Genomic DNA, 57,671 nt, shown 5'->3' on the forward strand with positions numbered 1-57,671 from the left:
TGAAAAACATATTAATTTTTGCTCTAATTTTTAATGTTTTATCTTGTAAAGCTCAAGAATTTGAAAAATTATCTGTTTCAAAAACAGATGATGCTGAACTGTACATTAATGATGAAAATTCTACAGAATTATTTTATTATAAATATGTACCAAAAATTAGTATTAAAGGTGTTTTAGTAATTATTCCTTCTGGTGGAGAACTCGTTGAAAATACATTAAAACAAATAACTCTGCCAAAAATAGCAGTTGAAAAAGGAATTATGGTCATTGTTCCATCCATAAATTGGGGAACAGATAGTCGAGAAGCAGAATTCAAATTACTTGATAAAATTTTCAGTGAAATTGTCGCAAAGCATAAAGTACCGAAAGATAAATTTATAATCGGGGGCCTTTCAAGTGGCGCAATGATTTCTTTAACTTACGCTGAAAAGGCAACTAAAAATCCGGAAAAGTTTTTTCTAATACCAAAAGGAGTTTTTGCATTAGACGCACCTTTAGACCAAGCAAGATTTTATAAATATTGCGAAAGAGAAATCGAAAGAAATATTTACAAGCCTGCAGTAGAGGAAGCAAAATGGATAAAGAATAATTGGGACAGTATTTATGGAGGATCTCCAGATAAATTTCCAAAAAAATATCTGGAAAATTCTATTTATTCTTATGAAGCAAAAGATGGCGGAAACGCAAAGTATTTAAAAAAAATGCCTCTTTTAATGTTTACTGATTTGGATACAGATTGGTTAATTGATCAAAGACATCGTGACTTACATGATTGGAATGGAATTGATATCATCTCAATGATAAACCAATTAAAAATAATGGGAAATGAAAATGCTAGAGTAATAGTTAGTCAAGGAAAAGGAGTTCGGCTAGACGGAACGAAAAATCCACATTCCTGGTCAATTATGGATTCCGAAGTTTGCCTGAATTGGCTACTAGAAACATTGGAAAAATAAAGACATCGGACAACAGGCGTTTGGCAAGATTGCAAAGTTTGTAGTAAATCCACGTTTACAGTTCGCAAAAAATTTCATCTTTGATAGAAAACAATCGGTTGTGTATAAAGTAATTGAACACCCTTAAAGCACAAGGCAAACCTTTCGAATATACTTCTTTTCCTAAGCTGGGACACAATACTTCCTCCAGCAATGATCCAGCCCCTTGTAGATACTGCTGTACAATGGATACAACAGAAAGCATTGAATATTAAAAGATCTAAAGCCTCAAAATAGAGCATGCGTAAACATACTTGAAACAGATCACTGAAGTGAAGAGCGCAGAACAAGCTGTGCTAATGGGTGGTGGAATGCCAGAAATGATGTAACGGTCAACGACCCCGGTTAAATTAATGTACTACCGTTTCATTGTTTTTTCTGCTTAAATTATGGTTTTTCGTAGGGAAATAGTATATTTAAATTTAATAATTGACAAATAAAATAACATTAACGCAATTGCATATATTATATATTGACACAATGCGTAAATTTAGATGTTAGCCGTCATAGTAGAACGACCATAACCATAGAAAAATAAAGAATTAATGACAGAGAAACTTAAGACAATAAACAGCTCACTTTCACCAAATAAACTTGGCAAACTTATTCGACAAAAATATAGTCTAAGCGATAAAACTGAATGTAGCATATCTAGATTTGCTATGAACTATTTATATATTGTTTACGATGACGAAAATAAGTATGTTTTTAGAGTTTACACACATAACTAGCGGACACAATTAGAAATTGAAAAAGAATTAAGACTTTTGCTTCAACTAAAAGAGGCTGATCAATAAGTTGCTTTTTCAATTGCAGACAAATTGAGCCAATACAACAGACGTTTTGCAATAGTTGAGTTGACGAAATTCTATTATCCCATCATCACAAAGTCCGAATACGTTGCACGAAATTTTTCCAACGGTGCATAATAATATATGAACAAAAGAAAATAAATGAAAAAAGAAAATAATATCATCAAAACTATTGGAGTTACATTTCTTATCATTAGTCTATTAATCGTTTTTTTACATAAATATCCCAAGGATTGGAGATTCAGTTCTATAATTAATGAATTCTATGCAAATATTAGTAGTGAATTGTTTAGTATTGCTATTACGATTTTGTTAATAGATTATTTATATGAGAGAAAAGAGAAACTAAACACTAAAAAAAGACTACTTAGAGAACTTGGAAGCGAAGACCGTGGTTTTACTTCCAGAGCATTAAAAGAATTAAAAGAGACTAAAGCATTAGAGGATGGCAGTTTAGTTGGTCTTGATTTAAAAGGTGCAAACTTATCTAATTTAGATTTTTCCAATGCCAATTTGAAAAATGTAAATTTTGAAAATGCAATCCTAGATAGTTGTATTTTTAATAATTGTGATTTATCTAATACTAATTTTACTAATGCAGAATTAAAAGCAGCTGTAATTGAAGGTGCTATATTTGATAAAACAATTTTATCAAAAGCTAATTTATATTCAGCTAGATTATCCAAATCTAAGATAAAAGATTCAGATTTCCTAAGTGCAAATTTACAAGTTGCAGAATTAATTGAAGTTGAGATAGACAGTTCTAAATTAGAAGATGTTAATCTTACTCAAGCAAATTTAACTAGAACAAAGATCAAAAATTCAAAACTTTTAAGATCTAACTTCACGAGTATTAATGGTATGAATTTAACTTATGAACGATGTAATTTGAAGGATGTTGTTGGTATCCATACAATAATCAACAACAATACGACCGAGTTTCTTGCTTGTGAAAATGTTCCAGTAATTAATAACAATTAATAAATTTAGAAATGAATAGATATCTTATAGACAACATAATTAACAATGATTTGATGTATATGTTGAATGAGGAAATAAGATTAAGTCTGAGAAACGATTTAGAAAATTACATTTCTTCACAATACAATAAACTAAAATTAACTAAGAGTATAATATTTAGAAATACTCCTGTTGATTTTTATGACAACTACGTTCCTTTAACATTAATTAACCCTCAGCATCATTTAAGAGTAGATGACCCTTATCAATTGATGCTAAAATTCCAGAAAATTGGCATTATTGGTTCTGCAGGAAGTGGTAAAACTACCTTATTAAAACATATTGCTTTACAAACATTCGAAAGAGAGGAATTATTTCCAATAATTATTGAATTACGAAATTATAATTCTTCATCACTTTCTTTTGAGGATTTTGTTGCACAACAAATTAGCAAAGTAAATTTTGAATTGATAAAAAAACTTTTTAAAAGCTCAAATTTTATTTTTCTATTAGATGGATATGATGAAATTGATTATATGAAAGGTAATAATTTCATTAATCAAATTGATAGTTTTGTTACAAATTATTCTTCAAATTACTTTGTAATATCCTCAAGACCAGGCACTAACGTGGAGAGCTTATCTCCGTTTTATATTTTTGAAATTGCACCATTAAATTTCAATGATATTTCATTTTATGTTGAAAAACTTAAAATACCTTATGATAAAAGAAATAAAATATTAAAATCAATAAATTCAGAAGATGAATTCATTGATTTTCTAACAAATCCTTTACTACTGTCACTTTATATTGTCACATATAGTGCTATCGGCTATGAATTTTTACCTAATAAAAGTATTTTTTTAAGAAAAGTAATTGATTATTTATTTACAGTTCATGATTCTGTATCAAAATTAGGATATGTACGTGAGAAATTATCTAACCTGAATGTCGACAGTTTAGAAAAAATTTCTTCCATTCTAGCCTTTAGGATATTTTTTTCGACTAAATACTCACTATCGAAAGACGAATTATATAAAGAATTTGATTTAATAAAAAAATCAACAGAATTCTATTTTGAAAATGACAAACTACTTTATGATTTAACCATTACAGTTGGAATATTAATAGATAATGGAAATTACTATTCCTTTCCTCATTTATCTATATTAGAGTATTTAACTGCTAATTTCGTTTCGACATTAAATGAAAAAAATAAAACTAACTTATATAATACAATGAATACTAAAAATATTCAATTGTTAAGCGTAAGTTTTTTTGAGTTTTTATATGAATTAGACAGAGATTATTTTCTAAAATTATTTTTAATTCCAGCAATAGATAAGCTAATTGAAAATAAATATGATTTTAATGAGAACATTTATAAAGATGAGTCATTTTTAGTAAAAGAATTTTTACGAAGAAATGTTAATACTATCTTGTTAAACAATAAATTATCTGATGAATATCTAGAATTTGATTATTTTACATTAAGGAATATAAAAAATGAAATTGAGGAACGATTAGAATCAAAGTTTAACAACGATAACAATCCTCTATTTGAATTTTAATAAAACTTCATGTAACATCATATTGGCGAAATGGCAGTTTAAAGGAGAAATTGAAAGTTTCTCCTTTCTTGTCGCAACAGCATTATATATTTCCTTTTTTCATAATTTAATAAATAATAAAAGGCTATTGCTAAGGTTAGTGCAAAATTGAAAGTTTAAGCAGTTTATAATAGTTAAACCGCACGAAAGGATTCGCGCAGTAGCGGGATAATTAAAAAACTAGTGCTAGCACAGGTTTTATGCTATTGCGGGTTTTGGGTTTAATTTAAAGTTAGTTTTGTAGTATCTTTGTGTTCAGTGTAAAACCTAAAGTTTCGGTTTCTTTAGTTTACAACAGCCGTAAAGTTTGGGAACTTTAGGTCCAATTTAAAAACAATACTCATTTAAAAATGATAACTGAAGTTACTTGGTTTATTTTAGGAAACGGAATATTCTTAGAAGATAACGAAATTGAAATATTACCGTATTTAAAAATACGAAAAGTTAATAAATTATCCATTTTTGAACTTGCTGGATTAGGTGCAAAAGGTTTCCAACAATGGTCATTACTAGAGCCTTTTTGTTACCTAACTAATAACTTTGAAATAATCAGCTCAGAAAATAAATCCACTTACGGATATGATATTTTAAATAGAGCTTGGTTACTAAATACTTTACTAGTTTTACGAAAAAAAACAACTACAAATTCGATTGCACTATTAAATCATTCCTGGAACAATATTAAGGATGCGAAAGAAGTCAAAGCCAATCTTTGTGACTACCATATAAATATGCTACAAATTAGTAGCTTCAATAACTTAAATATGGAGAAAAGTGATATATGCTGGCTGAAGGAACATTTTGAAATAGCAAATACACTAGCATTTAAATATGAGAAGTTTAGATATTCATTGGAAGTATTAAATTCTTGGCGCTATTGTGTAGATATAAAAAGTGCTATAGCAATTATTTGGGCCGCAATTGAAAGTATTGTTGATGTCTCTTCCGAAATAACATATCGTCTCTCACTAAGTATTTCATCTTTATTGTATGAAAGAGGAGAGAAAAGAATTGAGAAATTCAAGGACATTAAGAAACTATATGGCCTTCGTTCAAAAGTGGTACACGGTAGTAATCTTAAAGACAATGATATTGAAAATGCTTTAGTTGGATCATTTAACTTACTTTCTGAATTAGTTACTTATATGATTGAAAATAACCAAATTATAGCTGAAAAGGACTTTGAATCTGCAATCTTTAAATAAATTGCACCCCGTTGCGCAAAGTCAGGAGACCTTGCGCCAATAAAATAAAACCAAGCTATTTAAAACCAAGCTCCGAAGTTTTAAGACTTCGGAGCTTGGTTTATATTCTAGTTAAGAACAAATCTAGGATTTCTCATCTATTTTGAAATCCAATAAATCTTTAGGCAATACATTTAGACCTCTGGCCAAATCAATTAATGTAGTAAATGCAAAGTTTCTTTTTCCATTTTCTATATCGCTTACTGTACCTTTAGTAATTTTGGAACTATTTAGGACAACATCATCTTGAGTAAGTCCAGATTTAAGTCTTAAATCTTTGATGTGTTCTCCAAATCTTTTTAGTATTTCATCTTGTAAAATGTCCATTTATTAGCCCTTTATACAAAGGGCGTAATTTTTTTCGCAAATTTTATTACAAGAACTTGTAACAAAATGAAAATTTCTTATATTTGTCAATAGATTACATCTGAAGATGTAATTTTGCGATACTTCAAAGAAATATAGAAGCTATTGCTTAGAACCTTGCTTTTGAAAACTGGTAATTTTTATGCACGCAAGATGATAAGCAGGAAGCTCACGACCTAGGCGTGGGCTCTCTTATCTGTTGCACGGTATACCAGTACCTCTAGTTCAGATATTGTAGAGTCTCATGCCGTTTTTATTTTCATGCTGTTCTGCTTTTCTACAATCATCTTTTTCTAAGCCTGCTTTACCACATACAGTATCATGATACGGTACGATGGGGTGTACAATCCATTGCGGCTTTAGGGCTTTTAGGAAACACAAATTCTATCATATTGATTCGGCTTTTATAGACAGGAAGTTCAGGCATTGCAGGACTTACTACTTTACTGCCGTAAAATCGTACAATAAAAAATGCACACTCATGAAAAAAACCAGAACAGACTTTCAATCCCGGCTTGGGAAAGGCCGGAAGAGACATTACGGCTTACAGCAGATGGAAATATTTTTTCAGCTCAATGATCTGGCAGCATCCAAAGAACTTTTAAACAGCATTATGAGTTATGCCTTAAAAGAAATAGCTGGATAAAAGAAGAACCATCCGTTATTTATCATTTTCATCAAGCGATGCGTTCATTCATCCGTACAAGCTACTTTATCATGTTGAAGGAAAAGAAATTGATGGTCAATACTGAGTTGAAAGGGGTTTCTCCGTTAGTTCTTGGCTTGCTTTCAGAGAAAGAATACCAAAACCCTCTGTTGGTCTTTAAAAAAGCATTCAAAGAATACAGCATCAAGGAATTTGATTATTTTATATCCGGGATGGTCTATTTTTCTCTGGGAGCTTACCGCAATATGCCCGAAAGGAATATCATTAATCCCTATATCCACCTGACTAAAATGCTGGATGCAGCGTACCTTATTATTAAAAGGAAAGGGAAAAAATAAAGCTTTCAAACTTAAAAAAAATGATTTGATGTAAATCCAACTTCTTAATTATACGTCTGTTTAAACTAATCACAAAAGTTTTTATTTTTAAAACACTTTAGTACACTTTAGAAAGTTTAAAATAATACAACATAAAAATACATTGAAGAAAAAAAAATCAAAGATTTTTCAAAACTTATGTGGACGTATTCTGCGCCAGGATATCCTCTTAAGCCCCCCTTAAGTGTTTCAATCTTTTGTGCCTTTTGTGGTTTAATAAAAAAGTTTAAACAGCTTTTATATAAAAATCACTTCTCCTTTATTTTCTTTCTATGCTTCAAGCCAAAATTAATTAGGGCATTGACTACATCTTCAGTTTCTTTGGCGTGTGTGGTAAGTGCATACGAAACTGTAACAGGTTTGGTGTTATTAACCGTTCGGGTAATCAGTAAATTATCTTCCAGTTCCTGCAGCTCTTTGGACAGAACTTTTGGACTTATTCCCAAAGCCATTTCCTGCAAATCTTTGAACCGCATTGTTTCGTAATTATACAGATTATGTAGAATGCAGAATTTCCACTTGCCACCCAATAGTTCAATGGCATCTTTAAGAGCCAATATTTTTTCTTTACTGATGTCATTTTTTTTGATACTCATAAAATAGTTACTTTCCAAAAGGTAATGGATAGTAAAGGTAAAGTTTCTTTCAGATAATTTTATCCTGTAAAAAAAATTAAAAATGAAAGTAACAGTAATTGCCAACATTTCGGCTAATGGTAAAGTATTATTATCTGATCATCCACATCATCAGTTGCCACCAGAAGCAATGGAGTTTTATTTAGCATTTGCGAAAAAGGTTGGGAACCTTGTCATAGGCTTGAAAACCTTTGAAAATTTTTTAACCTTCCCACAGGAAGTCAAAGACCATTTTAGCGGAATAGAAATCGTAATACTCTCTGAAAAACCTTACGTATCAAAAGGCTACAAGACTGTTGAAAGCCCCGAAGAAGCTATTGAATATATGTCAGAAAAGGGGTTGTACGAAATGGCAGTTGGCGGTGGAACAGGTGCTTTTAATGCTTTTATAGACAAAGATTTGGTGACAGACATTTATTTTAATATTCATCCATTAATCACAGGAGTTGGCGGTGTATTAGGAAACAGCAGGGAACTGAACTCAAAATTTAAACATAAAGAATATAACCTTAAAGACGGTTTCATTCAACTGCATCTAAGTAAAGAAGACTGAATAACAACGATCTAAAAAAGGTGAATACAGTCTCAAATATATTCTTGACGAAAAAATATGAATAACCGAGATCAATTATTAACATTACAATCTATCTATTAACAGACCTTCGCTACCGCACGATTGTATCATATGGTTTTGGCTTTTAGATTATATTATTAGAATGTTTAATTTATAATACTTGAACCACACGAAAGGATTCGTGCGGTATCGAGGGGGCAGCGGGGAGCTTACCGCAATATACCTGAAAGTAATATCGTCAATTCATACATTCATCTGACTAAAATGCTGGATGCTGCACACCTTATTATTGAAAGTCGAAGAAAGAAATAAAGAGCGTTAAGCTGCTCAAAGTCTAGTGTGATCGTTGTTTTAAATTTAATTCTACGTCATTGATGAAAACAATCTAAAAATATTAACACAATTGGATCTGTTTTATATTAGGGCAATGTGTAAATTTGGATATTATCTGCCATTTTGCAGAACGTACAAACTGACAAAAAAATAAGATATGGGTTGGAAAGCATCAGCTATAATAATTAATAAACCGACACAGGTAGACAACGAAACGCTACTAACAGAGCTAGGATTTAATAATCTGACAAGAATTGAGGATGAGCCTTTTGAAGTTGCTATTAATCCTGATGACAACAAGGTTTATATCGGTTCATATAAAAACAACTTATTGGTTTGTGCATCCGGCATTCCAACGCAATTTTTTGACGAGAATGAAACCCCAATCGAAAAAACATTCAACCGGATTTTTCCAAATTCTGAAATTTGTTCAATAGTATTACATAGTGCAATTAACTTGTGGGGCTATTCAGTGACAAAGAATGGAAAAAAAATAAGAGCAAGAGCAGGCAATTCAGATGATGGAACATTTGTGGAGATTGGTGAGCCGCTTGACGAAGAAAAAGAACTTTTAAGTAAATCTAAATTAGATGAAAACGGAAATAAAGTTTATGTATTAGACGAATTTCCTGACGAAACATTCAGTGAAGATCAGGTTGGAGAAAACTTTGTTTTTTTAATTTGTAAAAGATATTTTGATCAAGAACTTGACAGTGCACACGATTTGCTCTTTAAAACAACTTTAACAGGATACCAGTATTGAAAAATCGAGCAAGATGAAACACAACCTTTTAACAGGCAACAGAAGAAAAAGCTTAGTGAAAATTTTGGTAATCAGACTTTTCTGGCCTATTTTGATACCACAACCAATAAGGTACAGCAGTTATCCTCCAATATGATTCCCAGAAGACACACTGCAGCGGAAGTATATAACAATAAATTATACATCATCAGCGGAAGTACAACATCTTTTAACCAAATAAGCTATTAAAAGCATACAGGTAGCAGATATCAGTGATAGTACACTTGCCAATACAACCAGTGAAAACCGCGTATTGGAAACAAAAGTTTATACCAATGCACATAGAGACGGTTTTATCATCAGCAATAAAAATAACAGCAATCAGTTTGCATACACGGTTTACTCCACAGATGGGAAGCAGGTCAGTAAAGGTTTTGCCTATTACAATAAAACGATAGATCTGTCCAGAGTACAGCCTGGAAATTATATTTTTAGTTTTAAAAATGAGAAAGGGATTTTGCAGCAGGTTAAAATTTTCAGATAATACCCCTAAATGCTATTGATGATAAATTGTGATCTGGAAACAAATTTTGAGTAATAAAATCATCTTTAAATTCTTAGATTTGAAAACTTATAACTACACTATGACTGCTCAGGAACTTGAATTATTATTATCTGCAAGAGTTCAAACATTTGATCTGAAAAAGACAGCATTCGAGACTCTTCATAAAATACTCTCAGAAAATCCTGAAGATGCAGTTGGTGGTTTTGAACTCAATGAAATCACCTTACAGTTTGACGGATATCAATATCTGGTCAACAAAAGATATAGTGGTCCAATTATCAGAACACGCATAGGCCTGTATGTGAAAAACGAAATTTATCTTAGTGATCTGGAACCTATCGGTTATTACGAGCTTGAAACAGATTTGGATGGCGAAATTATTGACGATTGGTTTATCATAGAAAGTGAAAAGTATATAAAAGACATTGATATCATTTCACATTTTCAACACATGCATCAAAAGATGCCGCTTCAGTATTTGAAAAGAAATCATGTTCAGTATAAATTTATCTCCTACATTTCCTTAGTAGGAACATTATTCATAAGCAAAGAATTTCAGGGAGCAGGAATCTTTATTCACAGAGCACTGCTCTTTTTAGAAACAGATTCCCCCTCACTTAATGAAGTTTATTTAAAGGAGTCAAAGAAATTTCTGAAAATGATAAGTGATTATCTGATAGAAAATAATCTGATATCTGAAGAGTTGAAACAAAAATTAACCCAATAACCTTGGTCTCAAAATTACAAATGGAAGATATTTTTAGAAACTACGAAAAAACAATATCCCGAAAACACAGCATTGGCTTTACACCTAAATATAAAGAAGAATTCAGAACATTTGTGAACGAAGCTCTTTTCATCGCTATTGCAGAAAAAACATTTGAAAAACTAGGTTGGGATCTGGTGTATAAAGACGATTATAATGTAGAAGCAAAATATAAAGTTACAGGTTGGATAAACGGGCGTTGGACTGAAATTATTACAGCGAACTATAAGAATGGTAATGTTTCAGTAAAAAGTGAATCCTTAGGAAACGAAATATGGGATAATGGGAAAAATTCTAAAAGGGTTAAACTATTTATTTACGCTTATCAGGAAACCTTAAAGACTTTTAATATACAAGCACTTAAGGATCTCGAAAAGGAAATAGAAAAGAAAAACAATTGGGATGATTATATCATTCCTGAAACCCTACCACAACCCAAGCCAACAAAAACTCCAAATATAACATTACCAATTATTGGTGGCATATGCATTTCCTTGATAACCGGTTTTTTGGTCGCGCTGCTTTCGATAAAAGGGGTATACTTTATTGGATTATTTGAATTCCTTGTAGCAACAGCTCTTGTCTTTGTAATGAAGTATGTACTTAGATTCTCAAACTATACTGATTTTAATAAGTTACAGTATCTGTTTGGTGCAATGATACTTTTAACCTACATTTCAAACCAATATTTCCAATATGAAGTTATTTTGAATACAAATAATCTTGAGAGAATTGGATTTTTGAATTTTTTACACATAAGATTTTCACAAGGTTTTATAATAAACAAGATAAAGACCGGATGGATTGGATGGATTGTTAGCTGGATTATACAGCTTGGGTTAACCGGTATTTTTGTATATTTCAAACTAGCTAATGCGCTTACAAAATATGTTATTGAAAGAGTACCACCAGAAGTAGTTGACTTTACATTTTATCATCTGTTAAAAGATAAGTCAGAGGAGGAAGTCAGATCCGAGCTTGCTAAAAAGGGATGGTCGGATATACAACGTCAAAATGAAGCTTTTGAAGCAATTGGAGGTCATCAAAATGTAGTAACATTGAGAAGGGTTAAGTAATGCTAATTAAATCAAACACTAAATCATAAAGCCATTGAAAACAAAATTATTATTCCTTTTATTTTTGGGCTCATTGTCAGCCCATGCACAAACACTTCATTTTAAAAATCTCGCTAATATGTCTGCAGGCAGGGGTGCCATAACCAGTGTAATTGTAAATGACAATATATATGTGAGCAATGGATATCAGGAAAAAGGAGGTATCGCCAATTATATTGAGAAATATAATATTACTGATAACAGCTGGAGTGTTCTCAATTCTACTCTATTTACCAAGAAATTTGCTAATTCGGAGACTTACAATAATAAAATTTATATTTTTAACGGTTGGGGAAATAGCCATCTTGAAATTGTAGACCTTGCCACCAATACAATAACGAAGGGGGCTGTTAATCGCTCCTATACAGGAAATGCAGGTTCTGCCATCCATAATGGCAAAATATATGTGTTTGGTGGCAGCGGATTAAGCGGAGCCAAAAACACCGTATTTTCTAATAAATTTCAGGTGTATGATATCGCTTCAAATACCTGGAATTCATTACCGGATATGCCCACAGCCAGAGAAACAAAGGGCAAAATTGTTAATGATAAACTTTATGTCATTGGTGGTTTTAACGGTACCCCATCCCGTCTGATCAATGTTTACGACCTCAATACTAATCTTTGGATCAAGCAATATACGATGCCTGCTGGTATATCGGGACACGCATTAGCAGTATCCGATAATAAGATTTTTATTGTAGGTGGTTTTAATAATCAAACTTTTCTGGCCTATTTTGATACGACAATCAATACATTCCATCAGTTATCATCCAATATGATTCCCAGAAGACATGCAGCAGCGGAAGTATATAACAATAAACTATACATCATCGGTGGAAGTACAACGTCTCTCACCAGCTCAGCCATTAAAAGCATACAGGTGGCAGATATTAACGAAAATGTGCTCTCTGCAAATGTAGCCAATGATGATCATGAAACTGAAACAAGGGTCTATACCAACGCAGCCAGAGATGGTTTTCGGATCAGTAATAAAAATAACAGCAATCAGTTTGAATATACCATTCTCACAAAAGATGGGAAACCAATCAGTAAAGGTTTTGCCTATTATAATAAAATAATAGATTTATCAAAAGTCCGAAGAGGAATTTACTTTTTTAGTTATAAAAATGAAAAGGGGGTTTTACAACAGGTTAAAATTTACAGATAAACCTTAATCCATTGAGAGTATCAGAATTAAAAGTTCACAGAATAATTCGTAGACCATCAAAAATAGTTGACAAGTATGGCAATAGAATTTTTGAAGAATATGAATATGATTTCAAATACAATCCCTATTTTAAGAATAGTGAAACGCAAAGATTATTTGCCAAAATCATTGATATATTGCCATTTATTTTAATCTTAATTTTTCTATGTAACCTGACAGCTCTTCAAAGTTTATTGTGGTCTGTTGTCCTAGTTATGATGTATGGAGCAATTAGTGAAACAATCTTTGGAAAAACTTTAGGAAAAAAAATATTTAATCTAATGGTAATCGATGATTTTGCCCACAAACCATCATTATCAAGATCATTAAAACGAAATATTCTCTGCTTAATAAATTTCTTTCCCACATTTACAGATCAACAAAACAAAACGGTAATGAATTTTAATATGTATTTAAATAACAAATTTGCGGGGACCTATATTATAAAAGAAAAAATGCTGAAAGAAATAGAAGAAATGCTGGAAAAGCAAGCATAAAAATTGTGGAAAGTAAATTCAGAATTTAAGAATGTTGAACTTAAAAAAATCATTTCAAATAGTGTATGGATAAAATGTATAGTTGCCCGATATTTTTTAAAAGCTCCTTCTGCTAATAGTTAAAAAACATTAACTGACAATCGCACACTAAAAAACACTATGATTAAAATGAATTTAAACTTTATTGATATGAGCTACGCAAAGTCTTCCGACTTTTGCCAGTAAAATAGATAATCCAAAGTTTGGAGACTTCGGAGAGCAAGCAGAAATTATAAAAACAGCTAAAAATGATTGAAAATATTAAAAATTTAATTCCAAAAAATAAAGGTGATTTATCTACAGCTGAAAAACTAACCAACTATTCCTATGACGATGTAAAAGAAATTATTCCGAATTTACTCGAATGGCTGCAAGATTTTAACCGGCCAGTGGCAAAACCTGTTTCAGAATACTTAGAAAGCATCAATGATAAAATTACAACAGACTTACTTTCAATTTTAAGAAGCAACGAAGATGAAGTATGGAAATATTGGATTATTACTATTTTTGGCCCTATAACTCAAAGTCCTACTATCAAAAATGAAATAATTCGGATTGCTACTTCTCCAACAAAAAATGAGATCATTCAAGAAGTAGATGAAGTTGCTAAAGGAATTGTGAATAATAGAAATTGGACATAAAAAACTATTGATACCCAACTCCTCAAAGTCCTACGACCTTGAGCAACACAAGAAATTCACAAAACCAATAACAAAAAACTAAACATGCAATCTTATAAACAACTCCTCTTACTTTCCATTATTCTGTTACTTCTAACGAATAATACATGGGCACAAACAAACAGGATCAACCAAATTGATTCTCTGATGAAACGGTCAAGTCAGATGGGTGATTTTAACGGAAATGTTTTAGTGTCAGAAAATAATAGAATTATTTACCATGCTTCTTTGGGCTTCACTGATGCTACGAAAACAAAGAAACTAACAATTGATTACAGGTTTAATATTGGTTCTATTACCAAAGAATTTAGCGGTGTCGCACTGCTTCAATTGCAGGAACAGGGGAAATTAAAGATAGAAGATCATGTTTCCCAATATATTCCGGAATTACCCAAATGGGCCAGTGAAGTCACCATAAAAGATTTGTTACAGTATACAAGCGGACTACCCAATGTAAATTGGAAAAAAATTAAAAATAATAAGGACATTTTTGATGATTTAAAATTAATTGACAAACTAGATTTTGTTCCAGGAACTCAATACGATTACAACATGAATAATGTTTTTCTAAGACAGTTTATTTTGGAACGGATTATGGGAATACCTTTTAACCTGTATGCAGAAAAGTTCATTTTTAAGCCTTGTAAAATGACATCTTCTGTAATGACTCCTTTTGAAAATGAAAACAACATCGCCAAAGGATTTAATAATGATTCAGTGGCGGACAAAGCGGATCTTCCCCTAACAGGAGGAACGTACTTAACGACTCTGGATTTACTGAAATGGTCAGGCTGTCTTCATTCCAATAAAGTCATCAACGCAGATTCATTATTTGAGCTGGGGCAACAATTTAAACTACCGGAAACTCAATCTTCTTTAGGACAGGCAAAATTTAAAAACAGAAAACTAATTGCGCATGTACACGATGGGAGATACGGAAACTATGAAGCCTTATTAGTTTCTGATCTCAATAAAAAGCTGACCATTATTCTGCTAGGAAACAATCACAACGGAAAATTATTTGAAATTTCTGATGCTATTACAGGAATTTTGAAAAACAAAAAAGAAAGATAAGATCATGAAAAAAGCATTTGAATTCCTCAAGCACTTAAAAGAAAATAACAACCGGGAATGGTTTGCCCAACACAAGCCTGAATATGATTTGATTGTAAAAGAAAACAAAGATTTTTTTAATCAGATCTATACTGAACTTCAGGAATATGATAATCTGAAAGGAATTCATATTTTCAGGATTTACAGAGACGTTCGTTTTTCTAAAGATCAGACTCCGTACAAAACCAATTTCGGAGTGGGATATTCCCGTTCAAAACCAATGTTACGAGGTGGATATTATATTCAGCTGGAACCCGGCAACAGTTTTGTAGGAGGTGGATTTTGGGGACCTGAAGCCAAAGACTTACTCCGTATCCGTAAAGAATTTGAAATCAGTACCACGGAAATTGAAAAGATTACCTCTGATAAAACCTTTGTAAAATATTTCGGAGAGCTCAAAGGTGATTCCGTAAAAACGGCTCCGAGAGGTTTTGATAAAAATCATCCGGCTATAGATTTAATCAGAAAAAAGCAATTCGTAGTCATGCGAAAATTCACCGATAAAGAGGTTTTATCCGATAATTTTCAAAAGGAAGCTGTGTTAACTTTACTGGCGATGCGTCCCTTTTTTGATTATATGAGTGAAGTACTGACAACAGACCTCAATGGAGAGCCTTTATTTTAATTCTGAACCAGCTGTTTGAAAATAAAACCCTGATAATGTAATAATTAGACCACTGAAATTGTTTTTATATAAAATGCCAGTATGAAAAATATAAACTACAGCCTTCTTTTTGTTTTAATGATTATTTTCTGTCAGGCACAGAAAAGACAGTCCACGGAATTGATCAAGGTCCAAAAAGAATTAACGGATAAACTCACAAAAATAATTGAGAATACAAGCTTCAATGGATTTGGAGTGGCATTGGTGAATGATCATGATATTTTGTATCAAAACGGATTCGGCGTTGCCACGCTAAAGCCACTTCAAAAATATGATGAAAACACTGTTCAGAATATAGCCTCAGTTTCAAAAACATTGATTGGTATTGCAGTCCTTAAAGCTCAGGAATTGGGAAAACTGAAACTGGATGATCCCGTTAATCAATATCTTCCATTTAAAGTGACCAATCCCTATCATCCGCAAATCCCGGTAACGATCCGGCAATTGACCACCCACACCTCTTCTATCAATGACAATAGCGCCTATTTAAATAATACTGTTGTTTTAAAAGATACTGTCGATCTCGCCAACCATCTACATATTGATATCTCTCCTACCCACTTCAATCCACCTTCTGCAAAAATTTCCATTGAAGAGTTTTTAACTCATGTGCTCAGCGAAAAAGGAAAATGGTATGCTAAAGATGTATTCACCGAAAATAAGCCCGGTGAGCTCTTTAATTACTCCAATATTGGAGCCACCCTGGCAGCACTGGTTCTGGAAAAGGCAACGGGAATGTCTTATGACACATTTACCGCGAAATATATTCTTGGGCCCTTACAAATGAATCATTCGGGCTGGAAATTTAATGCTATCCATTTTTCAAGGTATACGCAGACATTTATCAATAAACAAACACCCTACCCCTATTATTCACTCAATACCTATCCTGACGGAGGATTGCTGACCACCTCCAGTGACATGAGCAAATACCTTCTGGAACTGATGAAAGGATATTTTGGAAATGGAAGCATTCTTTCCAAAGAAAGTTATAAAGAATATTTTACGCCACAGCTGAAAGCCGAAAACTTCAAGGACAGAAGCAACAGTGAATACAGCGACGAATACAATATGGGCATCACAATGGGCTTTGGCTCTACCGGAAACTTTGGCCATACCGGTGGCGATCCGGGAATGAATTCCGTGATATGGTTTTTTAAAGATCAAAAGATGGGCAGATATTTAATCGTCAATACAGATTGGGATCAAAAAGTTTCGGGAAAAGACCAAAAAGCCATTTACGATCTACTGGATGAATATTTTATAAAACTGGATGCACTGAGCAGATTAAAAAGATAACATTTTACACGACAAGTAATAAAAAGAAATAAATTCTGTCATAGTAGCTTTGTTTTGTAGAGCGGTTTTTTCCTAAAATAATATGAATAAATAATACTTATCTTAGAATCTTAATAAAAAAACTGCATATTAAACCATGATTTCAACTCAGGATTATAGTCTATTGCCAGACATAAAAACATTACAAACTATTTCTAAGGCAATTTCTGTTTTAGACGCAATACTTTCTCAAGAGTGGGAATATCGCTACTACTCCTACAACAACAAATGGTCAGATGATGAAGAATTTTTTGAAATGTGGAATGGTTCGGGAGATCAAATGCTTATTTTATTTTCACAAAACGGGTGTGTTATCAATGGATTTGCTCACGAATATCAACAACAAAGTAAACAAGAATTAACAGTAAACTTACCTTCTGTCTTCGATGAATTTATTTTCGGGGAACCTGTAAACTCCATCGGAACCACTTTTTGCCTATGGACAACTGAACACAAAAACTGGCAAAAAGGGCAACTTCAAAACTACGAAGACAATTCTGAAGAAATGTTGAATATTTTTGATGGAAATCCTCAGACCTATATTGATTGGGCTACAGAATATTTTGAAGAAAGAATACCTTTAGAAGCTGTAACAAAAATTTATAATGGACAAACCTTGACAAAAGAAATGGTTTTTACCATTGTTGCAGAGCTCGAAGACTGGGAACAATTGAAAGCTGACCTTGATGAAATAGGATATCCATACAGTTTTCAGTAAAAAAACACTATATAATACCAAGACCTATGGACCAACATGAAAAAGAGCGAAGAAAACAAATCCGAAATGAGCTGAGGCAAAAGCAGCAAGAAGAATTTGAAAAAAGCTTACCCATAAACAGAGAAATTTTTGAAAAATTATTTGACAATCTTGATCATCAGTTAGGAAAAAGAAATTGTGATGACACCAATCAACTTACCGTAGAATTTTTGAAAAAAAATAAAATCGGTAACATTGAAAATGTATTAAGTTGGCTCGCCGATCATGGCGGGTATTGTGACTGTGAAATATTAGCCAACGTTGAAGAGAAATTTGAAAATTAACAGATTCAGTAAAAACAGGGATAATCATCACGGAATTAGACTCAAAAAATAAACTCATGAAAGAAAATAATCTAGATCTAAAATCAATATACGTAGTCATAATAAGCTTGTTGCTATTCATCTCATGCAGTAAAAAACAGGAGCACCTTCTAACTGATCAATATAAAAAGTGGGAAACGCTTGAAATTAAAACAAGATTTCAAACCTTAACAATTTCTAAATTTTCTGACTCTGCTGACTACTACAACATGATTAACAGTAATAAAGAATTTAAAATCATTCCGGAATCAACACCTGAAAAAACAGATCCTGAACAACCGGAGCATAAAATAATACTTTTTACCAAAGCAGAAAAAGACAGTTTGAGTAAGTATATTTATGAATCTGTAACACAGCCCAAATTCACTAATGTTCTGGCAACAGATTACGCAGGAGGCGTTATTCTTAGATTTGATAGAGAAAATATGAATTTGATGTGCGAATATAATTCTGTTGGAGATTGGACTACAGTTTCGGAAAACACTGAAAAGATTTATAATCTGATCAGCAAAAAAGTTGAAATATCAAAGCAATAAACCTATGAAAACTACCCTTACCCATATAGTCGCTATAGTATTCTCTTTCGTCATCATAAGCTGTGGCTCTCAACATAAAGACCATTTTAAAGCAAAAGAAGTGTATACATCTCCCCATCTGGTTATTACCCAGATTTCTGAACATTCTTTTATCCATACTTCTTTTAAACAAACCAATGATTTTGGTAATGTTCCCTGCAACGGACTTGTTGTAAAAAATAATAATGAAACCATTGTTTTCGACACCCCCATTAATGACAAAAGTTCAGAAGAACTGATACAGTGGATCAATGGAACACTTCATGCAAAAATAAATGCCGTTATTCCTACCCATTTCCATGATGACAGTTCAGGAGGATTGCAGGCTTTTCATAATCATCATATTCCTTCCTATGCCTATTCCAAAACCATTGAATTAGCCAAAGAAAACAAGTTTGTAATTCCTGAAAACAGTTTTAATGATTCGCTGGTTTTAAAAGTTGGCAATGAAAAAACTATCACGAGGTTTTTCGGTGAAGGTCATACCAAAGATAATGTGGTAGGGTATTTCCCTGGTGAACATATATTGTTTGGAGGCTGTTTATTAAAAGAGCTTGATGCGGGTAAAGGATATCTGGGAGATGCTAATGTGGCAGCATGGTCCAATACAGTTGAAAAAGTAAAAAAAGAATATCCTGATGTGAAAATTGTGGTTCCGGGACATGGAGAATATGGGAACGGAAAACTACTGGACTATACCATTACATTATTTAAAACTCAATAAAAAATTCTCCTAATAATAACTTGCAATATTAAAATTGTATATGAACACCGAGGAACAAATTCAGGAATATATCAACAGTCAGCATGAACCAAAACGTACCGACATGCAAGAGCTGCACCGCATCATTTTGGAACTTATACCGGAATCTCAGTTGTGGTTTCTGGATGGAAAAAACAGTGAAGGCAAAACAGTTTCCAATCCCAATATCGGATATGGGTTTCATACCATGCAATATACTGATGGAAAAACCAGAGATTTTTATCAGGTGGGAATGAGTGCCAACACAACCGGGATTTCTATTTATATTTTGGGAATTGAGGATAAAAATTATTTGGCTCAAACTTATGGTGAAAAAATAGGTAAGGCAAACGTAACAGGATATTGTATTAAGTTTAAAAAACTAAAAGATATTAACATTGAAATCCTTCAGGAAGCCATACAGTTCGGATTACAACAAAACCCCTAGTTTCCCGTCCACTTTAAGCAAAAAGCACAAACCATGAAAAATTCTTCAAATACTATAACCGGTACACTGACCCTCTTTTTTGTTTTAGGGTTGCTGTCAATTCTTATTGGAATAATTTTTTCCATTATTGCCTTCGACAGTGTATCTGCACAGGATGGTTTGGCCGGAATGTATGCATTATTCGGATTAATTCCTGTTGTCATCATTATGATCATAGACAGAATTTGTGTCTGGAAGTTGGGGCCAAAGAAAGTGAACAAAGTCCAGTTCTATATTGCCGGAATATTCATTGTGCTATTTATTCTTAACTGGATAAGACTACAACTTCAATGAACACAAAAAAGACATTTAAAACCAAAAACAGGAAATAAGAAAATATCCTGAAAATTTCCATCATCACCAGGAGATGAAGTAAGTAAAATGGTATATTAGCAGAAAGCTTAGATAAAGGCATAAAAAAGAATAACCATGGCAGAATACACACTACCCTATTTTGGACAACTATCAACAGAAGATATTGAAGAATATTATGATGTGACGATTGATTTTAATGGCAATGAAATTCAACTGAACTTAAATTTCGAAAACAACAGCATTGCCCCTTCCCAATTGGATAAAGTAAAAAATTACCTTGAAAATATCGGGAAATTTGACAGCCTTAATAAAACATATATTCTGGATGATTATCATGATGAAGACGGTGAAACCGTAAAATTTTATGTAGAACACCATCTTGAAGAATGTGAGAAAGAAGAGCTTTCGGCCCTGATCAACTTCGATGATTCAACCACTCAGCCGGAACAACAGCTTTTGAAAAAACTGGAACTGGTTCGGGTTGGAATTTATCCTGACAGTGAAGACAGCTTTGCCATTTCAGACTATTCAATTGGCCGGGATATTACAGATTATTTGGTGGTAATCAATACCGACGAAAACGGAAAGCTAGATGATATGGCCATGGAAAGCTAACATAAAAAAATAAAACACCAATGTCAAATGCTGAAAAGATAATTAACGAAATCGATATATTTTTAGAAAAGTCGATGCTTAAAACTTCTACAATCACCGGGGAAGAATTCATCAGTTTTATAGAGGAGAAATGGGAAGAAGCCGATGATGAAAAATATGATATATATCAGGCTTACATCATAAGCAGCCGGATGATTAATGAATATATCCGGGGAAAAGATTTCGAAAATATGATGAGATGGCTGGAGATTTCTGACCGTCACTCCGCTGCTCACAAAAATGCGTCTTATATCCGGAATTATTATGCAGGAGAATGCTGCCTGGAATGTGGCAATGAAGAAAAAGCCCTGGAATATTTCAACTTATGTTATGCTGAAAATCAGGAGTATATTTTTTCAAGAGCCCCTTTTTGCTATGAGTTCTTCAATAAACATCTCGATCATCCCAGAAACCTGCCTGATCAGAACGAAAGTGATGATGACTATTTTGAACTTAGTATTGAACTGAAGCACTGGCAGACTTTCTTCCAAAAAGAAGATCCTGAATTTTATTACGAACTCTTGGATGAGGAAGATGACTATATGGATGAACCAACCCCGGCACAGGAAAATGGATTACATTACCTACAGGAAAACCAGGAAGTCGTCTTAGAAAAAATATTGGCTGAACTTTTAAAGCAATACCCCGGCCTACAAAAAAATTACAACTATTCTGAAGAAGACAAAACAGATTTTATGCCTGATTTAAAAGATATACAAGGTTTTGCTCATCTTCTGTCACCAACTTATTTTTATGTTACCTCAGTGGTTAAGGATCACTACCCATACATCGGGTTAGGATTTTCCTGTTCATGGGACAGCGAACATGGTTTGGGAATTATGATTCATAAAGACCGGATTATAGAAATAGGAAGTGCGGCCACAGCATTTGACAGCTGGGCAGCAGAAAAAGATCTAAACAGTATTAATAGCTAGTTTCGGTACATCTACCCATCACGAAACGATATAAAAAATCTCAGAAACCACTCTATTTTTTTGAGTGGTTTTTTGTTTTTTTAGCTTTATGAATGTAATATTGTAAAAAAATTATTACCATGTACATTCAGGTTTCTGAAGATTTCAAAAAGAAGAGTAAATCCGCTATTCTGGCGATCAGCATTTTCGTCATTGTATATATCCTTATGTTTCTTTTTACCATTATTTTGGCTGTAGCCTGTATTGGTGGAGGAATTTTACTTATCATAACCAAACCAATGTTTCTAACCCTCATGTTGGGAATAGGCGCTGCAGGAACCGGCGTCTGTGTTTTCTTTTTTATCATCAAATTTTTATTCAAGAAACATATCAACGACAGAAGTTATCTTACAGAAATTACAAGAACACAGGAGCCTCAGCTTTTTAAAATGATTGATGAGATTGTAAAAGAAGCTGAAACGGATTTTCCTAAAAAAGTATATCTATCCTATGATGTCAATGCCAGTGTTTTTTATGATTCAAGTTTTTGGAGTATGTTTCTTCCTATTAAAAAAAACCTGACCATAGGGGTGGGATTAATCAACACTTCTACAAAACAGGAATTAAAGGCTGTACTCTCTCACGAATTCGGACATTTTTCCCAACGTTCTATGAAGGTGGGAAGTTATGTGTATAATGTAAACCAGATTATTTTTAATCTTGTTAATGATGATCAGTCCTATCGGAACTCTATAGAAAGCTGGGCAAGTATGAGTGGTTATTTTTCCATTTTTGCAGCGATTTCCCTTTTTATCACCAATAAAATCCAATGGGTTCTTTCAAAAATGTATTCTTTTGTCAATATCCGTCATATGGCACTTTCCAGAGAAATGGAGTTTCATGCCGATGAAGTGGCTGCCCATATTGCAGGTTCCGTTTCATTGGAAGAATCTCTTCTCAGAATAGAACTGGCAAGCAACTCCTATAACAATGTGATTAGTTTTTACGATGCCAAGGTGTCAAAAAATCAGGCAAGCAAAAATATTTACAAAGAACAGTCTTTCGTGATGAATTTTCTAGCCACGCAAAATGAACTGGAAATGAAACATGATCTTCCGAATGTAAAACTTTCAGAATCCGGTCTTTTTAATAAATCAAAACTGATGATTGAGAACCAATGGGCATCACACCCTTCTCATGAAGAGCGTATCGCAAGACTTCGAAAACTTAATATTATAAAGGATACCGACAATGAGCACGCTAAAAACTTATTCCAGGACTTTGAAAAAACTGAGGAAAAACTTACCGCAAAGCTCTTTTCAAAGGTAAAATACCAGAAAGGAAAAACTGAGCTGGAACTGGATGTTTTTAAAACAGAATTTGAAGAACAGTACAACAGGGATTCTTTTGACAAAATTTTCAACAGTTATTACGATAACAAAAATCCTGATTTTACCATTCAGGAAAACCACATTGTCAAAGATCTTCTTTTTGACGAACTTTTCAGCAAAGAAAAAGTGGAATTGGTCTACACCCTGATCGCCCTTGAAAATGATAAAAAAACAATAGAAGCTATTGCCAGTAAAGAATTGGTTTTAAAAACATTTGATTACGACGGAAAGAAATATACGGTTAAGGAAGCTAAAAACCTGATTCCTGAAATCAACCATTCTATTTCTGAAATACAAAAACAAATTCAGCAGAATGATTCCGATATCTATCATTATTTCCTTTCCTCCACAGATGATTCCTGTAAAAAAACAGAATTTATAAATGCCTATCAGCTTCTTTCAGCATATGACGCAAGCTATGAGGAAAAATTAAAGGTTTATACAGATATTGCTCATGCAACAGCCTTTATGAGCACGAAAACTATGCCTGAGCAGATCAAACGAAATTTCCTGAACCTAAAACCATTGGAGGATACATTAAAAAATGAAATCAGGCCTTATTTAGAAAATACATCTATCTCATTTTATCTGGAAGAACAGGATGTCAAAGATCTGAACTACTATATCGAGAACCATTTAATATACTTCAACAACGATCATTATATTGATGCCCATCTGCAGCTTCTGATGAGAGCGATCAATGTTTATCCTTATCTTCTCAACAGAAAATATTTCCTGCTAAAGAAAGACCTTTTGAATACAATGAAAGATTTGGCAAATTCTGGTTATACGGAGAAGGTGAATTGATATTGTGCCCTGAACTTTAAAGTAAAGAATTAATTACTTCCAGTTTCGATTTATCTTCCTTACCTCACTTTGTGAAATCTTTTTTATTAATTTAGTTCGTCCGAAATTAATAGCGTTCTTCTTTAAAAACATACAAGAATACGATCTGAAAATGAATACAAAACTGGATACCATCCTATTTTACGTGAAAAATATTGAAGTGATGAAAAACTTTTATGTTGAACACTTTAATATAAAAGTCATTGAAGAAGATGATATGTGGGTATTGCTGGATGTAGGTGCTGTAAACCTGGCATTTCATAAAATCGGAGATCAGTATCTCGAAAAGATAGACGAAGGATATTTATTTGATAACAATACCAAAATAGTTTTTACAATTGATCTTGATATAGAATCAGCCAGAAATGAACTTCTTTCAAAAAATGTTCAGATGAGAGAAGTTAAAACATTTGACAACTATGGTTTTTGGTTGTGCGACGGAACAGATCCTGAAGGAAATGTATTTCAATTAAAAACTAAAAAAACAAATTCCCCACTGTAAAATGAAACAAGTATTATTAGATTTAGCTATCACTCTAGACGGGTTTATCGAAGGACCCAACGGAGAAACCGACTGGTGTATTATGGATGACGACATGGATTTTGACGGTTTCCTTTCAGGAATTGACACCATTTTTTATGGAAGAATAAGCTATGATGCCTGGGGAAATTATCTACCGGAAGAAAATGCTACTCCGGAAGAGCAAAAACTTTGGGAAGCTGTTCATTCAAAAAATAAATTTGTGTTTTCAAGCCAACACAGAGAAGATAAAAATGCAACCTTTATCAATACTGATATTATAGAAAAAGTTTCTGAAATCAAGAAACAGGGTGGAAAAGATATCTGGCTATACGGAGGGGCAAGCCTCATTACGACTTTTATTAAAAATAACCTGATCGATGTTTACAGAATTTCTGTTCATCCAATTGCTTTAGGTAGTGGGAAACCTTTGTTTGAAGATTTGAAAGAGCGACTTAATTTAAAATTAATAAAAACCAATGTTTTTAAATCCGGAGTGGTACAGCTTATTTATACTCCTCACTCATGAAAAATTTCGCATAATGCTTTCACTTGATCTTTAAAATTGAATATAAACCAATCAAAATATAAACTATTATGAGCTTAAAAACACTAGTCACCAAAAGCGTTCAGTACAACAGCTGGGTATTCAACAAATATCTTGACTGGTTATCCACAAAATCCGATGAACAGCTTAATCAGGAAACCATTTCAAGTTTTCCGACCATCCTGAAAACATTACACCATATCTGGCAGACCCAGGAATACTGGTGGAGTTATATTTCTGAAAGCAATGACTTTGATTTTACACAGACGGCAGCTACAGATAGTAAAGAAGAGGTTTTTAACGCCTTAAGAAATAACTCACAAAAGCTTGTGGATTATGTAGAAAACTTATCTGAAGAGGATCTGGAAAAAAATATAAAAGTTGAATCCCAATGGTTCCAATGTGATTTTACAAAATATGAATATATTCAACATATTATTATCCATGGAACTTTTCACCGTGGGCAGATTGTAACAATGGGAAGAAATATAGGAATAACGGACGCCCCAATGACAGATTTTAATTTCTGGAATATTTATAAAGATCAAAAATAATTTCTCTACAGCCTCCAAACCATCACAACAAACCTATGAGGTTTCAGCTCCAACTACGATACCGGCAAAATATATTTATCTTACACTAAGCTTTTCCGCAAGATTAAAATCGTATTTTTCTAAACACATCAATTGCTGTGAATAAAATGTGGATAACTTTTTCATCACCTAAAATCCAGCCTACAAAAAATGTTCTAAAATCCAGGCAGTGAGATCCTTTATTGACGGATATGTTTTAAACATTGTGGATAACTTATCCACAATCGCTTCATGGATTCTATTAAAAATAAGATCCCTTCAATACCATTACACATATAAAATATTTTTATTCATAATTATTTATTGTTGTTTTTTGTAAATTGCAATAACAAAAAAATCACCAAATAAAGAAATATAATAATAAAATAAAATTTATACTGCAAAAAAGTTCAAAAACCTAATATCAGTTTTTCGTACTTACGGATTTCTTATCAAAATTGTAAAACTGAATGATAATAACTTCGTTCACATCCCTATGAAACACAAAAGATTCTATAAACAAATGAAAATAAATTTAATAACCCAACACTTTTATTCCCATGAAAACAACCGACATTCAAGAAAACATTATCCCCTACATAGGGGAGACAGCTCCTTACATTTCTATTCCTGAAAACATCATTGTTAATAACCATAGAATAGAAACAGAAATAACAGACTGCAATTTCAAAAATGAAAATTTTTCCAATTTATTAAAAATACTGGCATCTTTGGGAAGCTGCAGTCTATACAAACTTTTAAATAACACCTCAAAAGAAAAAATTTATTTTTTAGGCGAAAAACTGAGGATTAGAAAATTATCTTATAAGATTGCCCTTGATACCGTATCAGTTGTCTGTGAGAGCTTCCTTGAATCCAATAGAAAAGGTAAATCTCACTTAAATGTAAAAGACACCCATTCAGGAGAAGTCGTATACTCTTTCGAATTGGACTATTATATCATAGCAGAGGATACATTCAAACTTTTTTATAAAGATTATTTCAATAACACTCCTGTAGAATATCATGATGAGAAGCTTCCGGAATGCCAGATCATCCGCACAGAAGACAACCATCAGTTTACGATCTCAATAATGCCTTTTACTCCCAATCAATGTAAGGGCCATTTTGAAAATTACCCTATTGTACCCTTTGTATTTGTTGCGAACTGCGTATTAAAAGAGATATTTAATTTCCTGGAAAATAAAGACTCCTACGAGATAGACAGTTTGGAAGGCTACGCTTCCAAGGCTATGCCAACAGGAAAAGGATTTATGATCGAAGTTTTTCATCAAAAGTTTTTAAAAGATCTTATTTATTTCAAATGCGAAATAAAGGATACCTCAGGAAATTCATACGCCGTCATTATTATCAATATAAAATCAAAGAATAAAAATTAAATCCAAAAAAAAATAAACACTGCATCAATGTGGTGTTTATTTTTTGGCAGTACCTATAACAAGATATTAATGACCCTTAAGCAGATTTGAATCGGGTTAAAAAAAATAACAGACAGGAATTTTTGTACCTTACTACAGAAAACCAATCCAGTTAGTAATGAAAAATCATCTCTTTATTTTGTTCATTCTTTTTTATATTCCGTGTTTGTCACAGGATAAAATAACATTATCCCACGCTTCCCAACATGAGGATTTTATTGAGATCGGTATAGAAATAGATAAGCCAACCGGTAAATTTGACCTCATAGATCTGGATACAATGATGGTTACAGACCATAAAAAGAACATACTGAAAGAAAGTAAAGAATATCCTTTAAATTATAATTACAACAATGGAACAAATAAAATAAAACATTATTACATTCCTGATAAAAAGTTCAAAGCAATAGACATATCCGGAATCCTTAATTATTTTACGCCATCAGAAGCAAACAACTCATACTTTAATTTGGGTCCTCTTAAAAATATAGTCCGAAACACGAATCTGATTGATAAAAAAATAACAGAAAAAAATCCATCCCTTTATTTTAGCATCCTGGATTCCACAGCCATCAACAAGGCTTTTCCTGATTTCCAATATAGATTGGATGATGATAAAGATTATGCAAAAATAGACTTCGAAAGCTTTGATATTATGTATGCGTACAGGTATAACAATAAGCAAAAACTCATATATTTCATCAACGACAATATGGACCCGGGATACAATACCTTAACCTTACATGATAAAAAAACAGGCATTATTTATAAACTGGTTAAATTAAAGCGTGACATGTCTTCTTCCGAGAAAGATCAAACGAATGTGGAGCTCATGATAGAAAATGAACAGTCCATCAGGAGAATCCCTTTTGAATTGAAAGATATAATAGTGAAGGTAAATAAAAATTAAATAAACGATGAATATGATAAAGTCTTCAGTATTGCTATTCTGCAGCTATTTTCTATTGTACTCTTGTTCCGGTCCGGCACCTGCGTCAAAAATCACAGCTATTTCTGAGGTAAAGGCGGAAATTGAAATTTATCAAAGCTTAACAGATAAAAATGATAATATCGTCACTGTAATTTTATATGATAAAAAAAATAAAGAGATAGGCAACGAATCTATCAACATTTGGGTGAATCAAAAGGCAACAGATTACCAAATCATGCAAAACTTATATTATACCAAAAAACACTATTACCGAATTGAACATATACAGCCTGAAAACGGGCAGTATGATCTTCAGATACAATTGGCCAATGGCAAGAAGTTCTTTCTCGGAAATGCTCCCGCACTTACCACGAGTAGTCCCAACAATATTATCTATAACAAGGAAGCTTCCCTGAACCAGGACTTTTCTATACAGTGGTCAAATCTGTATGATGTAAATAGACTCTGCATTTCAAAAAGTGTTGAAGTAGAAAACAAGCAGCATACTAACATTCATTCTTTTATAGAAGGGCCTACAGACACTATAAGGATTAATGCTGACGGAAATTATCAGATAGCATGGGAAAAATTATTATTTAACCCTAAAGAAAAACTCAGTACCATGAGCTTTACATTTATTGCACAGAAAAAGGGTACACTTAATCCCCTGTTGCTAAAAGGAAGCAGTATAAAAATCTGGGGTGAACATCAAAAACGAACCTCTTTCAAATAAAAATATTTATATTTACTTACCATAAGATCATCTGTTGTTTTCTGATTCACCTTTACATCTCCTACAGATGATCAATCAGAATAGCAAAATCATAAAATATACTTTTCAATGTACAATACTACGATCCAAAAAGAATGGTTCTCAGAAGGAGAACGCTATGCTAAAGAAATTAATGAAATGGTTGAGTTTGGCGAAAAAAACGGCTGGGAAAACTGGAAAGGTGAGGAACCGGAGGATAAAAGAGCCCATTTAGCCCCGGAAGTATTTGAATTACTTACAATAGCCAATCAAAATGGCGAAACAGAGCTATTCAGAGCACAGTTTCCACCGGCCCACACTCCAATTATTCCATTAATGAAAGAAAAATCTCAAAGTATTGAGCAGTTACATTTCATTAGTGGTCAGAAAATTGTTTTCCTTACCGGTACTTCATATGAAAAAAGACAGGCTTATGTACTTGATCATGATAACATCACAATACTGGATGAATCTATTCATGCCATTGGAAAATCTAAACAGGGAAATATTTTTGCCATAGCCACTCCCGGAAAAATATCTGTTTATAAAGATTGGAACGGAGAAATCATCAATGAGTTTACGCTCAGTGAAACCGAAGATTCCGGAATTACAGAGATGATACCCTTCAATGATGGAAGTAAAGTTCTTGTCGTTTCTTCAAACGGAATCTATCTGATATCCAAAGAAGGCAAAAAACTTATTCATCCAGTCAATGAAGACAATGATGAAGACTGGACTTCGCAAATTGACATGGAGAACGCAGCTTTATCTCATGACAATACTTATATTGCTGTGGGCGATCAGGGCTATGATCACAGAATATTAGATGCGGAAGGAAATACGTTAGGATCTATCGGGCCACAATCTTCCTATCCTCATTTTTGTCTGTTTGCAAAAGATGACAGCCAGCTGATTACCAATTCCTGTCACTTCTATAATGGCATCACCATCGGAATCAATTCAGATCAGTATGTAGGAGCAGACATCGAGGCATACACAGAAAGTGATGATTTCACTTTCATTGATGAAGAGATGAGAATCTATGCAGGAGTGGCTATGAATGACCATTATATTCTTGGTGATGCCTATGGCTATATCAAAGCATTTGACAAAAACGGAAACCAGCTTTGGAGGTATTTCCTGGGATCAACAATTTCCGGAATGACTATTTCAGACAATGAGGAAACACTTTGGGTAGCTGCCCATTCCGGGATTTTACATAAGCTAAGACTTAATAAAGGTCAGAGAGACACCCATACCATAGGTAACGGAAAACATTATGAAGAATTCAGGTTACTGATCTGGAAAGATGAACCACAGATCTGGAAATGGTAAGTTTTAGATCCAGATCCTATGACATCTAAAGCTTTATTTAACATAAACTACAAACCATTACAACTACTTATATGGAAAAATACGCAGTCTCAGCAGACGGACAAAAAATTTATTATAAAGAATCCGGAAGCGGAAAAATATCAGTCATCTTTGTACATGGCTGGTTGGGAAATGCTCAATGGTGGGAAAGCTAACAGATCTATTTTAAAGATCAATACCATATTGTGCAGCTTGATTTAGCCGGCCATGGGAAATCTGATGCATCCAGACAGGATTGGACAAGCGAGCAATATGCTAATGATATTAAAGCTGTTGCAGATGAAATTCATTCCTCAGATATCATTCTTGTGGGCCACTCTATGTCCGGAGCCTACGTGCTTGAAGCAGCATTAAAAATTCCACAGGTGAAGGCTCTTGTTTTAATTGATACCCTAAAAGATCTTGATGAATCTTTTACAGAAGAACAGGTTGAGCAGTTTCTGTTTACCCATTACCGTAATGATTTTAAAAATGCTGTGGAAAATATTCTTCCTCAATATTTATTTACAGAAAAAACACCTGTTGAAGTAAAAGAAAGACTTTCCTATGAATTCCTTCAAAATGAAGCGGAAACAGCAGTTAATTTACTCAAACCATTATACAAAACAGATTTTAAAATAATTGCAGAACAGATTCAGATACCGGTGGTTGCCATTAACTCTGATGCCTCTCCCACCCATCTTGAAAACAACCGCAAATATCTGAAAGATTATGATTATGTGACCATCTCAGAAGTTGGCCACTACCCTATGCTGGAAAAACCTGATGAGTTTAATGCTCTACTTGGTGAAGTAATTAAAAAATTGATCTAAACTACAGAAACCCATGCAAAACACCCGGATATTTACAACATCTGTTGCGAGTGTTTATCCACACTACATTCTAAAAGCAGAAAAAAAAGGCCGTACCAAATCAGAAGTCGATGAAATTATCTGCTGGCTGACCGGCTATGACGAACAGACACTCCAGGAGCACCTCGATCAAAAAACAGATTTTAAAACATTTTTTGAACAGGCTCCTCAGATCCACCCGAATGTTTCTTTGATCAAAGGGGTCATTTGTGGATACCGGGTAGAGGAAATTGAAGATGAACTGATGAGAAATATCAGATATATGGACAAACTCATCGATGAATTGGCAAAAGGAAAGAAAATGGAGAAAATATTGAGACAATAATATGTTACGTAGATGATATTGGAAGAAATAACGGAAAAACTCATTCTTTTATCCGAAGCAAAACTTAGTGCTGAAGAATGGATACATTGGTTCGCGCAACATAAAGAAAATGTGGAAAAAACATGTGGCAGAAGGGCTTTCCTTGGCATGAAACCAAAGGATAGTTTCAGTGGCTCGAGAAATCTATATATTGGACAGCTGGCCGCTTTTGACTGGCTGCAGTCACAAAAAATAAGCACTAATTTATCTGATCTTTATAAAAAAGGCTGGGAAAAAGAATTCAATGACTTTTGTAGAGCAGAAAAAGAAACAGAACGCCAGCTTCAAAAAACAGTGGAAAATCAGTTTGGGTATTTAAAAAACATCTATCCAAGATTCCTTAAACAACTTACAAAATCCTACAGTACTTCTGATCATATTGAAAAAGGAGCATCCCAGGAGCGCATTCAAAACAAAGAAAAAGAACTTTCAATACAGCTCCCGGAAGACCTGATTTTATTTTATCAGAATATATCAAGGCTGGAACTTGAGGGGCTAACCATTGATTTTGAAGAACTCGACACTGAAATTATTCAAAGCAAAATCTATCTGGTCTTAGGAGAATTTTGGATCTATGGATATGGAGATCCGTTGTTATATCATTGGGAAAGTCAGAAAATTTATATTCTCGCTCATGGGCATCAGCCTCCAAAGCCGATCAAAATAGCAAATTCTGTATCTGATCTCGTTGAAAAAAAATTAGTTTCTTATCTAAAAGAATATGAAAATTAAGAAAAGAGAACTTCAGAAATCAATAAGGAGCATCCTCACAGATGCATTTAATTGATTGATAAAAGTATCGGAAATTTCTTCTCCAATTCAAAAAACTTCCCGAAATTAGCGGTCTATGCGTTAAATACTATTCAATGAAATAAAAATTTAAATTAAAACATACAGCAAAACTTAGTATAAGTTTTCTTCGGGGCAGGGTGTAATTCCCTACCGGCGGTTACAGTCCGCGACTCCTTTCTTTTGAAGGGACTGATTTGGTGAAATTCCAAAACCGACAGTTAGAGTCTGGATGGGAGAAGAAAATGAGATGATCAGTAAGATTCCTTATGGGCTCTTATTGTGTCGTATTTCATTTCCATGTACCGAAGACTATTTTAACTTTTAAAAGTAAAATAACATGGAAAAATTATTAGAACAATTCGGAGCTACCTCCAAAGAACGTGTAGAAAAAGCACTTCAAACATTACAACAGGGAAAAGGTATTCTTTTAGTAGATGATGAAAACCGTGAAAATGAAGGCGATATCATCTATCCCGCGTCCACCATTACAGAAAAAGACATGGCGCTTCTGATCCGCGAATGCAGCGGTATTGTCTGTCTGTGTATTTCTGAGGAAAAAAGTAAACACCTCAACCTACGTCCCATGGTGGAAAACAACAATTCAAAAAATCAGACAGCATTCACCATTACCATTGAAGCCAAAGAAGGGGTTGAATCCGGTGTTTCAGCCAGAGACCGTGTCACCACCATCAGGACAGCTGTTGCTGCCAATGCTCAGGCTGACCATATTGCCAGCCCGGGACATGTATTTCCTTTAATCGCCAAAAAAGGCGGAGTATTTGAAAGACGGGGCCATACGGAAGGCAGTGTAGATCTTGTAAAAATGGCTAACCTTGGGGATGATGCAGTCCTTTGTGAACTAACCAATGAAGACGGCTCTATGGCAAGACTTCCCGAAATTGTGGACTTCGCCACCAAAAAAGGGATGACCGTCGTAACCATTGAAGATATTTATGCTTACCGCAAAATGATCATCAGCAATTAAAATAAAATATATTTAACGCACAGAAACAGCCGGCTGATTGTATCAGGCGGCTGTTTTTTATAGAGTCAATAGTATTTAAAAAGTAGCAGCCGGAGCTGTCTCATTATTAAGTTTTCTTTGAAGCTCAGTTTTCTTTCCTGTTGAGAAATCATAGCTCAGTCCCAAAACAAACATCGATTTGTTATTCATAATCTGTGTATGAACTCTGTAATCCACAAGGCTTTCCTGAAGACTTTTCGTTTTGTATTCCGAAGGCATTCCCATCCAGTACATTCCTGTAGAAAAGGTCCAGTTCTTATGTTTATAGCTTACAAAAATATTGTTCTGATTTTCATTGGTATTGAGGAAAGCTCCGCTCAGACTGTACACCGGAATATTGAACTGATATTGAAGTGAAAAAGCTTTATATTCAGAAGACAGCACAAAATAATTCCCTAAATAATTATTTTTAATCAAAGCTCCCGAACTTGTTTTTACCGTTTCAGAAGTAGGCGTTATCACCGCTTTTATGACAAGCAGGCTGTTGCCAAAAGGCTTATAAGATCCTGTCAGCTGTACGCCGTACCTCTGGCCGTTTTTTCCATTCTCATAAGTCAGTGCATACCCATCTAATGCTGCATCATGAACATAATATTGGTTAATCACCCTATCCGTATACCGGTAAAATAAAGCAGCATTAAAATCAAAATGCTTATTATTAAAAGAATACGTTAATGTATTCGAAAAAACCTGCTGTGATCGTAAAAAGGATTTCCCCTTTGTACAATATTCGGAGCCAGCTGTACCACATTGCTGCTCAACGCATTACTCCACGGACTTACGGGGCTGTAGCTCCCTGTAAAACGGAAGCTTTGATTGTTTTTCAGCTGATATCCTAAAATCACTTTGGGAGTAAAGGTCCATTCATCAAAAGTATTTTCAGCACTTTTATTGTGAATATTGGTAATTCCGGCGCCAAGGCGGTAAGTAAACTTTTCAATTTTCCCGGAAAACTCGGTATAAAAATACTGTTCAAGATAAGTAACACTATACTGAGAATAGCCGGCAAGATTATTAAGGTCATTGGAGATGGAAGATCTTGAAATGCGATACCCTGATGAAAGCTTTCCTGCTGCAAAATCATGAGTATGGGCAAGTTCCCCTACAATACTTGTCTGCTTGGCTTTCAGTGTCATATCATTGTCATATACCGAAAGCCCGGAACCTATGATCCATTCTTTTGCCGTTTCCGAGGTATTGGTTGTATAATGAGATCCTACCACATTAATACTCAACTCATCCTTTTCCCCTATTTTCTTTGAATAATATAAATCCAGTTTAGGAATCACATAATCTGAGCCGTTATTTTTAAACATCGCATGTTCTTCATGAGCATGATCTTCAGTAAAGATACTTTGCCCTACCCCTTTTGAAAACCTGCTGAAAATATCCATGTTTAGCTTTGCCTGAAAAGCATAACTATCAGGAACGAGCCTGGTGTAACGTAATGCTACATTCTGGAAAGTATATCCAAAATGATCCGTTCTGTTTTCATCGGAACGGTAATGCTTTCCATTCAGCTGATAATCATACATACTGTTTACTCTTCTGTCATCGTAATCCCTTAAATTCAGGGAATATTCAAGTCCGAAATTATTTTTCCCTTTGGTATAATTGGCATAGGCAGCACCATTCACAAATCCTGTATTGAAGGCTGAAGATACATCAGCTCCAAAAACATAACCCGTTTCCGTAGATCTTGTCAGAATATTAACAACGGTATCTGCTCTTGTTGCCCATCTTGCCGGTGGGATATCATAATACTCCACTTTTACCACCTCACTGGGGGCTACACTGCGGATCTGTAAATCCGTAGCTTCAATTCCGTTAATAAGAAATAATACAGTACCTCCTTTTGTACTGGTAATTGTATTGGCTACAGGATCGAGCTGCAGCTCCGGGAGCGTACGAAGCAGATCTTTTGCATACCGTGCTCTTTCCAGGGCTTCTTTGTCAAAAGTATAGACTGCTTTATCTGCAAACTGTCTTTTACGTTGTGCCTTTACAATAACTTCCTGAATCTCTTCGGTCTTCGCTCCCTTAACAGTATCATTCACCTTCTCCTGCGAAAACATAAAAGCCCCACAAAGTACAAACACGGTATATATAGTTTTTTTCATATCAGAAATGTAATAATACAGATAAGACAGCACAAGTATTAAGTTTATTACATTTATATTCTGTATTGTAATTAATAATTAACTAAATAATTGAAACAGGTTACATTTTTTCTAACAATCAATCTTATTATGTTAAATTCAGCCCGTTTTTTGCTGGTATCAACCTACACCACAAAATATAAGATCATGAAAAAAGCAGGTATACTTATCCTTGGTCTGGCGTTTTTAGAAGCCGCAGCTCAGGATCAAAACAGTTCGGCAGAAAAAATGAATATGATCAAAACGAATGTTACAGCTTATGCATTCAGAAATATTAACCTGTCCTATGAAAGAGCCATTAACCGGTGGTTCTCAGTAAACATTGGATTTGGAACCATGCCGGAAGGAAAAATTCCTTTTATCAATGCTTTTCTGAAAGATGTAGACGAAAAAAGATTTCAGAACCTTAGAGTAAAAGCTACCAACTTTACAATAGAACCCCGATTTTATGTTGGACAGGGCTATGGAAAAGGATTTTATATTGCTCCCTATTACCGGTACTCTGATGTTTCCTCCAATACCTTTGATTTTTATTACGATTACCATGGTCCTGATGGAAATACATATCAGATTCCGCTTAAAGGCCAGGGAAAAGCCAATGGAAACAGTGGCGGCCTCATGGTTGGAGTACAGTTTTTCCTTACTAAAAGTCAAAATCTGGTACTCGATTTTTGGATTGCAGGAGCTCACTATGGAAACGGAAAAGGTGACTTCTCCATGTCCAGCGACTTTCTATTGACTCCTGATATGCAGGCACAGCTAAAAAAAGAAATAGAAAAACTGGATATCCCGATCGTAGATTATACCGTGGAAACCAATGCCAATGGTGCTATGATAAAAGTAGACGGCCCATGGGCAGGTTTTAGAAGCGGACTTTCTTTAGGATACCGGTTTTAAAAAAACAACAAAAAGTATACAAACCGTTCTTTTTTTCAAGACCATTTAATTTTTCCTGAAAGTTGTATATTGCTCACATTATTATGGGATTTTTGGGAAAATAAAAAATATGAATACATCACAAATTACCACCGGCCAAAGGATCAAGGCCATTGTGGGCGGCTCCGTCGGAAATCTTGTAGAATGGTACGATTGGTATGCTTATGCAGCATTTGCCATCTATTTTTCGCATTCATTCTTTCCGGATTCCGATCTCAATGCACAGTTAATGAATACAGCAGGGATATTCGCTGTCGGTTTTCTTATGCGACCGATCGGAGGATGGCTGTTTGGAAGTATAGCCGATAAAATAGGAAGAAAAAAAGCAATGACACTTTCTGTATTGCTGATGTCTTTTGGGTCACTGCTTATTGCCCTTACCCCCACCTATAAATCCATAGGAATCCTGGCTCCTTTATTACTGCTTTTGGCAAGACTGCTCCAGGGATTAAGTGTGGGAGGTGAATATGGAGTTTCCGCTACCTACCTCAGCGAAATGGCAACTCAGGACAGAAGAGGGTTTTACTCAAGTTTCCAGTATGTAACATTAATCGGAGGACAGCTTATTGCCCTGGGAATCCAGCTTATCCTGCAAAAGTTATTGCTTACAGAAGCACAGCTGGAAAACTGGGGTTGGAGAATTCCCTTCGTGATTGGAGCTTTACTTTCCGTTATTGCATTATACCTGAGGGCTAATCTCCATGAAACGGAAGCTTTTGAAAACAAAAAAGAGGTCAGTGACAAGAAAAAAGGCAGTGTGGGAGAGCTTTTGAAGCACCCTCAAGCGCTTCTTACCGTAGTAGGACTTACCTTGGGAGGAACCTTGGCTTTCTACACCTATACCACTTATATGCAGAAATTCTTGGTGAATACGGTTCACCTTACCAAAGAAGAATCTACCTTAGTCTCATTTATATCATTATTCATATTCGCCTGTCTACAGCCTGTATTTGGGGCCTTATCAGATAAAATTGGAAGACGTCCTCTTCTTTTGGGTTTTGGTATTTTAGGAACTTTATGTACGGTTCCTCTTCTTACAGCACTGAGTACCACCACTTCCATATGGGGAGCATTTTTTCTGATTATGGCAGCATTAATTATTGTAAGTGGTTATACTTCTATCAACGCTGTGGTAAAAGCTGAGCTTTTTCCTTCTGAGATCCGGGCTTTAGGAGTAGGTCTTCCCTATGCCCTTACAGTGGCCATTTTTGGAGGAACAGCAGAGTATATTGCTCTTTGGTTTAAAAAAATAGGGAGTGAAGAGTATTTTTATTGGTATATCACAGCATGTATTTTTTTCTCTCTCATTGTCTATGCAAGGATGAAGGATACTAAAAAAAATTCAACACTGGATAAAGATTAACAGAATCAACATAAAGAAACCGGCGCCTCAGATTTTCTGAGGCGCCGGTTATATTTTTAATGGTAAGCTTGTTTGAATTTTTCTATCATACTGTCCAGATTGTGTCGCTGGACATACACACTTTTCACCTCTTCATATCTTGGCGATTTGTAGAAAACTTCATGGAAATCCATACTTCCGTTTCCTACTTTTACTACTTTCTGAACTTCAATATTAAGTTTTTTCAGTTCGTCTCTAAAGACTTTAAATTCATCTTGGATACTACTACTCATTTATATGTTTTGGGTTTTAATTAAAATTTCCAGTTTTACGTGATACCCCTACGACATTCAAGGCATCGTCTTAAATATTTAATAAATTTAGTAATTTTTATCAATATAAACACCTTCATGTCATTATTTTTTTATTTTATTCAACAAAAACGCAAAAGATATATTTATTTCTATAATCTAAAAAAGATCAAAAAAAATAATGGGAATAAACATTTGTATTGAAAAAGATTCTCAATGAAAAGAAAATTACTTTATTTTAAAAATGAAGAGAATATAATTTTCTTTTGTTTTAGCCTTATATAGAGCTTTACAGCAAAAAAATGCTTAAAAAAAAAATAATTAAAAAATATTGTAACATTTTCAAAAGGTTCGTCTCTAAAAGACAAATAAACCTTAAAACCTTAGAGATCATGAAAAAGTTCACATTCCTTCTTATCATCATGTTATTTTTTGCAGCATTATGCAATATATTCGGTCAGGAAAAATCATATCCATTTGAAGTAAAGAAAACCGGAAAAGGAAAACAGTCTTTAATTTTCATTCCTGGTTTTGCCTCATCAGGAGACGTTTGGAATGAAACTACGGCAAAATTTGAAAAAAATTACACCTGCTATACTTTAACAATGGCAGGGTTTGCAGGGATAAAACCAGAAACTGATGCCAGTTTTAAAAATTGGGAAAAAGCAATTGCAGGCTTTATAAAAGATACAAATATCGAAAAACCTATTATCATCGGGCATAGCATGGGAGGAGGCCTGGCTTTGGCTATTGCTGCAGATTATCCTGATCTTCCGGGTAAAATTATTATCGTAGATACGCTGCCTTGCCTGGCTGCACTATCCAATCCCAATTTTACATCTAAAGAAAATAATGACTGCTCAGCAACCGTTAATAAATTAACCGCCATGACTGATGACCAATTCCGCCAAATGCAGACACAATCTATTCCCCGTCTTCTGGCGGATACTTCCATGCAGGAGACCGTAATCAGCTGGAGTATGAAGTCAGATAGAAAAACATTTGCCAGTATGTACTGTGATTTCTCCAATACAGATCTCAGAGAGAAAATAAAAAGTATACGGTGCCCCTCTCTTGTTCTGCTGGAATCTTATTTCGTTAATTTTAAATCAGCTATCGAGGATCAATATAAAAATCTAAAAAACACCAATATGCAATATGCTTCCAAGGGATTACACTTTATTATGTATGATGATAAAGAATGGTATTTTAATCAGCTGAACAACTTTTTGTCTGCGAAATAATGGTATTTGAAGAAATATATGAACTGTACTGGCAGAAGATATTCCGTTTGTGTATGGGATATGTGAATGATACTGATTCTGCTCAGGATCTGGCTCAGGAAACCTTTATTATTGTATGGCAACAACTACCAAAATTCAGAAACGAATCCAGTGTAGGAACATGGATCTTCAGGATAGCCTCCAATAATTGCCTGCGTCAGATTGAGAAAGAAAAAAGATATGCCAAAACAGACCTTCCCATTAATCTCGAAGAGAAAAAGCAGGAATCACTGGAGCCCCAGATACAATTGCTTTATCAGTTTATTTCAGAGCTTCCTGAAACAGACCGTATTATCATTTCTCTGGAACTGGAAGAAGTAAAACAGGCAGAAATAGCCCATATTGTTGGTCTTTCAGAATCCAATATCAGGGTAAAAATCCACAGGATAAAAGAAAAATTAACGCAAAAGTTTAAAGAAAATGGATACTAATATAGATTTCAAGAATATATGGAAGCAACAAACTTCCAAAAAGCCTGATCTGGAAGATCTTCTTGGCAAACTGAAAAAGTTTAAGAATGAAAATCTCCGCAAAATCATCATCATGAATGTTTTATTGATTGCCACTTCCCTAGGTGTTGCCTCCATCTGGTATCAATTTCAGCCTCAGCTTATGACTACAAAAGCAGGAATTATACTTGTTATTTTAGCAATGGTTATCTTCTTATTGGCTTATAACAAAATGTTTATGGTTTTTTATACCCTTGACCATACTCAGTCCAACAGCCAATATCTTCAGAGTCTGTATACAGTGAAAAATAAGCAGAAATTTATGCAGACTACCATGCTGAACCTATATTTCATGATGCTTTTCCTGGGAATTTGTCTTTACATGTATGAATATACTTTACAAATGACTTTTTCTTCTGCTCTATTCGCGTATATCCTTACGTTGGCATGGATAGGTTTCAACTGGTTTTATATCAGACCTAAAACGATCAGAAAGCAAGAGGCTAAACTTAATGGATTAATTAATAAATTTGAAGAAATCAATAATCAACTACAGGACTTATGAATTTTTCAGAAAATAAAATCTATTGGGAAAACGTATATGAAACAAAGAATCCTGAGCAGGTAAGCTGGACACAGGAAAAGCCACAAATCTCCCTTGATTTTATTAAGTCAGCAGGATTGGGAAAAGACGCCAAAATTATTGATATTGGTGGCGGAGACAGTAATCTTGTAGATTTTCTCCTTACAGAAGGATACACCAACATTACCGTGCTCGACATTTCTGCCAAAGCATTGGAAAAAGCAAAACACAGACTGGGAGATGCCGCTGATCAGGTAAAGTGGGTTGCTGCGGATATCACAGCATTTACACCTACGGAAACTTATGATATCTGGCATGACAGGGCTGCCTTTCACTTTCTGACAACACCTGAGCAGGTTTCAAAATATATAGATATTGCAGAAAAAAACATAACCGGATGCATGGTCCTTGGAACTTTTTCTAAAAATGGCCCTACCCGATGCAGCGGGCTGGATATCCGGCAGTATGATGAAGAATCTCTGGCTGAAACATTTAAATCCGGATTTGAAAAAATAAAATGCATCACTGAAGATCATATCACACCTTTTAATACCCTTCAGAATTTTGTTTTCTGCAGTTTTAAAAAGCTTTAAAAACACATTGTTCTATTTTTATGAGTAAGACCCGAGAAAATCAAAGATTTTCTCGGGTCTTACTCTATATTAGTTTTAAAAACAGCAATTATACTTTGCACTGGGTTTATGACTCCGCTTCTACCTCATGACGCAGCTGGGCCTTGTAAAGAGTAGCATAATATCCGTTTTTATCCAAAAGATCAAGATGTGTTCCTTCTTCCACAATTTTACCATGCTCCATAACAATAATCTTATCTGCTTTTTCAATAGTAGAAAGTCGGTGTGCTATAATAATTGATGTTCTGTTTTTAGTAATCTTTTCCGTAGCCCTTTGGATCAGCTTTTCACTTTCATGGTCAATGGAAGATGTTGCCTCATCGAGAATCAGAATTTTGGGATCTGATAAATAAGCTCTAAGGAAAGATAATAATTGTCTCTGCCCTAAAGAAATAGAGGAACCTCTTTCACTTACTACATAATCATAACCGCCAGGCAGCTGCTCTATAAACTGGTCAACTTCAATTTCTCTTGCTCCCGCTTTTATTTTTTCCAGCGTGACACTGTCATCACCAAAGGCAAGGTTTTCAAAAATACTTCCATGGAAAAGAAAAACATCCTGCAATACAACTCCGATATGGCTTCTTAAATTATAAAGCTCATAATCTTTAAGATCTACATCATCAATAAGTATTTTTCCGGAATTGATATCATACAGTCTGGTGATCAGACTGATAATGGTGGATTTCCCAGCTCCCGTTGCCCCTACAATAGCCACCGTTTCTCCCGGATTTACTTTAAAGTCGATACCCTTCAGCACCTCCTGTTTTTCATCATAAGCAAAATGTACATCATGAAATTCAATTTTACCTGCGAAATGGTCTTTTTGTACAGTTCCGTTATTTGGCATTGAATTATCCTCATCCATCAGTCCCAATACCCTTTCAGCTCCTACAATACCTCTCTGGATATTATTAAAACGGTCTGCAATCTGTCTCAACGGACGGATCAGCATTGAAATATATTGAATAAAAGCAATTACAACTCCTGCACTGATCGTAATATAACCTCCGTAAAACAGGATAAACCCTATAAAAAGAGAAGAAATAAGCTCTACAACGGGAAAGAATAATGAGAAAATGAAAACCGTTCTCAATAGCGCTCCTTTCAGGGTAATATTAATATCATCAAATTTTTTAAATTCAGATTCCTGTCTGTTGAATACCTGAATAATGGGCATTCCCGCCAATCTTTCCTGAACAAAAGAGTTTTGGTTGGCAGTCCAGTTTCTCTCGTCTCCAAATGCTTTTTTAAGTCTTTTCTGGAAAAATCTTGTAATGATAACCATTAAAGGTAAAATAGCCAAAGTGATATAACTTAAATGCACATTAGTATTGAACATCATGATCAATACAAAGACAATCCTCAGAACATCTCCGAAAACCATCAGAAAGCCGTCCGTATACACTGTTGCAATCGTTTCAACATCTCCTACAGCACGGGTGACCAGCTGTCCGATAGGTGTTTTATCAAAAAATGAAGTTCTGAAATAGATCAGCTTGGCATATAATCTTTCTCTGATATCCCGAATTACATTTTGCGAGATAAAATTTGAAAAATAAACTAAGAAAAAGTTTAAAACAGTTTCTGCAAATACCAATCCCACCAAAATGTAGATATGCTTCATCATTACAGCTTTATCCTGCAATTTTGTAATATCATTATCCACCACTTCCATGGTAAGATATGGTCTGTAAGTAGAGACAATTGAAAGTATGACAGAAATTACTAAAGTAAGAATGAACCAAGAACGAAATTTCATTCCAATAAAGAACAATCTTTTTATAATTCCCCAGGTATCTTGTTTTTTCATTGTACAAATAGAAGAAAAGAATTAAAATAAAATTCTATGCAAAAATAAGATTTTATAATTGGACTGGCTTCAGAACTTTTACAAATCCTAATAGAAAATTTCAGATACCTGTCATTTACAATATGAATATCTTCCGTCTGTTTTATATGAATTAAGTGATAGCAGTCTTTGTATCGCGCTACCTAACTTTGCTGACTTTCGGATACTTCCCCTATTTTTTCTATTTCTATGGAAGGTTTTTGAAGATGTTCTTTTTGGAATTTTTTCTCAAGAAGCTGGTAAATACCCCATACTGCTGCAATAGAGATCACCCAGCCAATCATATTGACCAAAGAAAATCCGGTATAGTTCACATCTTCCAAAGCGGCAGGATCAGTAAGTCCTTTGTAAACTCCATAGCTCATTCCTAAAACAATCTGGCTTCCCAAATAAATTCCTATCGCCAAAAGGCCGAAATGCCATTTTATTTTTCCAAATTTCCCGGCTAATTGTGCATAATACCGATAAGCACCAATAAGTATAAAAATTGATAACATGGTTATTTTTTTTAGTTTTTTTTATTTAAAATTCGTAGCCTACATCTACCAGATATAATCCGTGAGCAGGAGCTGATGTACCCGCAGCATTACGGTTTTTGTCTTCAATTACTTTACGGAGATCCTCAGGCTTCAGTTTGCCGACCCCAATCTCTACCATGGTTCCCACAATAGCCCGAACCATATTTCTTAAAAAACGATTGGCGGAAACAGTAAATTTCAATTCTGATCCTACCTGCTCCCATTCTGCTTTATACATTTTGCAGATATTGGTTTTGTTATCTGTTTTTAGTTTTGCAAAACTCGTAAAATCCTCATATTCAAACAAAATTTTACAGGCCTCATTCATTTTATCAATATCCAGTGATCTTTTCCAGTGCTGCCAGGCAGATTCCTGTGTAAATGGATTTTTTTCCAAAGAAATATAATATTCATAGGTTCTGTAGGTAGCATCAAAACGGGCATGGAAATCGTCCTTCACCCGAAAAATATTTTTAATTGAAATATCAGGCGGAAGAAAACCGTTCAGTCTCCTCGGAAACTGATCATTCAGCTCCTGCTCCGTATCAAAATGAGCAAATATTTTTTTGGCGTGAACTCCTGTATCTGTTCTTCCGGCCCCCGTAGTTTTAATTTCTTCCCTTAAGATTGTGGAAAGAGCTTTTTCCAGTTCTTCCTGTACAGAAATAGCATCCGGCTGTATCTGATAGCCGAAATAATTCTTTCCGTTGTAAGAAAATTCAATAAAGTATCTCAATGTAGTATAATAACTCCGCAAAAATACTTTAATTTACTGAAATATTTGTTGAAAAGTCTTTGAGAATATGACAACAATCCTTATGAAAATTCCTATTTTTGCAATCGTATGAAAAGATGGTACCTTTATCCTTTTTCCCTCGGTTATCATTTGGTAACGGGTATCCGAAACACAATGTATGATTTAGGGATTTTTAAGTCGACAAAATTCAAGACACCGATAATCAACGTCGGAAATCTTTCTGTGGGCGGAAGTGGAAAGTCACCGATGGTGATGTATCTTGCCCAGTTTTTATCCAAACATTACAGAACCGGAGTGCTCTCCAGAGGTTACGGAAGGCTGACCAAAGGATATGAAGTAACTAATTATGAGAGTAATTATAAAATGGTGGGTGATGAAGCAATGCAGCTTTTTGAGCGTTTTAAAAACCGTTTTGTAATCGCTGTTTCAGAAGAAAGAGTTCCCGGTGCCAAAAAAGTGATCGAAGATATGGACCTTAATGTACTGGTATTGGATGATGCCTTACAGCACAGAGCTATCAAAGCCGGGTTTAATATTCTGATGACAGACTTTAATGATCCTTATTTTAAGGACTACCTTCTTCCTGCCGGAGATCTTAGAGAATCCAGAGCGGGTGTCAAAAGAGCAGACATTATTATGGTCAGCAAATGTCCTGATGAACTTACTGAAGAAACAAAACGCTATTATATTTCAAGAATAAAACCTTCTTATAAACAGAAAGTATTCTTTTCATCCATTGGGTATGACGAAAATGTATACGGAAAAGAGAAAATGCTTCCTGATAACAACCTGAATTATTACGACATCTTACTGATTACAGGAATTGCTAATCCTAAACCACTGTTGGAGCATCTTGCAAAATTTTCGAAAAGAGTAAAACATCTGAAATTCAGAGATCATCATAATTTTACAGATGATGATATAAAAAAAATCGTTGCGGAATATAAAAAATTAGGTGAATATAAGCTGATATTAACCACAGAGAAAGATTATGTTCGTCTGAAAACTTTTGACTATCTTAGAGATATTGTTTACTACTGGCCTATCAATGTTCTCATTGATAAAAAGGAGGAATTCAATCAAATCATCTTGGATTATGTTAAAAAATATTAAGGAGATCGCAGATTTCATTAGAAATATCATTCAGGATACTCCTGATTTTGCGGTTGTTTTAGGTTCAGGACTGGGAAAACTGCAACATGAAGTAGAGCCCATCCATATTTTAGAGTATAAAGACATCCCCAATTTTCCACAAACTACGGTAGCAGGGCATACCGGAAAGCTGATCTATGGAATACTGGAAGGAAAAAAAGTGCTGATGATGAGTGGCCGTTTTCATTATTATGAAGGACATTCTATGGAAACTGTGACTTTCCCTATACGGGTTTTTCATTTGTTGGGAATTCAAAACCTTATTCTTTCCAATGCCTGTGGCGGAGTAAATCCTGCTTACAGTGTTGCAGATATCGTTATTTTAAAAGATCATATCAACATGATGCCCGAACATCCGCTTCGGGGTAAAAATATTGATGAACTTGGGCCTCGTTTTGTAGATATGAGTGAGCCTTACAATAAAGAAATGATGAGGGTAGCTGAGCAGGCTGCTTCTGAAAATAATATCAAGATCCACCAGGGTATTTATGTAGCCCTCCAGGGACCAACTTTTGAAACACCTGCCGAATACGGTATGATTAAAGCTATTGGTGGTGATATGGTAGGGATGAGTACCGTACCGGAAGTTATTGTTGCCAGACACATGGGAATGGATGTTTTCTGTATGTCCGTCATTACAGATCTTGGCGGTCCGGATATTGCCCTTTCCGTTTCTCACGAAGAAGTACTGAATGCGGCCAATAAAGCAATGCCTAATGTCATTGCTGTGGTAAAAGGCTTGATTAAAGCATACCCATAACAAGTATTTATTTCAACGCCAAAAGGTATTTTTTTGGGCACTAAGTTATTTTAAGTGCCAACCTGTATATAAAAAGTACTCCTACATTTTGGGAAAGCCTCTGATTTTAATCAATACGTCACCTGAAGGAATGAGAATTCTACTTGGGTGGCAAATTAAAGATTGACAAGGCGGTCTATTAATACTATCATTTATGTTTAAACTATAGAAATTATAAATATTATAAATTTTTCCTAATTCATAAAAAATGAATTATCAATTGCTTTTCATTCATTAGATTTGTATAAATGAAATTGTCAGAAATGAGAAAGTTGTTAGTAATTTTTATGGCAGGTATTTTTGGACTCAGTTATTCACAAAAGGTACCTACAGCTCTTAAAACGGGATTTTCCAAAGAAGCATTACAGCAGAAACTGGAAGATGAAGAAGGAAAGAGCATCACGGTTCAGCAGATACTTAATCAGCATAAAGGAAAAGTTTTAGTCATTGACTTTTGGGCCGGATGGTGCAGGGATTGTTTGAAAGCACTTCCTAAAGCCGAGGTCTTAGAAAAAAACAATCCGAATGTAGATTTTGTATTCTTATCATTAGAAAGATCAAAAGAAGGTTTTGATAAAAGTCTTGTCAGGTTCAATATGAAAGACAAAAATAACTATTGGTTTGCTTCCGGGTGGAAAAATGACTTCAATAATTATGTGGATCTTAATTGGATTCCAAGATATATGGTTATTGATCAGAAATCGGCCATCGCAAAATATTATGCTATTTCTCCTGAAGATCCTGAAATTCAACAGACCATAGATCATCTTTTAAAATAGTAATATTCATTTAACCGGGAATAAAAGCTGAGCGCTTTCAATTTATTTTTTACGTTAAAAAATTCAACAATTGAACACCATGACTACAAGAGAAGCAAAAGAAGAGGATTTAAAGATTCTTTTAGAATTTGAACAGGGAATTGTTTCGGCAGAAAGACCTTTCAACATTACACTTATTGATGGCGAGATCCATTATTACGATTTGACACATTTTATAAAATCTCCGGATGCGATCTTAATTGTTGCTGAAGAGAATAATGAAATCATAGGATCTGGATATGCCCTCATCAAAAAAGCAGGAAGCTATTATTACAAATTTGAAAAGTATGCTTACCTGGGTTTTATGTATGTAAAACCTGAATACAGAGGAAAAGGCGTTAACAAAGTGATTACCGACGAACTGATCAGTTGGGCAAAGGCCAGAGATATTTCAGAAGTAAGACTTGATGTATATGCTGAAAATGAATCTGCTGTCAAAGCCTATGAAAAAGCAGGTTTTGAACCTCATCTTCTTACTATGAGATTGAAATCGTAACGAATAATTCAGCATAAATAAAGGAATCCATATCTTTGTGATATGGATTTTTCTTTGCCGCTTCGTAAAATTATTCATGTGGATATGGATGCATTCTATGCTTCTGTGGAGCAGCATGATAATCCAACACTGAAAGGCAAGGCCATTGCTGTAGGAGGTCAGCACAGAGGTGTTGTGGCTGCGGCCAGCTATGAAGCCAGAAAATTTGGAGTCCGTTCGGCAATGCCCAGCAAGACAGCAAAGGAAAGATGTCCTGATCTTATTTTTGTACCGCCCCGTTTTGCCCGGTATAAAGAAATTTCAAAAAAAATCCGGGAAATTTTTCACGAATACACAGATCTTGTAGAACCATTATCTCTGGATGAAGCCTATCTGGATGTCACTGAAAATAAAAAAGGGATGGATTCCGCCAATCTGATAGCCCGGGAAATCCGTCAGAAAATATTTGAGGAAACCGGATTAACCGCTTCTGCAGGAATCTCTGTGAATAAATTTCTGGCAAAAGTAGCTTCTGATATCAATAAGCCTAACGGACAGAAAACGATTCATCCTGATAAGGTAGAAAGTTTCCTTGAAGAATTACCTGTTGAAAAATTTTACGGTGTTGGAAAAGTTACGGCTAACAAAATGTTTAGTTTAGGAATTTACAAAGGAAAAGATTTAAAAAAAAGATCGCTGGAAGATCTGGTAAGGCTTTTTGGAAAATCGGGTGCCCATTATTACAATGTGGTACGGGGAATCCATACTTCGGAAGTAAAACCTCACCGGATTCAGAAAAGTGTAGCAGTGGAAAGAACTTTTTTCGAAGATCTTTTTGATGAACAGCAGATCAATGAAAAACTGGAAAGCCTCGGACAGGAACTTCATCAGCGCTTACAAAAAAATAATATTCTTGGAAGAACCCTCACATTAAAAATTAAATATAAAGACTTTTCCCTTTTTACAAGAAGTATTACTCAGGAAAATTATTTCAGTTCTCCGGAACAGTATTTCAGCATTGGAAAAAAACTTTGGGAACTTCGTCCTTATGATAAAGCAGTCCGCTTACTGGGACTATCCCTTTCTCAACTCAATACTGAGGAAAAAAAGCTGATTTCTGTTCAACTAAAAATTCCGTTTAAAGAATTCGAAAATGAATAGATAAAAATTTTTCGTTATCTTGTATCTACCAAATCCTCAAATATATGAACCAAACAATGATTCAGTTTTTCCACTGGTATTCTGAAGGTGATGGAAAATTGTGGAAAGAAGCCGAAAAACAGGCCGGATATTTATCAGAATTAGGAATCACATCCGTATGGTTCCCTCCTGCTTACAAAGGAACCAATGGAGGGTATTCCACAGGATATGACGCCTATGATCTTTATGATCTTGGCGAATTTGACCAAAAAGGAACTGTATCTACGAAATATGGCAGTAAAAATGAGTATCTAAAAGCGATTAAAGCACTTAAAAATCACAATATAGAAGTTATTGTAGATATCGTGCTGGGGCATAAAGCGGGAGGTGATGAGCTGGAAAAATTTAAAGCAGTAAAAGTAGATGAAAACAACAGGGAAAAAATTATTTCTGATGTCATTGAAATAGAATCTTATACCAAATTTACATTTCCGGGAAGAGGAAAAAAATATTCTGATTTTGAGTGGAACTTTACCTGCTTCAGTGGTGTAGATTATGCAGAAGGTATGGATTCTCATATTTTTAAAATACAGTCTGAATATGGAAATGACTGGGAAGAAATGATAGATGATGAGAAAGGTAATTATGACTATCTGATGTATAATGACATTGAGCACAGAAATCCTTTTGTACGGGAAGAGCTTAATAACTGGGCAAAGTGGTATTTCGACCAGACCGATTTTGATGGAGTGAGGCTGGATGCCTTAAAGCATATTTCTTTTGATTTTTACAAAGAATGGATTGCCCTGCTTCGTTCCAATACAGGAAAAAATATTTTTGCTGTAGGTGAATACTGGGCACCGGGGTATCTCCATCTTCTTCAAAAATATATTGAGGTTACGGAAGGCTGCATGAGTCTTTTTGACAGCTCCCTGCAGAATAACTTTCACAATGCTTCAAAGGAAGGTGATTCTTATGACCTGCGAAGAATTTTTGATGAAACGCTTACCCAGGCAGATCCATTACATTCTGTAAGTCTTGTTGCCAATCATGACACCCAGCCTTTACAAGATCTGGAAGCTCCGGTAGAGCCTTGGTTTAAGCCTATTGCTTATGCTTTGATCTTATTGAGGAAAGAAGGCTACCCGTGTGTATTTTATCCTGATCTGTATGGTGCTCATTATGTTGATAAAGACAGAGAAGGGAACGATCAGGAGATATTCATGCCTAAAATAGATGGCCTTGAAATACTTCTTAAAGCAAGGAAAGATCATGCATATGGAAATCAGCGGGATTATTTTGAAGATGCCAACTGTCTTGGATGGGTACGGGATGGTGATGATCAGCACCCGGGGTGCGCTGTTGTCTTAAGTAATAAAGATGCCTACAACAAGCCCATGGAAATAGGAAAACAATATGCCGGAAAAAGTTTCAGGGACTTATTGAAAAGATATGAAGAAAAAATAACGATTGATGAAAACGGCTGGGGAGATTTTCCTGTTCCTGCAGGAAATGTGAGTGTATGGATCAGTGAATAAGAACAGGTATCAATAAAAAAAGCATACCTGCCCAAATGAGTCATGTATGCTTTATCATTATTTTATAATAAATTAATTGATAGTTTCTAGCATTGAATACCCCGGCAGTTTCTAAAGTCTATAGCCCACTCGCAGCAGAAATTTTCCTCATTATAAGCACAGCAAACTCTGTCACGGATGATGATTCCACCTTTCATATTTTTAAGTTCTTGTCTGTCGAATTTCCGTGCGTTAAGAAAAAGTTTTGTTTTCATGATTATTATTTTTATGGTTTAGTTATTAAATATACATTAAAAATAATAATTATAAATGAATAATAAATACCAATTGCATGTTTTAGTATATATAATTCACAGAAAAACAAATATTAAAAATATGGTTGGCCACCCGGGAATATTTTCATCTTTAGTTGGAATATTTGTTAAGATTAGAGATTTTACAAGATTGATGTATAGCTACATCTTTCGGAGTTCCAGAATTTCAGGACTTTCAGCAGTATCAGATATTTTTCCGGTACGGGCAAATTCCGCCCAGAGTGCTCTTACTCTTTTCCCATTTTCATGAATATATGTCCATGGAATATTTTTTAACAGTCCTGAGGATTTCCACGCTGGTTCATTTCCAAAAATCAACGGCAGATCAATACAGTGTGGTGCTCCGATATGATTATCTTTCAACAGGGAATGAATCCTGAACAAATAAACATTTCCTCCTGCTTTTGCGTAATTATCTGCAAATAACTTTGCCGGATGGCCATAGATGAACTCGGTGGTTTTCCTAACTATTTTATTCATTATTTTCAACCCCATACCCTTCCCGAAAAAAGGATGTAAAGATTCTGAAGTTCTAAGATAAAATGCTGTTTCATCATTATTCAAACCAATCAGAACATCATATTTTCCGGCACTCTCTTTCCATTTTGTTTCAGATTCTTCTTCTCTGCATAAGGGAGGAAATCCATATTGCGTTCCAAATGGCATTGCTGCTTTTAAACCATATTTAAACACTGATGGGACAAACTTTCTGTACTCATCCGCTATTTTCAAAACATCGGTTTCATCTTTCAGTATTTCTGTTTTTCTGAGGAATTCAGCTGACATCTTCTGTCTTTTATGACGTAACCCTAAAGGAGCACTCTGGATAATGACCCGGTGAAATAATCCATCTGTTCCTTCTGAAATCATCAGATGGGCTATTGCATCACCTCCTGAAGACTGCCCCATAAGGGTAATATTTTCAGGATCTCCTCCAAAATCAGCAATATTAATCTGGATCCATTTTAATGCTTCAATAATATCAAACAGTCCAAGATTCGGAGGTCTCTTTTCATCGCCACCTAAAAAACCAAAGATTCCCAAACGATAGGAAACACTTACTACAATGATATGTTGTTCCTTTACCCATCCGGCAGGATCTGCAGTATCCATATCACCACAGCCAATCTCATGAGAACCTCCATGAATCCAAACAACTACAGGAAGTTTTTCATTTTCAATAATGTTTTCAGGACGGGTCACGGAAAGATACTGAGTAGATTCATCAACCTCGAAGACTTCAACAGGTATTGTACCGATCATCTTTTCCACAAGTGGGCTTAATGCCTGTGGACAAACGGGAGTTTTATCAGGAGGAAGATTATCTGATAGGGAAGATTCTACCGAAACAGGTAATTGAAATCTTTCGGAATGGGCATAACGAATACTTTTAGCCTTGATGATCCCGTTTTGTTTTAATGCAATAATTTTTTCAAAACGAGTTTCAAAAATAAAGGTTTCTTGCTGATTTGGTGTCGTCATTAGATTGTGAAAACTTTTCCCTTTAAATTTAATTTTGTTTTTCGAGAACAGAAAATTATTTAAACAAAAAATCTTATAGTTTAAACCACGAATCTCACGAATGGACGCACAAATATTCACTAATTAGAATTCTATTAGCGAAAAAATTAGTGTGATGAGTGTTGAAAACTTTAGTTCAGGAGTTTATATTCACTGGGAGAAATTCCTACTTTGGTTTTAAATAACCGGGTAAAGTGCTGTGGATATTTGAACCCCAGATTATAGGAAATTTCACTGATCGATTTCTCCTGATCCAGGATTTGTTCTTTGGCTACATCAATCAGTTTGTTGTGGATAAATTCCTGTGCTGAAACTCCCAATTCCTTTTTGATAAGATCTCCAAAATAATTAGCTGAGAGATTGAGTTTTTCTGCAAAGTAGTTCACCATGGGAAAGCCTATATTTTTAGGATCATCAGATTTTAAATATTCATCTACGAGATCTTCAAATTTTCCGATCACTCCCTGGTTAATATGATCTCTGGTAATAAACTGGCGGTCATAAAAACGCATGCAGTAATTTAAAAACAGTTCAATATTATTAACAATGAGTGACTTGCTGTGTTTATCAATAGACTGTTCCAGCTCAAGTTTAATATTTTTAAAGCAATCCAGTACCACTTCTCTTTCTTTCTCGGAAAGATGGAGTGCTTCATGTACGTCATAAGAGAAAAATGAATAGTCTTTGATGTTTTTTCCTAAGTTGGTTCCTTTTATCAAATCCGGATGGAAAATTAAGGCAAAACCTGCAGGCTGAACAGATCTGTCTTTATTATAAATTCCATAGGTTTGACCAGGAGCAATAAAAACCAAAGTTCCTTCCTGATAATCGTAGCTGTGCTTTCCATACTGCATGTCTCCACACATTACATCTTTCAGAAAAACGGTATAAAACCCAAACGTTCTTTTATGCTGGCAAATAGGATCTGATTTTGAAAAATCAATGATACTTACCAGCGGATGCAGGGTTTCATGATTTGCCATTTTATTATATTCCGAGACCGTATTATAGATTTCAACCTCCTGATTTTCCATGAAGTATATTTTTATTACTATTCAAAATTACCACTTTCATTTGTAATTGAAATGAGGTCTGTAAAATTGGTAAGTAATTCGGTAATCTGTATAAGTCTTGTTTATCTGAAAGTTTCGACTTTTGTACCGTTATGGAAACTTTTAATACAACCATTTTTCCGAAAGGAGAAAAAGCCCCTTCCGATTATTTTTTTGGAGGAACAGCCTGGATTCATCTTTTAAAACCGAATGAAGATGGGCTGAACTGCCAGGTCGGAAATGTCACTTTTGAACCCAGATGCAGAAATAACTGGCATTCTCATGGAGGTGGACAGATTTTAATCGTAACTTCAGGAAAAGGTTTTTACCAGGAAAAAGGAAAACACGCCCAGGTTTTACATCCGGGAGATGTGGTCAACATTCCTCCAGATGTGATCCACTGGCATGGAGCAGCACCTGACAGTGAATTGACACATATCGCCATTAATGTCAATACCCAAAATGGGATTGTAGAATGGCTGGAACCTGTAACAGACGACGAATATAACAATTTATAAAACTGAACTTATTAACTTAAATTAATTAATCAAATGAACACATTTACAGTAAAAGCCTATGGTACGGAATCTACCACAGCAGACCTGAAAGAAATGAATATTGAAAGAAGAGAAATTACCTCTACCGATGTAGAAATTGAAATTCTCTATTGCGGAGTATGTCACTCTGACCTTCATACCGCAAGAAACGACTGGGGAGGAACAATCTACCCTGCCGTTCCGGGGCACGAGATCGTAGGAAAGATTACAAAGGTAGGAAGCGAGGTTTCCAAGTTTAAAGTAGGTGATCTGGCAGGTGTAGGATGTATTGTAGATTCATGCGGCCACTGTGAAAGCTGCCAGCATGATCTTGAACAGTATTGCCTGAATGGATTTACCGGAACTTACAATGGTCATGACAAGCACTCAGGTGGTCATACTTTCGGTGGCTATTCTCAGAAAGTAGTGGTTAATTCTGATCATGTATTAAAAATACCTGAAAATCTTGACCTTGCAGCCGTAGCACCACTTCTATGTGCAGGGATTACAACCTGGTCACCACTAAGACACTGGAACGTAGGTCCGAATTCTAAAGTAGCAGTAGTAGGTTTAGGTGGTTTAGGTCATATGGCAATTAAACTTGCTAAAGGATTAGGTGCCGAAGTGACTTTATTTTCAAGAACTCCGGGAAAAACTGAAGACGCAAAGCAGCTGGGCGCTGACCACGTTATTATTTCTACAGATGAAGCCCAAATGGATTCTGTAAAAGGAAAATTCGATGTGATTATTGATACCGTTCCTTATGTACATGATGTAAATCCATATGTTACTACTTTAAATATCAGCGGAACTCATGTACTTGTAGGATATCTGGGAGGTTTAGAACCTATTCTGAATACTGTTCCTATGATTTTGGGAAGAAAATCTGTGGCCGGTTCTGTAATCGGGGGTATTGCAGAAACTCAGGAAATGCTGGATTTCTGTGGAAAACACAATATTGTATCGGAAATTGAAATGATCAAGATGCAGGAAATTAATGAAGCCTATGAAAGAATGCTGAAGAGTGATGTGAGATACCGTTTTGTGATTGACATGCAGTCCCTGTAATTGACTATACAACATGAAAAGGTTCTTCAGACTGAAGAGCCTTTTTGTTTATTTTTTATAGGTTTTGGCTAGAGCCAATGGTATTTTTATATAAACCAAAACGGACTAAAGCCCGTTTCTATTGATGTAGAAGGTGTTTAATGTTCACATTATACTTTTTACCTTATACAATGTATTCTCATTTATACTTCCCATCCATATCCTGGAATGCCCATTCTGCCATAGCGTCAATCACTGTACCAAGTCCGTGCCCGGCTTCACTTAGTTTATAGGTAACATGCGGGGGTACAACAGGTCTTGCGGTCCTGATGATCAGTCCGTCTGCTTCCAGCTGTTTTAAATGCTGAATCAGCATTTTTTCTGTGACGGCAGGAATTGCTTTTTTCAGTTCACTGTATCTTTTTTCTCCTGTGGAAAGGTTAAACAGAATAATAGGTTTCCAGAACCCTCCTATCCTTTCCATAACATACATTACAGGACAATCCTGCAGTACTTTTCTGTTCTCCTGAATGGTTGAACTTTCTTTGATTGCTGTCATAGTTACATACTTTAGGGTAAGTACTTGTATAAAAGTAAGTACAAATATAACTTTGTATTCGGAAATAAAAAAACATTTATTATGAAATCGCAATACTTGATCAATTCATAAAAGTTAATCAATATGCAGCGATTACATATGATCATTAAAAAACAATAAAAAATTTACATATGAAAATCATCATCACAGGATCATTAGGAAATGTAGCTAAGCCTTTAGCACAGCAATTAGTCAATGAAGGGCATAACGTCACTGTAATCAGCAGTAACGAAGCAAGGAAGCAGAATATAGAATCATTGGGAGCTATTCCGGCTATCGGATCTATTACAGATATTGATTTCCTTAGCAAAACATTTGAGGGAGCCGATGCAGTTTTCGTCATGACCCCTCCTGCTATCAGTGAAAATAACATTGTTGACAATACTGTTGATGCAGGAAAAAATTATGCTGAAGCATTAAAAAAGGCCAATGTAAAAAGAGCTGTCATGCTCAGTAGTGTAGGTGCAGAATCTCCTGTAGAAACAGGGCCTATCAAAGGCCTTCACCAGATTGAGAAACTATATCAGGAGGTTGAAAACACTTCATTTACATTTTTAAGAGCCGGATATTTTTATACTAATTTTTTCAATGATATTCCCTTGATCCAGAATGCGGGAATTATTGGAGGTAATTATCCTGCAAATACTGAAGTTCCGTTGGTACATCCTAACGACATTGCTAACGCAGCCGCTGAAGAGCTTGTAAAAGATGGAAATGGTAACAGCATACGTTATATCGTAAGTGACAGCAGAAAAGCTTCTGATTTTGCCAAAGTCTTAGGAACTTCCATAGAAAAGCCTGAACTGCCGTGGGTAGAATTCTCAGATGAAGATTCTTTCAACGGAATGCTACAGGCCGGGCTTCCACAGGATATGGCAGAACTGTATACTGAAATGGGAAGAGGGATAAGAACCGGTATTGTACAGAAAGATTTCATGGATCATGGATCTCCTGTTACAGGAAAGACAAAGCTTGAGGATTTTGCTAAAGAATTTTCTTCTAAGTTTTAAGTTATTTGGATATAAAAAGAATCGGCGCACCTTTGGTGCGCCGATTCTTTTTTGACGTAATCATTCGTTATCCAATTATTTTTCTTCCTTCAATATTTCCTTCAGGACTTTTAGTTTTCCATCAATGGGTTGGTCAATTTTCAATCCTAAAATTTCAGCGACCACAGGATAAACATTAATATTGGCAAACTCATCTACTACCAAATTATTTTTAAATTCAGGTCCCCATGCATAAAATGTTGCTTTCATTTCAGGAACAACTTTAGGATTGTACCCATGTTTTCCCACAGATGTTTTTTTTCCTTTCTCAAGGAATATTTTGGGCGCTTTCGGAATCAGAAGAATCTGCCCTATTCTGTGGTATTGGTCATCTCTTGTTGCAAAATGGAGATACCTGGATAGCTTTTTGTCCAGGTACACCTCATAATCTTCCGTTTTATGAGCCTTTAATTCTTTATAAACAGACTTGATCTCAGCAGGATTTTTAACATATACCCTCAATAAGGTCTGGGAGTTATAAAAATCAAACCTGCTTTTATCAAAAAGTACAGCTGGAATTTCCAGTGGAGCTCCTCCATCCACTTTGATCATTCCATGGTCTGACACAAAAATAAAATTGACATTTTTTAAGCCCAAATCATTTACTTTCTGAACAAGATCACCAATAGCATGATCAATTAAATGAACTGCATTTTCGGTTTCTTTCGTATCGGGTCCGTAATGATGTCCGCTTCCGTCTACTTCCGGGAAATATAATGAAATGAAATGAGGTCTTTTATCTTCGGGTAATTTCAGCCAGTTCACTACTTTTTCTACTTTTTCTGAAGGAGTAAATTTTTCATGGTAAGGATAATAGTAGCTTGGTCTTATTCCTCCGGCATCGCTGGCAGAGCCCACCCACATTAAAGAAGCAGATACTAACCCTTGTTTTTCAGCCAATCCCCAAAGTGGAGTTCCGCCATACCAGCTTCCATCTTCTGCATTTTTCTTATTGCTCATGGCATAGGTTTCATTTCTCTTATAATCGTAGAAAAAATTATCTATTAACCCATGATGAGCAGGATAAAGTCCGGTGATCAGGCTCCAATGGTTAGGAAATGTAATACTGGGATAGCTTGGGATCATTGCCTTTGCCTGTATACCATTATTGGAAAATTTCAGGAGATTTTCAGCATTATATTTTTTAGCATAATCATACCGAAAACCGTCAGTTGAGATCATAATCACATAAGGTTTTGACTGAGCCTCTATTGTATTCTGCCGACCCGGAATGACTATCTGGGCTGTATCAACAGTTGCCTGCTGGGCAAAGACCGTAAAGGAAATAAGCAGCAGTAAAAAATGTATTCCTCGCTTCATTGTTTTAAAAATTTCAGCA

66 protein-coding genes and 1 riboswitch (1 of these 67 cut by a window edge) are annotated in these 57,671 nt (G+C 34.8%); of the genes, 53 read left to right on the top strand and 13 right to left on the bottom strand.

The window, feature by feature from the left end:
* From LQV47_RS14840 to LQV47_RS14855, 4 genes are all read left to right on the top strand, one after another.
* Positions 1–956, top strand: partial view of a hypothetical protein gene (locus tag LQV47_RS14840; protein WP_230038167.1) — the 3' portion only. Its footprint begins 79 nt before the window's first position; only the last 956 of its 1,035 coding nucleotides appear in the window; its start codon lies off the left edge, out of view; its stop codon occupies positions 954–956.
* Positions 957–1,948: 992 nt separating this feature from the next.
* Positions 1,949–2,788, top strand: coding sequence for a pentapeptide repeat-containing protein (locus LQV47_RS14845; protein ID WP_230038169.1), 840 nt, complete (start codon positions 1,949–1,951; stop codon positions 2,786–2,788).
* An 11-nt stretch (positions 2,789–2,799) separates the two neighbouring features.
* Positions 2,800–4,338 carry an NACHT domain-containing protein gene (locus LQV47_RS14850; RefSeq protein WP_230038170.1) on the top strand — a complete coding sequence of 513 codons (1,539 nt, stop codon included), beginning with the start codon at positions 2,800–2,802 and terminating at the stop codon, positions 4,336–4,338.
* Positions 4,339–4,727: 389 nt separating this feature from the next.
* The gene (locus LQV47_RS14855; protein ID WP_230038171.1) at positions 4,728–5,582 is read left to right on the top strand and encodes a HEPN domain-containing protein; all 855 of its coding nucleotides are present in this window, start codon (positions 4,728–4,730) and stop codon (positions 5,580–5,582) included.
* 123 nt (positions 5,583–5,705) lie between these two features.
* Here LQV47_RS14855 and LQV47_RS14860 read toward each other — a convergent pair whose 3' ends face one another.
* Positions 5,706–5,948: a helix-turn-helix transcriptional regulator gene (locus LQV47_RS14860; RefSeq protein ID WP_230038173.1), complete on the bottom strand. Its 243-nt coding sequence runs from the start codon at positions 5,946–5,948 to the stop codon at positions 5,706–5,708.
* Between the two features lie 520 nt (positions 5,949–6,468).
* Here LQV47_RS14860 and LQV47_RS14865 point away from each other — a divergent pair.
* Positions 6,469–6,633, top strand: a complete 165-nt coding sequence (locus LQV47_RS14865) for a hypothetical protein (RefSeq protein ID WP_230038175.1) — start codon at positions 6,469–6,471, stop codon at positions 6,631–6,633.
* Positions 6,634–6,704: 71 nt separating this feature from the next.
* Positions 6,705–6,992, top strand: coding sequence for a hypothetical protein (locus tag LQV47_RS14870; RefSeq protein WP_230038177.1), 288 nt, complete (start codon positions 6,705–6,707; stop codon positions 6,990–6,992).
* A 287-nt stretch (positions 6,993–7,279) separates the two neighbouring features.
* Here the strand turns inward: LQV47_RS14870 and LQV47_RS14875 are convergent, their stop codons facing one another.
* Positions 7,280–7,627: a helix-turn-helix domain-containing protein gene (locus tag LQV47_RS14875; protein ID WP_047494014.1), complete on the bottom strand. Its 348-nt coding sequence runs from the start codon at positions 7,625–7,627 to the stop codon at positions 7,280–7,282.
* Between the two features lie 82 nt (positions 7,628–7,709).
* Here LQV47_RS14875 and LQV47_RS14880 point away from each other — a divergent pair, with 82 nt between their 5' ends.
* From LQV47_RS14880 to ribB, 32 genes are all read left to right on the top strand, one after another.
* Positions 7,710–8,219, top strand: a complete 510-nt coding sequence (locus tag LQV47_RS14880; RefSeq protein ID WP_230038179.1) for a hypothetical protein — start codon at positions 7,710–7,712, stop codon at positions 8,217–8,219.
* Between the two features lie 511 nt (positions 8,220–8,730).
* Complete coding sequence (locus LQV47_RS14885) at positions 8,731–9,336, top strand: hypothetical protein (protein ID WP_084085584.1); 606 nt, start codon at positions 8,731–8,733, stop codon at positions 9,334–9,336.
* A 292-nt stretch (positions 9,337–9,628) separates the two neighbouring features.
* Positions 9,629–9,859: a T9SS type A sorting domain-containing protein gene (locus LQV47_RS14890; protein WP_230038181.1), complete on the top strand. Its 231-nt coding sequence runs from the start codon at positions 9,629–9,631 to the stop codon at positions 9,857–9,859.
* Between the two features lie 79 nt (positions 9,860–9,938).
* Complete coding sequence (locus tag LQV47_RS14895; RefSeq protein WP_230038183.1) at positions 9,939–10,607, top strand: hypothetical protein; 669 nt, start codon at positions 9,939–9,941, stop codon at positions 10,605–10,607.
* Between the two features lie 20 nt (positions 10,608–10,627).
* Positions 10,628–11,722, top strand: a complete 1,095-nt coding sequence (locus LQV47_RS14900; RefSeq protein WP_230038185.1) for a hypothetical protein — start codon at positions 10,628–10,630, stop codon at positions 11,720–11,722.
* 34 nt (positions 11,723–11,756) lie between these two features.
* Positions 11,757–12,932: a kelch repeat-containing protein gene (locus LQV47_RS14905; protein WP_230038187.1), complete on the top strand. Its 1,176-nt coding sequence runs from the start codon at positions 11,757–11,759 to the stop codon at positions 12,930–12,932.
* A gap of 11 nt (positions 12,933–12,943) precedes the next feature.
* Positions 12,944–13,468 carry an RDD family protein gene (locus tag LQV47_RS14910; RefSeq protein ID WP_047494039.1) on the top strand — a complete coding sequence of 175 codons (525 nt, stop codon included), beginning with the start codon at positions 12,944–12,946 and terminating at the stop codon, positions 13,466–13,468.
* Between the two features lie 287 nt (positions 13,469–13,755).
* Entirely contained in the window at positions 13,756–14,148 is a 393-nt protein-coding gene (locus LQV47_RS14915) for a DUF5071 domain-containing protein (protein ID WP_230038189.1), read from the top strand.
* Between the two features lie 84 nt (positions 14,149–14,232).
* Positions 14,233–15,261: a serine hydrolase domain-containing protein gene (locus tag LQV47_RS14920; RefSeq protein WP_230038191.1), complete on the top strand. Its 1,029-nt coding sequence runs from the start codon at positions 14,233–14,235 to the stop codon at positions 15,259–15,261.
* 4 nt (positions 15,262–15,265) lie between these two features.
* Positions 15,266–15,925 carry a DUF2461 domain-containing protein gene (locus LQV47_RS14925; RefSeq protein WP_230038193.1) on the top strand — a complete coding sequence of 220 codons (660 nt, stop codon included), beginning with the start codon at positions 15,266–15,268 and terminating at the stop codon, positions 15,923–15,925.
* Between the two features lie 81 nt (positions 15,926–16,006).
* Positions 16,007–17,263: a serine hydrolase domain-containing protein gene (locus LQV47_RS14930; protein ID WP_230038195.1), complete on the top strand. Its 1,257-nt coding sequence runs from the start codon at positions 16,007–16,009 to the stop codon at positions 17,261–17,263.
* 136 nt (positions 17,264–17,399) lie between these two features.
* Positions 17,400–18,020 carry a hypothetical protein gene (locus tag LQV47_RS14935; protein WP_230038197.1) on the top strand — a complete coding sequence of 207 codons (621 nt, stop codon included), beginning with the start codon at positions 17,400–17,402 and terminating at the stop codon, positions 18,018–18,020.
* 26 nt (positions 18,021–18,046) lie between these two features.
* Entirely contained in the window at positions 18,047–18,343 is a 297-nt protein-coding gene (locus LQV47_RS14940; RefSeq protein WP_047494065.1) for a DUF2695 domain-containing protein, read from the top strand.
* Positions 18,344–18,399: 56 nt separating this feature from the next.
* Positions 18,400–18,918 carry a hypothetical protein gene (locus tag LQV47_RS14945; protein WP_156126111.1) on the top strand — a complete coding sequence of 173 codons (519 nt, stop codon included), beginning with the start codon at positions 18,400–18,402 and terminating at the stop codon, positions 18,916–18,918.
* A gap of 4 nt (positions 18,919–18,922) precedes the next feature.
* Positions 18,923–19,681, top strand: a complete 759-nt coding sequence (locus tag LQV47_RS14950; protein ID WP_202272142.1) for a subclass B1 metallo-beta-lactamase CHM-1 — start codon at positions 18,923–18,925, stop codon at positions 19,679–19,681.
* A gap of 40 nt (positions 19,682–19,721) precedes the next feature.
* Entirely contained in the window at positions 19,722–20,147 is a 426-nt protein-coding gene (locus LQV47_RS14955; RefSeq protein ID WP_230038199.1) for a DUF1801 domain-containing protein, read from the top strand.
* A gap of 33 nt (positions 20,148–20,180) precedes the next feature.
* A complete protein-coding gene (locus LQV47_RS14960; protein ID WP_047494075.1) occupies positions 20,181–20,480 on the top strand; it encodes a hypothetical protein in 300 nt (99 codons plus the stop codon).
* 135 nt (positions 20,481–20,615) lie between these two features.
* Positions 20,616–21,116 carry a DUF2004 domain-containing protein gene (locus LQV47_RS14965; protein WP_230038201.1) on the top strand — a complete coding sequence of 167 codons (501 nt, stop codon included), beginning with the start codon at positions 20,616–20,618 and terminating at the stop codon, positions 21,114–21,116.
* A 20-nt stretch (positions 21,117–21,136) separates the two neighbouring features.
* Positions 21,137–22,090 carry a hypothetical protein gene (locus tag LQV47_RS14970; protein ID WP_230038203.1) on the top strand — a complete coding sequence of 318 codons (954 nt, stop codon included), beginning with the start codon at positions 21,137–21,139 and terminating at the stop codon, positions 22,088–22,090.
* Positions 22,091–22,209: 119 nt separating this feature from the next.
* A complete protein-coding gene (locus LQV47_RS14975) occupies positions 22,210–24,267 on the top strand; it encodes a M48 family metallopeptidase (protein ID WP_230038205.1) in 2,058 nt (685 codons plus the stop codon).
* A 151-nt stretch (positions 24,268–24,418) separates the two neighbouring features.
* The gene (locus LQV47_RS14980; RefSeq protein ID WP_202272150.1) at positions 24,419–24,808 is read left to right on the top strand and encodes a hypothetical protein; all 390 of its coding nucleotides are present in this window, start codon (positions 24,419–24,421) and stop codon (positions 24,806–24,808) included.
* Position 24,809: 1 nt separating this feature from the next.
* Entirely contained in the window at positions 24,810–25,355 is a 546-nt protein-coding gene (locus LQV47_RS14985; protein ID WP_230038207.1) for a dihydrofolate reductase family protein, read from the top strand.
* A gap of 68 nt (positions 25,356–25,423) precedes the next feature.
* Positions 25,424–25,927: a DinB family protein gene (locus LQV47_RS14990; protein WP_230038209.1), complete on the top strand. Its 504-nt coding sequence runs from the start codon at positions 25,424–25,426 to the stop codon at positions 25,925–25,927.
* 578 nt (positions 25,928–26,505) lie between these two features.
* Positions 26,506–27,345 (top strand): hypothetical protein, encoded by an 840-nt coding sequence (locus tag LQV47_RS14995; protein ID WP_230038210.1) that lies wholly within the window; start codon positions 26,506–26,508, stop codon positions 27,343–27,345.
* A gap of 157 nt (positions 27,346–27,502) precedes the next feature.
* A complete protein-coding gene (locus LQV47_RS15000; protein ID WP_230038212.1) occupies positions 27,503–28,294 on the top strand; it encodes a hypothetical protein in 792 nt (263 codons plus the stop codon).
* Positions 28,295–28,307: 13 nt separating this feature from the next.
* Positions 28,308–29,048 carry a hypothetical protein gene (locus LQV47_RS15005; protein WP_230038214.1) on the top strand — a complete coding sequence of 247 codons (741 nt, stop codon included), beginning with the start codon at positions 28,308–28,310 and terminating at the stop codon, positions 29,046–29,048.
* A gap of 108 nt (positions 29,049–29,156) precedes the next feature.
* On the top strand, positions 29,157–30,401 hold the full coding sequence (locus LQV47_RS15010) for a hypothetical protein (RefSeq protein ID WP_230038215.1): 1,245 nt from the start codon (positions 29,157–29,159) through the stop codon (positions 30,399–30,401).
* A 71-nt stretch (positions 30,402–30,472) separates the two neighbouring features.
* The gene (locus LQV47_RS15015) at positions 30,473–30,595 is read left to right on the top strand and encodes an alpha/beta hydrolase (protein ID WP_230038218.1); all 123 of its coding nucleotides are present in this window, start codon (positions 30,473–30,475) and stop codon (positions 30,593–30,595) included.
* A gap of 3 nt (positions 30,596–30,598) precedes the next feature.
* Positions 30,599–31,252, top strand: coding sequence for an alpha/beta hydrolase (locus LQV47_RS15020; protein ID WP_290368664.1), 654 nt, complete (start codon positions 30,599–30,601; stop codon positions 31,250–31,252).
* A 13-nt stretch (positions 31,253–31,265) separates the two neighbouring features.
* Positions 31,266–31,616: a DUF2200 domain-containing protein gene (locus LQV47_RS15025; protein WP_230038222.1), complete on the top strand. Its 351-nt coding sequence runs from the start codon at positions 31,266–31,268 to the stop codon at positions 31,614–31,616.
* A gap of 12 nt (positions 31,617–31,628) precedes the next feature.
* On the top strand, positions 31,629–32,387 hold the full coding sequence (locus LQV47_RS15030) for an SMI1/KNR4 family protein (RefSeq protein ID WP_230038224.1): 759 nt from the start codon (positions 31,629–31,631) through the stop codon (positions 32,385–32,387).
* A 179-nt stretch (positions 32,388–32,566) separates the two neighbouring features.
* Positions 32,567–32,692: riboswitch (FMN riboswitch) on the top strand.
* 92 nt (positions 32,693–32,784) lie between these two features.
* Positions 32,785–33,432, top strand: a complete 648-nt coding sequence (ribB, locus tag LQV47_RS15035; protein WP_230038226.1) for a 3,4-dihydroxy-2-butanone-4-phosphate synthase — start codon at positions 32,785–32,787, stop codon at positions 33,430–33,432.
* Positions 33,433–33,507: 75 nt separating this feature from the next.
* On the opposite strand, the gene LQV47_RS22600 is transcribed toward ribB, so the two are convergent.
* Both LQV47_RS22600 and LQV47_RS15040 read right to left on the bottom strand, forming a co-directional pair.
* On the bottom strand, positions 33,508–34,077 hold the full coding sequence (locus LQV47_RS22600; protein ID WP_354961001.1) for a hypothetical protein: 570 nt from the start codon (positions 34,075–34,077) through the stop codon (positions 33,508–33,510).
* 65 nt (positions 34,078–34,142) lie between these two features.
* The gene (locus LQV47_RS15040; protein WP_354961003.1) at positions 34,143–35,591 is read right to left on the bottom strand and encodes an outer membrane beta-barrel protein; all 1,449 of its coding nucleotides are present in this window, start codon (positions 35,589–35,591) and stop codon (positions 34,143–34,145) included.
* Positions 35,592–35,777: 186 nt separating this feature from the next.
* Here LQV47_RS15040 and LQV47_RS15045 point away from each other — a divergent pair, with 186 nt between their 5' ends.
* Positions 35,778–36,527 carry a DUF3575 domain-containing protein gene (locus LQV47_RS15045; protein WP_230038228.1) on the top strand — a complete coding sequence of 250 codons (750 nt, stop codon included), beginning with the start codon at positions 35,778–35,780 and terminating at the stop codon, positions 36,525–36,527.
* 109 nt (positions 36,528–36,636) lie between these two features.
* Positions 36,637–37,929 (top strand): MFS transporter, encoded by a 1,293-nt coding sequence (locus tag LQV47_RS15050; protein WP_230038230.1) that lies wholly within the window; start codon positions 36,637–36,639, stop codon positions 37,927–37,929.
* Between the two features lie 56 nt (positions 37,930–37,985).
* Here the strand turns inward: LQV47_RS15050 and LQV47_RS15055 are convergent, their stop codons facing one another.
* A complete protein-coding gene (locus LQV47_RS15055; RefSeq protein WP_209801178.1) occupies positions 37,986–38,201 on the bottom strand; it encodes a hypothetical protein in 216 nt (71 codons plus the stop codon).
* 410 nt (positions 38,202–38,611) lie between these two features.
* Between LQV47_RS15055 and LQV47_RS15060 the strand changes: the two genes are divergently transcribed.
* From LQV47_RS15060 to LQV47_RS15075, 4 genes are read left to right on the top strand one after another with little or no spacing between them, the layout of a single operon-like run.
* Positions 38,612–39,463 carry an alpha/beta hydrolase gene (locus tag LQV47_RS15060; RefSeq protein WP_230038232.1) on the top strand — a complete coding sequence of 284 codons (852 nt, stop codon included), beginning with the start codon at positions 38,612–38,614 and terminating at the stop codon, positions 39,461–39,463.
* Positions 39,463–39,933 carry an RNA polymerase sigma factor gene (locus LQV47_RS15065; RefSeq protein ID WP_230038234.1) on the top strand — a complete coding sequence of 157 codons (471 nt, stop codon included), beginning with the start codon at positions 39,463–39,465 and terminating at the stop codon, positions 39,931–39,933. The genes LQV47_RS15060 and LQV47_RS15065 overlap by 1 nt, the downstream gene beginning before the upstream one ends.
* Positions 39,923–40,516, top strand: coding sequence for a hypothetical protein (locus tag LQV47_RS15070; protein ID WP_230038236.1), 594 nt, complete (start codon positions 39,923–39,925; stop codon positions 40,514–40,516). The genes LQV47_RS15065 and LQV47_RS15070 overlap by 11 nt, the downstream gene beginning before the upstream one ends.
* Complete coding sequence (locus tag LQV47_RS15075; protein ID WP_230038238.1) at positions 40,513–41,127, top strand: class I SAM-dependent methyltransferase; 615 nt, start codon at positions 40,513–40,515, stop codon at positions 41,125–41,127. Before LQV47_RS15070 ends, LQV47_RS15075 begins: the two co-directional genes overlap by 4 nt.
* 106 nt (positions 41,128–41,233) lie before the next feature.
* Here the strand turns inward: LQV47_RS15075 and LQV47_RS15080 are convergent, their stop codons facing one another.
* The 3 genes from LQV47_RS15080 to truA form a co-directional block, all read right to left on the bottom strand.
* Positions 41,234–42,979 (bottom strand): ABC transporter ATP-binding protein, encoded by a 1,746-nt coding sequence (locus LQV47_RS15080; RefSeq protein ID WP_230038241.1) that lies wholly within the window; start codon positions 42,977–42,979, stop codon positions 41,234–41,236.
* Between the two features lie 182 nt (positions 42,980–43,161).
* Positions 43,162–43,515: a hypothetical protein gene (locus LQV47_RS15085; RefSeq protein WP_230038243.1), complete on the bottom strand. Its 354-nt coding sequence runs from the start codon at positions 43,513–43,515 to the stop codon at positions 43,162–43,164.
* Between the two features lie 25 nt (positions 43,516–43,540).
* Positions 43,541–44,272 (bottom strand): tRNA pseudouridine(38-40) synthase TruA, encoded by a 732-nt coding sequence (gene truA / locus LQV47_RS15090; RefSeq protein ID WP_230038246.1) that lies wholly within the window; start codon positions 44,270–44,272, stop codon positions 43,541–43,543.
* Positions 44,273–44,380: 108 nt separating this feature from the next.
* On the opposite strand from truA, the gene lpxK reads away from it, so the two are divergent.
* The 6 genes from lpxK (at position 44,381) to LQV47_RS15120 (ending at position 50,215) form a co-directional block, all read left to right on the top strand.
* Positions 44,381–45,406 (top strand): tetraacyldisaccharide 4'-kinase, encoded by a 1,026-nt coding sequence (lpxK, locus tag LQV47_RS15095; protein WP_230038248.1) that lies wholly within the window; start codon positions 44,381–44,383, stop codon positions 45,404–45,406.
* On the top strand, positions 45,390–46,205 hold the full coding sequence (locus tag LQV47_RS15100) for a purine-nucleoside phosphorylase (RefSeq protein WP_230038250.1): 816 nt from the start codon (positions 45,390–45,392) through the stop codon (positions 46,203–46,205). Before lpxK ends, LQV47_RS15100 begins: the two co-directional genes overlap by 17 nt.
* Before the next feature lie 302 nt (positions 46,206–46,507).
* Complete coding sequence (locus LQV47_RS15105; protein WP_230038252.1) at positions 46,508–47,023, top strand: thioredoxin family protein; 516 nt, start codon at positions 46,508–46,510, stop codon at positions 47,021–47,023.
* Between the two features lie 79 nt (positions 47,024–47,102).
* The gene (locus LQV47_RS15110; protein ID WP_230038254.1) at positions 47,103–47,558 is read left to right on the top strand and encodes a GNAT family N-acetyltransferase; all 456 of its coding nucleotides are present in this window, start codon (positions 47,103–47,105) and stop codon (positions 47,556–47,558) included.
* Positions 47,559–47,600: 42 nt separating this feature from the next.
* A complete protein-coding gene (dinB, locus tag LQV47_RS15115) occupies positions 47,601–48,698 on the top strand; it encodes a DNA polymerase IV (RefSeq protein ID WP_230038257.1) in 1,098 nt (365 codons plus the stop codon).
* A gap of 44 nt (positions 48,699–48,742) precedes the next feature.
* Positions 48,743–50,215 (top strand): alpha-amylase, encoded by a 1,473-nt coding sequence (locus LQV47_RS15120; protein WP_230038259.1) that lies wholly within the window; start codon positions 48,743–48,745, stop codon positions 50,213–50,215.
* An 86-nt stretch (positions 50,216–50,301) separates the two neighbouring features.
* Here the strand turns inward: LQV47_RS15120 and LQV47_RS15125 are convergent, their stop codons facing one another.
* The 3 genes from LQV47_RS15125 to LQV47_RS15135 all read right to left on the bottom strand — a co-directional run bounded on the left by LQV47_RS15125 (position 50,302) and on the right by LQV47_RS15135 (position 53,084).
* Entirely contained in the window at positions 50,302–50,469 is a 168-nt protein-coding gene (locus LQV47_RS15125) for a hypothetical protein (protein WP_230038261.1), read from the bottom strand.
* Between the two features lie 201 nt (positions 50,470–50,670).
* Positions 50,671–52,011 (bottom strand): carboxylesterase family protein, encoded by a 1,341-nt coding sequence (locus LQV47_RS15130; protein ID WP_230038263.1) that lies wholly within the window; start codon positions 52,009–52,011, stop codon positions 50,671–50,673.
* Positions 52,012–52,181: 170 nt separating this feature from the next.
* Positions 52,182–53,084: a helix-turn-helix transcriptional regulator gene (locus LQV47_RS15135; RefSeq protein WP_230038265.1), complete on the bottom strand. Its 903-nt coding sequence runs from the start codon at positions 53,082–53,084 to the stop codon at positions 52,182–52,184.
* A 131-nt stretch (positions 53,085–53,215) separates the two neighbouring features.
* Here LQV47_RS15135 and LQV47_RS15140 point away from each other — a divergent pair, with 131 nt between their 5' ends.
* The gene (locus LQV47_RS15140; RefSeq protein ID WP_230038266.1) at positions 53,216–53,620 is read left to right on the top strand and encodes a cupin domain-containing protein; all 405 of its coding nucleotides are present in this window, start codon (positions 53,216–53,218) and stop codon (positions 53,618–53,620) included.
* Positions 53,621–53,653: 33 nt separating this feature from the next.
* Positions 53,654–54,706: an NAD(P)-dependent alcohol dehydrogenase gene (locus tag LQV47_RS15145; protein WP_230038268.1), complete on the top strand. Its 1,053-nt coding sequence runs from the start codon at positions 53,654–53,656 to the stop codon at positions 54,704–54,706.
* A gap of 178 nt (positions 54,707–54,884) precedes the next feature.
* Here LQV47_RS15145 and LQV47_RS15150 read toward each other — a convergent pair whose 3' ends face one another.
* The gene (locus LQV47_RS15150) at positions 54,885–55,244 is read right to left on the bottom strand and encodes a helix-turn-helix domain-containing protein (RefSeq protein ID WP_230038271.1); all 360 of its coding nucleotides are present in this window, start codon (positions 55,242–55,244) and stop codon (positions 54,885–54,887) included.
* Positions 55,245–55,414: 170 nt separating this feature from the next.
* On the opposite strand from LQV47_RS15150, the gene LQV47_RS15155 reads away from it, so the two are divergent.
* Positions 55,415–56,293 (top strand): NAD(P)H-binding protein, encoded by an 879-nt coding sequence (locus tag LQV47_RS15155; protein WP_230038273.1) that lies wholly within the window; start codon positions 55,415–55,417, stop codon positions 56,291–56,293.
* A 75-nt stretch (positions 56,294–56,368) separates the two neighbouring features.
* On the opposite strand, the gene LQV47_RS15160 is transcribed toward LQV47_RS15155, so the two are convergent.
* Positions 56,369–57,652, bottom strand: a complete 1,284-nt coding sequence (locus LQV47_RS15160) for an ectonucleotide pyrophosphatase/phosphodiesterase (RefSeq protein WP_230038275.1) — start codon at positions 57,650–57,652, stop codon at positions 56,369–56,371.
* Between the last annotated feature and the right edge of the window lie 19 nt (positions 57,653–57,671).

Source organism: Chryseobacterium sp. Bi04 (assembly GCF_918698085.1).
Classification (GTDB): domain Bacteria; phylum Bacteroidota; class Bacteroidia; order Flavobacteriales; family Weeksellaceae; genus Chryseobacterium.

Excerpts from the sequence above, each read along its gene's own strand:
- LQV47_RS14845 (WP_230038169.1), top strand. The coding sequence starts at position 1,949 with ATGAAAAAAGAAAATAATATCATCAAAACTATTGGAGTTACATTTCTT.
- LQV47_RS14850 (WP_230038170.1), top strand. The coding sequence starts at position 2,800 with ATGAATAGATATCTTATAGACAACATAATTAACAATGATTTGATGTAT.
- LQV47_RS14855 (WP_230038171.1), top strand. The coding sequence starts at position 4,728 with ATGATAACTGAAGTTACTTGGTTTATTTTAGGAAACGGAATATTCTTA.
- LQV47_RS14860 (WP_230038173.1), bottom strand. The coding sequence starts at position 5,948 with ATGGACATTTTACAAGATGAAATACTAAAAAGATTTGGAGAACACATC.
- LQV47_RS14865 (WP_230038175.1), top strand. The coding sequence starts at position 6,469 with ATGAAAAAAACCAGAACAGACTTTCAATCCCGGCTTGGGAAAGGCCGG.
- LQV47_RS14870 (WP_230038177.1), top strand. The coding sequence starts at position 6,705 with ATGTTGAAGGAAAAGAAATTGATGGTCAATACTGAGTTGAAAGGGGTT.
- LQV47_RS14875 (WP_047494014.1), bottom strand. The coding sequence starts at position 7,627 with ATGAGTATCAAAAAAAATGACATCAGTAAAGAAAAAATATTGGCTCTT.
- LQV47_RS14880 (WP_230038179.1), top strand. The coding sequence starts at position 7,710 with ATGAAAGTAACAGTAATTGCCAACATTTCGGCTAATGGTAAAGTATTA.
- LQV47_RS14885 (WP_084085584.1), top strand. The coding sequence starts at position 8,731 with ATGGGTTGGAAAGCATCAGCTATAATAATTAATAAACCGACACAGGTA.
- LQV47_RS14900 (WP_230038185.1), top strand. The coding sequence starts at position 10,628 with ATGGAAGATATTTTTAGAAACTACGAAAAAACAATATCCCGAAAACAC.
- LQV47_RS14915 (WP_230038189.1), top strand. The coding sequence starts at position 13,756 with ATGATTGAAAATATTAAAAATTTAATTCCAAAAAATAAAGGTGATTTA.
- LQV47_RS14920 (WP_230038191.1), top strand. The coding sequence starts at position 14,233 with ATGCAATCTTATAAACAACTCCTCTTACTTTCCATTATTCTGTTACTT.
- LQV47_RS14925 (WP_230038193.1), top strand. The coding sequence starts at position 15,266 with ATGAAAAAAGCATTTGAATTCCTCAAGCACTTAAAAGAAAATAACAAC.
- LQV47_RS14930 (WP_230038195.1), top strand. The coding sequence starts at position 16,007 with ATGAAAAATATAAACTACAGCCTTCTTTTTGTTTTAATGATTATTTTC.
- LQV47_RS14935 (WP_230038197.1), top strand. The coding sequence starts at position 17,400 with ATGATTTCAACTCAGGATTATAGTCTATTGCCAGACATAAAAACATTA.
- LQV47_RS14940 (WP_047494065.1), top strand. The coding sequence starts at position 18,047 with ATGGACCAACATGAAAAAGAGCGAAGAAAACAAATCCGAAATGAGCTG.
- LQV47_RS14945 (WP_156126111.1), top strand. The coding sequence starts at position 18,400 with ATGAAAGAAAATAATCTAGATCTAAAATCAATATACGTAGTCATAATA.
- LQV47_RS14950 (WP_202272142.1), top strand. The coding sequence starts at position 18,923 with ATGAAAACTACCCTTACCCATATAGTCGCTATAGTATTCTCTTTCGTC.
- LQV47_RS14955 (WP_230038199.1), top strand. The coding sequence starts at position 19,722 with ATGAACACCGAGGAACAAATTCAGGAATATATCAACAGTCAGCATGAA.
- LQV47_RS14960 (WP_047494075.1), top strand. The coding sequence starts at position 20,181 with ATGAAAAATTCTTCAAATACTATAACCGGTACACTGACCCTCTTTTTT.
- LQV47_RS14965 (WP_230038201.1), top strand. The coding sequence starts at position 20,616 with ATGGCAGAATACACACTACCCTATTTTGGACAACTATCAACAGAAGAT.
- LQV47_RS14970 (WP_230038203.1), top strand. The coding sequence starts at position 21,137 with ATGTCAAATGCTGAAAAGATAATTAACGAAATCGATATATTTTTAGAA.
- LQV47_RS14975 (WP_230038205.1), top strand. The coding sequence starts at position 22,210 with ATGTACATTCAGGTTTCTGAAGATTTCAAAAAGAAGAGTAAATCCGCT.
- LQV47_RS14980 (WP_202272150.1), top strand. The coding sequence starts at position 24,419 with ATGAATACAAAACTGGATACCATCCTATTTTACGTGAAAAATATTGAA.
- LQV47_RS14985 (WP_230038207.1), top strand. The coding sequence starts at position 24,810 with ATGAAACAAGTATTATTAGATTTAGCTATCACTCTAGACGGGTTTATC.
- LQV47_RS14990 (WP_230038209.1), top strand. The coding sequence starts at position 25,424 with ATGAGCTTAAAAACACTAGTCACCAAAAGCGTTCAGTACAACAGCTGG.
- LQV47_RS14995 (WP_230038210.1), top strand. The coding sequence starts at position 26,506 with ATGAAAACAACCGACATTCAAGAAAACATTATCCCCTACATAGGGGAG.
- LQV47_RS15000 (WP_230038212.1), top strand. The coding sequence starts at position 27,503 with ATGAAAAATCATCTCTTTATTTTGTTCATTCTTTTTTATATTCCGTGT.
- LQV47_RS15005 (WP_230038214.1), top strand. The coding sequence starts at position 28,308 with ATGATAAAGTCTTCAGTATTGCTATTCTGCAGCTATTTTCTATTGTAC.
- LQV47_RS15010 (WP_230038215.1), top strand. The coding sequence starts at position 29,157 with ATGTACAATACTACGATCCAAAAAGAATGGTTCTCAGAAGGAGAACGC.
- LQV47_RS15015 (WP_230038218.1), top strand. The coding sequence starts at position 30,473 with ATGGAAAAATACGCAGTCTCAGCAGACGGACAAAAAATTTATTATAAA.
- LQV47_RS15025 (WP_230038222.1), top strand. The coding sequence starts at position 31,266 with ATGCAAAACACCCGGATATTTACAACATCTGTTGCGAGTGTTTATCCA.
- LQV47_RS15030 (WP_230038224.1), top strand. The coding sequence starts at position 31,629 with ATGATATTGGAAGAAATAACGGAAAAACTCATTCTTTTATCCGAAGCA.
- ribB (WP_230038226.1), top strand. The coding sequence starts at position 32,785 with ATGGAAAAATTATTAGAACAATTCGGAGCTACCTCCAAAGAACGTGTA.
- LQV47_RS15040 (WP_354961003.1), bottom strand. The coding sequence starts at position 35,591 with ATGAAAAAAACTATATATACCGTGTTTGTACTTTGTGGGGCTTTTATG.
- LQV47_RS15045 (WP_230038228.1), top strand. The coding sequence starts at position 35,778 with ATGAAAAAAGCAGGTATACTTATCCTTGGTCTGGCGTTTTTAGAAGCC.
- LQV47_RS15050 (WP_230038230.1), top strand. The coding sequence starts at position 36,637 with ATGAATACATCACAAATTACCACCGGCCAAAGGATCAAGGCCATTGTG.
- LQV47_RS15055 (WP_209801178.1), bottom strand. The coding sequence starts at position 38,201 with ATGAGTAGTAGTATCCAAGATGAATTTAAAGTCTTTAGAGACGAACTG.
- LQV47_RS15060 (WP_230038232.1), top strand. The coding sequence starts at position 38,612 with ATGAAAAAGTTCACATTCCTTCTTATCATCATGTTATTTTTTGCAGCA.
- LQV47_RS15065 (WP_230038234.1), top strand. The coding sequence starts at position 39,463 with ATGGTATTTGAAGAAATATATGAACTGTACTGGCAGAAGATATTCCGT.
- LQV47_RS15070 (WP_230038236.1), top strand. The coding sequence starts at position 39,923 with ATGGATACTAATATAGATTTCAAGAATATATGGAAGCAACAAACTTCC.
- LQV47_RS15075 (WP_230038238.1), top strand. The coding sequence starts at position 40,513 with ATGAATTTTTCAGAAAATAAAATCTATTGGGAAAACGTATATGAAACA.
- LQV47_RS15080 (WP_230038241.1), bottom strand. The coding sequence starts at position 42,979 with ATGAAAAAACAAGATACCTGGGGAATTATAAAAAGATTGTTCTTTATT.
- LQV47_RS15085 (WP_230038243.1), bottom strand. The coding sequence starts at position 43,515 with ATGTTATCAATTTTTATACTTATTGGTGCTTATCGGTATTATGCACAA.
- lpxK (WP_230038248.1), top strand. The coding sequence starts at position 44,381 with ATGAAAAGATGGTACCTTTATCCTTTTTCCCTCGGTTATCATTTGGTA.
- LQV47_RS15100 (WP_230038250.1), top strand. The coding sequence starts at position 45,390 with ATGTTAAAAAATATTAAGGAGATCGCAGATTTCATTAGAAATATCATT.
- LQV47_RS15105 (WP_230038252.1), top strand. The coding sequence starts at position 46,508 with ATGAGAAAGTTGTTAGTAATTTTTATGGCAGGTATTTTTGGACTCAGT.
- LQV47_RS15110 (WP_230038254.1), top strand. The coding sequence starts at position 47,103 with ATGACTACAAGAGAAGCAAAAGAAGAGGATTTAAAGATTCTTTTAGAA.
- dinB (WP_230038257.1), top strand. The coding sequence starts at position 47,601 with ATGGATTTTTCTTTGCCGCTTCGTAAAATTATTCATGTGGATATGGAT.
- LQV47_RS15120 (WP_230038259.1), top strand. The coding sequence starts at position 48,743 with ATGAACCAAACAATGATTCAGTTTTTCCACTGGTATTCTGAAGGTGAT.
- LQV47_RS15125 (WP_230038261.1), bottom strand. The coding sequence starts at position 50,469 with ATGAAAACAAAACTTTTTCTTAACGCACGGAAATTCGACAGACAAGAA.
- LQV47_RS15130 (WP_230038263.1), bottom strand. The coding sequence starts at position 52,011 with ATGACGACACCAAATCAGCAAGAAACCTTTATTTTTGAAACTCGTTTT.
- LQV47_RS15135 (WP_230038265.1), bottom strand. The coding sequence starts at position 53,084 with ATGGAAAATCAGGAGGTTGAAATCTATAATACGGTCTCGGAATATAAT.
- LQV47_RS15140 (WP_230038266.1), top strand. The coding sequence starts at position 53,216 with ATGGAAACTTTTAATACAACCATTTTTCCGAAAGGAGAAAAAGCCCCT.
- LQV47_RS15145 (WP_230038268.1), top strand. The coding sequence starts at position 53,654 with ATGAACACATTTACAGTAAAAGCCTATGGTACGGAATCTACCACAGCA.
- LQV47_RS15150 (WP_230038271.1), bottom strand. The coding sequence starts at position 55,244 with ATGACAGCAATCAAAGAAAGTTCAACCATTCAGGAGAACAGAAAAGTA.
- LQV47_RS15155 (WP_230038273.1), top strand. The coding sequence starts at position 55,415 with ATGAAAATCATCATCACAGGATCATTAGGAAATGTAGCTAAGCCTTTA.
- LQV47_RS15160 (WP_230038275.1), bottom strand. The coding sequence starts at position 57,652 with ATGAAGCGAGGAATACATTTTTTACTGCTGCTTATTTCCTTTACGGTC.